The sequence below is a fragment of the Leptolyngbya sp. CCY15150 genome, from assembly GCF_016888135.1.
Classification (GTDB): Bacteria; Cyanobacteriota; Cyanobacteriia; order RECH01; family RECH01; genus RECH01.
Map to the genome: position 1 here is coordinate 1 of NZ_JACSWB010000218.1, position 57,671 is coordinate 57,671.

Below are 57,671 nucleotides of genomic sequence, written 5' to 3' on the forward strand. Positions count from 1 at the left end.
AATACGGCCTCTGTCAATGCGATGTTGAGTTTGCGTTGTGCCTACCTCAATGGGCAGCTTGCCTGTTGACTATTTTGTCGAAAGTGGGATGCTCCCGAGGCGATCGAACCTGGCTGGGCCAATCAGACTCGTCAGCCCAGCCAAAATAACGTGTTCATCAACAGCAAGGGCAGCTCTATCTGTTGTCGATCAGCCCCATCCAGATAGAGCCTAGAATAATCACCCCAAACCCTAGGCGATACCACACAAAGACCCAAGTGCTGTGCGTCTTTAGAAAGTTTAGGAGCCAGGCAATTGCCAGGTATGAGGAGATCGTTGCCGTGATAAATCCAGCGATCAGGGCTGCAATACTGGTTCCCTCGAAGCCGACGTCAACCAAATCCTTCAAACCCACCACACCCGCTAGGGTAATGGCTGGAATACCCAGCAAGAATGAGAAACGGGCCGCCGCTGGGCGATGCATCCCCATCAATAATCCTGCCGTGAGCGTGGAACCAGAGCGGGAAACACCAGGCATGAGGGCAAGAGTTTGGGCTAGTCCCATCAACATGCCATCCCGGGTACCTAAGTCTTCATAGGTACGTTTGCGTTTGCCCTGATATTCGGCCCAAGCCAAAAGCAGAGACATGACAATTGAGGCAAAGGCGATCGCTGCCATGCTGCGCAAGGGAGACTCGTCAAAATTGGGCACAAGCACCTTGAGAACCAATCCGCCTATCACAATCGGAACGGTTCCGACAAGGATGCCCAAGCCAATACGAAAATCCGTGGAGTCATAGTTAGAGGTTTTGATGGCGCGAAGGGTACCCATGACAACTTGGCTCAAATCGCCCCAGAAATACCAAAGAATCGATAAGATGCTGCCCAACTGAATAAAGGCAGTGAAGGCAACCCCCGGATCGCCCCATCCCAAGGCAACCGGAACGACTTTAATGTGGGCGGTGCTGCTGATGGGCAGAAATTCTGTCAAGCCTTGAACAATACCAAGCACCATGGATTGAATAATGCTTAGGTTGGCGATCGCTGACGTTGACTCAGCCACTGGTTCTGTTGCTAGGGTCTGAACTGCGCTCCCACTACACAGTGTCCAAATTGATAAATGCATCATGGTTAGGTCAATGCCTGTTGCTTGTATAGTTTGATGTTCTACGCCTAGGTGCATCTGATCAGCGAACTCCATGGGTTTTAGCCAGTCCCTATGCTGGCAGTAGTTTGGGCAAGGGCGCAACATTCCTCGCGACACTTTGTGCAAATTTCATAGATTGACCAACCGATGACCAATCGGTTTTTCTTCGTACCGACTCTCGCTACTAGAGTGCCCATGGATCGGAGTGACGTACCTCTAGGCAGAGACCACGATGGTACTCTTTTTCTCCATGGACAGGTACGTATGGTCACGAGACAGGTACGTATAGTCACGTACCGCCTGGGCGATCGCTAGAATGATGTCCTGGTTTTTGTGCGGGAGTTCTGGCACCCTACGATCCGGTTCTCAGCTAGCTCGGACAAAATGTTCAACCTGAGAATTGCTGCTAGGGATTGCGATCGCTAGACGAGAATCCAAAATGATGCACTCAGTCCCAACCTGGCTCAATGGAGATAGCCCATGAGCCAAGGGCAACTCAAGAACTTTTGGAACTTGTCGTTAAGATGCCCCCCCAGAGGATATAGATGTGATACGTTAAAAAAGATGAACTGACTGCTTAATAAAACTTTGTTTCCTACAGAGCCTTACACCCATGTCATTGAAGCCGTAGTGCCTACCGACTCGGCATTGCCACGTGTTGATGCGAGTCCTAATGCAAGCTGGCATCTATCATCGCCCTGGCCCGTGTTTCTCGGGGCAGTTTTTTTAGTATCCGTGCCGGTTTTGTTTCAAGCTTCCTTGGTGCGCTGGCAGCCTGAGCTGAGCCTCTCGCTAACAGCGGCATGGCTAGGTTTAGCCCTATGGCTCTGTCAACGAGAGCGTACCCGCCTGTGGGGAGACCTGCTGGTGGGCTTTACGTGGACGTGGTTTGCTGGTTCCATCTATTGGGGATGGATGCGCTGGGAGCCTCTTTGGCATCTCCCGGTTGAAGCGATCGCCCTTCCCCTAGCTGTGATCTGCTTAATGCGCCGTCAGGCAATAGTCGGCAGTTGGTTCTATCTTGGCTCTCTCTTTGGTACGGTCGTTACAGACCTATACTTTTATCTATGCGACGTCGTTCCGGCTTGGCGACAGGTGATGCGCGCTAACCCCGACGAGCTCCATTCCATCTTTCAGGGTGCTTTGGCTCGCATTACGACTCCATGGGGGCTAGCCTTAGGTCTGACCCTCGTGGGAATTTTGATTTTTGTCGGCTATATGCCTCTACATCTCCAACGTCACTACACGTGGGCGTTTGGGGGGGCTGTGCTTAGTACATTGTTAGTAGACGGACTCTTTTTGATCGCTGCGATCGCCGCCTGAGTGAAGATATGATTGAAGTACTCTGAGACAGTTTAGTCTGGGAGTCAGCCCCATACCAAGCAGATGCCCCAACTCAGTTCGTACAATCTTCCGGATCAGAACTATAATTTCGGTCGGTACGGCTTGGACGTCTGACCTTCATGGTCTGACCTTAATGGAATGTCACGCTGACCACAGACGGGTGCCTTAGGATACATCATAGGGATAGCTCAGTGGTTTTATAGTTGTCTGTAGTGGATTCACAACTTGTTCCCCATCTCATCCTACGGACAGAGTCCGGCAACCGTTATCTCTCTTTGACTGGCACAAGCTGCTGGACTGTAGGTCGAGGAGACGATAACAACTTTGTGTTGCCGGATCGCTGGATTTCTCGGAATCATGCCATGCTCCAGCAAATGGAGACAGGCGACTTCTACCTGATTGATCTCGGTAGTCGTAATGGGTCGTTTGTCAACGGCCGGCGCGTTACCGTGCCCGTCACCTTACGCAACGGCGACGGCCTCACCTTTGGGCAAACCGAGCTTGAGTTTTACTGTCCATCCAGCGATCCCCTCCCTGAGGCCAAGGCAGGTGAAAGTTCTCAAGACTTTACCGCAACGGCCACCCTCCATGTCCGCCGGCTGATCTCGGTTTTGGTGGTCGATATCCGAGACTATACGGTGATGACCCGTCAGCTCGATGAGAAAATTCTGTCGGAGGTGATTGGCACCTGGTTTCGCCGCGCCGGAGATATCATTCGGGAATACGGCAGTTGGGTTGACAAATATATTGGCGATGCCATCATGGCGGTCTGGATTCACGGATCCCAGGAAGTTGACCATAGTGAAATGATTCGGATTGCCCAAGCCCTCAGCGCTCTCCATGAAATGACCAGCCAGCTCCACGAGCGCTATCCCTTGCCCTTTCCGGTACGAGTGGGCGCTGGGGTGAACACAGGCTATGCCATGGTGGGTAATACCGGTACCGGCGATCGCCCCGACTATACCGCCCTGGGGGATACGGTGAATGCCGCGTTCCGTCTCGAATCGGCAACCAAAGAAATTGGCATGGATGTCGCCCTCGGTGAAGTCACCTACAAATATCTAGCTGAGTCGATGCAGCATACGGAGCTCTTTCAGCAACGCAAGGTGGAGCTGAAAGGATATGACGTGCCAACCATTACCTATGCCAGCTTTTTTGCCGATTTAGACAAGTTTCTGCGCATCAACGGCTACCGCTAGAAGCTGAGGTTGTATCTCAGCCGCGTACCGATTCCTCTACCCATGCGCTTCCCATAAGTCCTTCAGGAATCCTTAAAAATTGGGGGATCGAAAGTGGTAGTCTCTAATTAAGTGCGATCGCACCCCAATTCGGTGTAAACCCTATTCATTAGGTGTAAACCCCATTGGTTCGTGCCGGCGTTGCTGCCAGTAGAGAGGCGACGCTGTAAGCGATCACACTGAATTGATATATTGCCGATAAATTCATACTGGGAGGGATCTAACCCATGAAACGACTGGTTGGCGCGTTGATGATAGTAGGATTGTTGCTAAGTTGCCTGAGTTGGCTAGGGGTGCCTCAGCCGGCGTTTGCCGCCAACCTGGCATCTGTATCCTGGACGTCATCACCGGTTTTAGCAGCCGAGTTAAGAAACTCCGTTGATGATAAGCTCGCCACCGAGTTTGGTAAAAAGATCGACCTTAACAACACCAACGTTCGCGCATTTACCCAATACCCAGGTCTATACCCCACCATTGCTAGCAAGATTCTCCGAAATGCACCGTTTGAGACGGTTGAGGATGTGCTGAAAATGCCAGGGCTCAGCGAGCGTCAACTTGAAATTTTGAAGGCTAATCTGGATAATTTCACCGTGTCAGATCCAGATGCTGCCTTGGTAGAAGGAGGCGATCGCTTCAACAATGGAGTGTATGGCGGGTAGTCTAGTTTAGGCTGACCTGTTGACTGATGTAGGTTGATTGGGGGTAGAGGTTGGCCAGGTTAACGCCATGTCTGCCCCCATCACGATTCTATGTCCCTCGGCTCATGAAGCTAGCAAGGCGACGTCATCGCCTGCTCTTGTGGTCAGTAGCCAGGTTCTTATAAGCATCATCAATGCTCATGTCGTATCGGCATGGGCATTTGATTATATCCAGCGTCCATCCGATGACGTCCCATAGCCATAGTTTTATGGGTTAGACCATCAAAAAACTGGAGAGGTTCCAACATTTGGACGTTCTAGACCATGGCTCCATCAAGCTGGCTCCATCCCTAGGCTTCAAGCTGGATACATTATCGTTAACATATCTTTAAGATTTAATTGAACAAGGATGACCCTCGTGCCCCAACAAGTGCAGCCCCAGCGTTTCGATGTCTTGGTGATTGGTGGGGGGGCAGCCGGACTCTATTCCGCACTGTGTTTACCCCGGCATTACCGGGTGGGGTTGATTACCAAAGAAACGCTAGCACAGTCGGCGAGTGACTGGGCCCAGGGGGGTATTGCCGCCGCGATCGCCAGTGATGACTCTGTGCAACTGCACTTAGAAGACACGCTCAGTGCTGGGGCCGGGCTCTGCGATTTGGATGCGGTGCGCTATTTGGTGAACCAAGCGCCAGACTGCATTGAATCGTTGCTGGAGTTGGGGGTCGCCTTTGATCAATCCGGCGATCGCCCGGCGCTGACCCTGGAGGCCGCCCATCGCCGGCCGCGGGTGCTCCATGCCGCAGATGCCACGGGGCGGGCGGTGGTGGTGACGCTAACGCGCCATGTCTATCAGCGTCCCAATATAGACGTCCTCTCCGGCACCTTCGTCTTTGACCTGTGGCTCAATCCGGAGACCGGCGAGTGCCAGGGAGCGATCGCCCTCCATAATGGCGTCATTCAAGCGATTGAAGCAGCGGTGGTGGTGCTGGCCACCGGGGGCGGCGGGCAGGTTTTTTCCCAAACGACGAATCCTCCAGCCAGCACCGGCGATGGCGTGGCCATGGCCTGGCGGGCAGGGGCGACGCTGCGAGATCTGGAATTTATGCAGTTCCATCCCACAGCCTTGATGAAACCGGGCGCGCCCCATTTCTTGATCAGCGAAGCCGTGCGAGGCGAAGGAGCCCATCTGCTCGATCAGCACGGCCATCGGTTTATGTTTGACTATCATCCGGCCGGGGAATTGGCCTCCCGAGACATTGTCAGCCGGTCGATTTATCAACATCTGCAGCAGCAAACCATCCAGGCAAGTCAAAACGGCGATCGCTCCATTCCCCACGTATGGCTCGATCTACGCCCGATTGCACCGGAGGTGATTCAGCGACGATTTCCCACCATTATCCAGCGCTGCCAGAGCTATGGCATTGATGTGTTCACCCAGCCGATCCCGGTGGCACCTGCCGCCCACTACTGGATGGGCGGGGTGTTGACGGATCTAGAGAGCGCCACGTCAATTTCTAGACTCTATGCCGTAGGGGAAACCGCCAGCACCGGCGTGCATGGTGCCAATCGCCTGGCCAGCAACTCCCTGCTAGAATGCGTCGTGTTTGGCCACAACATGGCCCATCTGCCCTTGCCGCCCCCTTGGCGCGATCGCCCTGGTGATGTGCCCACCCGGTCAGCACCAGCGGGGATCGATGCAGGGCTGTCGGACTTCCATGAGTGGCGATCGCACCTACAGCAATGGGTTTGGAGTCATGCGGGCATTTGTCGTGAGCAGGCAAGTCTCGATCAGGCGATCGCCCAAGTCGCGGCTCTGCGCCAGCAGTTTAATCACCATGGGTTCAGTCAGTGGTTGCTCAACACCGCTCTGCCCCAAATGTCCCATAGCTCCATGGCTGTCGATGCTTCTCAGATTGCCACGCTGCAAACCTGGGGTGAATTGCGCAATCTGTTAGACATCGCCAGCCTCATCCTCAAAAGCGCCGCCTTTCGCACCGAAAGCCGAGGCGGCCACTATCGGCGAGACTACCCGGACGCGATCGCTCCATGGCAGGTGCATACCCTGGTGCAGGACGACCGTTTGTATACCTCCACGCCCGCAAGTCCACAGGTGGTTGAATTGCCCTAGGGTAGCCAGCGAGGACGTAGCCCCGGCAACAGGAGCGGTTCTGGCTCTAAGGGCACCGGCACACCATCGTCAGTTTGGGACAAGGGCAACAGCCAGAGTTGACTATCGACGATCGCCCGCCCATCTTGCCCACGCAGAACGTTGGGATCTGCAGCATCCTCGGCAGATGGCGTCACCTGATCAAACAAAATGCTGAGGTTGTCGGGCGACAGACTCATCTGCACATCCTGCTGGATGGGAAGTTCTAGCAAATCTGTGCGATCGCCCGAGTCGAGGGAAAGAACAACCAGGTAGGGCTTTTCGACATAAATTTCACCGGGAACAATGGCCGCCTCATTGGCATTGGGATCCGATAGGCGAAAGGCTCGGGTAATTAAGGCGTAGAGGAGGGTTTTCTGAGCGTTAAACTGCGCCATCCGCACCTTGCCACCATCGTTCGTGGTCAGCAGCTCCGTTTGGTCGCCTTGGTTGGTGACGATAAACAACGACTCGGTAAAGTTGGGATTAAACTGCACCATGGCAGCCGTCGATCCATCCGCAGAAAAGCTGAGCACGCGGCCAAATTGGGGCAGAAAATCTAAGGGTTCTGGAGCCGACTCCGCGCTAGACGCAGAATCCTCAGGGCTAGGCTCCTCCTCAATCGGGCGAATGGCTGTCCCTTCTCCTTGCAGAACAGCGATCGCTTCACTGTCAGGCGTGATCAAAAAATCGCCTCCCGGTTCCCCTGGTAGGGGTTCGGCCTCTTCACCCTCGCGAATCACCCACAGGCCATAATCGGCTAGATCGGTACGGCTAATCCGCTGCACCACAATGGTTTGACCATCAGCCGATAGATCAAACTTGAGGTTTTGGTAATTGTCATTGCCCAGCACCTCGCGGATGACGCCCGCTGATTCCTGAGGTTGTGGACGTTGGGTATCGTTGTCAAAAAACTGCTCCGGGACATCATAGGCAATGCCCGTGGTTACGGTGTAGATCGTCGGGCCAGCAACATTGGACGTATCGGATCGCTCAACGGCGGAAAACAGGATGCGATCGCTGTTGGGATAGGGGCGAAAATCGAGCACCGTCAGATGATCGGGCGTGAGAATGGTTCGGCTACGGTGGGTGAGATTTTGCATCACCAAGCGCCCGCGCTCTTCCCCTTCTATACCTAAATACACAAAGACGCGATCGCGACTCTGAAACTGCCCCACAAAAGGACTTAGCTGAGTGCGACGATCATCGGGATCGCTGAATAGATCGTATGCCCCTTGCAAACTCACCTCAAAGCTAGTGCCGTAGGGAAGAGGATTGTTGAGGGTGTAGGCCATGCGCCGTCCCGCCCAGCTCACCCGTCCTGAGAGTGGCGGCTCAATGCGCAGATTATTTTCCACACTGCGGTGGTTCATGGGGCGGCTGAAGGTCAGCGTAAAGGCAATGTCGCCGGCACCGACGGAGTGGTCTTGCCAGCTAAAGTCGCGCACCCGTGGAGCAGCGCGATCGCCCTTGAGCAGGATGAGGGCAATCAAGACCATCAGCACCAGCATCAGAGCGATCGCAGCCCGGTCGAGGGGTTGCCAAAATGAACGAGACGGAGAAGGTTTTACCGAAGCCATCAGCCAAACGTGATTGTACTATCATTCAAGTGAGCCTACCCCTGCAGGCGGCAGGTTGTCCTGGTTGCCTGACCAATCTGTTTGCATAGACTGGGCAGAGCAACGGGCAACTCAGCACCAGCTCAGATTTTTCTGGGTTATGCTGACGCTAACCCAGCCTACGAGAGTATCAGAATGGCAGGAGTTTTGTCAGTCCAGGAGCAGATGATCACTCCCTACAGGCAGACTGGAGATGGGTCAGCATGAGGACGATCATCCGATGCTTCTCTCCAAGGCAACCTTTCTAGGGGTAATCTATTCTATCGTTGTTCGGTTTTCAGCCATTCTTCTCCTATGGGGCATGGAAAGACTTCCTCTACAATGAAGTTAACCACACCCCCAGATTGCGCTTAGTTCATCGATGGTGCCTTTCTCCATGTAGACGGCGTCATGCTTGAGTTAGGCGGTTGGCCGTGCATGGGTGAGTAGAAAACGAGTGGCAAACCATGGGATTTTTTGACTCCGACATTGTTCAACAAGAGGCAAAGCAGCTCTTCGAGGATTATCAGTCGCTAGTGAATTTAGGTAGCGACTACGGTAAGTTTGACCGAGAGGGCAAGAAGCTCTACATCGAGCAGATGGAAGCGGTGATGGATCGCTATCGCATCTTTATGAAGCGTTTTGAGCTATCCGAAGACTTTATGGCCCAGATGACGGTTGAACAAATGAAGACCCAGCTAGGGCAGTTTGGCATCACGCCGCAGCAAATGTTTGACCAAATGAATCTAACCTTAGAGCGCATGAAGGCTGAGCTAGAACGGAATCCATAGCGCTGAAGGAATGGGTTGGTGCGGAGATGTAGGGGCGATCGCTCCCAGGTAAACCCGTGCCAATCGGCCTGCAAGCCTCACACCCGTCCAGCCCGTGGATGAGGTTGACTCGAACATCGAAAAAGCGGCGCAGAGATCACTCTCTGTGCCGCTTTTGAGCATCATCGGCTGAGACGTATGGGTGCATCCTACGTTGGTTGCCCTCAAAATCTCTTTCCCAAGTCGGGCGAGGGACGTTGAATCCGGCTCCCCTTCGCCCTTTTTGGGGAGAAGGGGTTGGGGGATGAGGGCCAGCGTAACTGGGATGCTCCCACTCACGTAAGTCTGATGACCACTACTCAGTAACCGCCCGTTGTTCACCGGGAGCAAAGGCCACCTCTGCGTTAGAGGCAGCAAAAGCTGGAGCATGGGGGCTTTTCATAGTCGTGGTATCTGCCGCCTGACAGGCCACCATGGTTTTCACATGTTCAGCTTCATCATCTCGAATGTTGACGAAGACATCGTATAAATTGTCTACGGCAGGACGGCGAGACTCGGCTACAACGGCGGTTTGAAATTCATCAAACATGTAGAGATCGCCATCGCGGTAGTAGTTGATCGCAACCTGGGGAGCTGGCTGGGCCTTGAGGTCAGCTTCGTTTTCAGTCAGAAACTTGTCGTAAGTGTCGTAGGCATGGCCTTCCACGAGTTCCATGAAGTGATAGGCCGACTTAGGCGTCACTAGATAGAGACCTACAACAATCCAGTAGTACAACAGGGCCGCATGTTGAGCCAAGAAGCGATCGATCCAGCGATCGTTCCCACCCAGGTCTTCCATAATCAACAAGTGGTGTAGCTCATTCCACGATTCTGCAAAGTGAACCTTGAGCCAATCCGCCTTGCGCCACAGCCCAACGGTTTCATACAAATGTAGAACCGAGAGATAGGCAAAGTAGGGAACACGAGCAACGGTTTCTAATACATAAAAACGTGGATAGGGGCGATCGCGATAGAGCACGTTGATGACAAAAACCAAGATTCCAACGAGAAGTCGAATCATACATAACTCCTGGCAATGATTGTAATGATTGGGTAGACCTTATATCCACATCAAGACATCGCAACCTAGCCATCGATCATGAAACTATGATCTACGAATAGATCTATCTCATGAAAATGTCCTGATGAAACTACCTATCCTTCTATGGATGATAAGAACTCAGAATCGTTCTTGTCGTTGACATCAACCCGTTAGAAATGAGGTGTTTAGAGCAAGTCAGAAGGAACTATCAGGAGGCTTTCAGGTTGCCTAGGCTGCGATTGGTGAATGACGGTGAATCTCGATTCAGCCGTTCATGGTGATAGGGTGTCTACTCAATAGGAATAGGATGGTCGGCTATTGCTTGCATGGTTTGATCCTACCGATTTCTATCAGATTTGTGTGGTCTATCCATCGTTATATTCTTCTAACAATTCCTGAAAGATGTTGATCAGACTAGCTTTTTCACCATTGTTAAATGACTCTAAAAAAATAATTTTCGGGACTAAGATTTTCAGATGTTTCTATTTGTTTCAGTGCGTGATGTAAACACAACAAATAGTTATGAACTCTCATCTGGTGAAATGCTAACCGTTAGGCACCATGGGCGATCGCTCCCTGCCGCAACCCCTGTGGGATAAACCCGATCGCGCCGTTAACTGTCGTTCTATCCCTGCTGATCAGCAACGACCTTCATGGGAAAAATGACACATTTCGCATCATGGCCTAGAAACCCCTGATTTAGTACCGGGAAGCTCTTGATCTAACGGTGGCAGAGAAGGGATGAGCCCCTGCTGCACCGCCTGTTCTTGCAGCGATCGCGGCAGCAGGTGCGCATCAACGGCTAGACCCTTCACCGATACCATCCAGTTCACGGCAGGGGGTGGGGTGGGAATCTGCCACTGGGCATCATCGGCTAGATGGAGGCGATCGCAAATTTGCTTGGAGCGTCGATGGGTGGCGCTGGCGCTAGCACCGCAGGCGGCATAGAGCGCAGACGGGCTCAGGTGTCTGGGATGATCGGGCTCTAGCCAGCCATTGACCTTGGCGATCGCGTGGAGGATGCCGCAGGCCCAGACGTTCGTTTGTCCACGGATGATCAGATCATCCGCTTGGCGACAGAGGGCTGCAGCGATCGCCTTCCCCCAGTCTGCTAGGTCAGGATCAAAATGATCACGGCAGATCATCTCTAGTAGTTGAGCGATCGCTTGGTAGGTATCTTGAACATGATGGGGGATCTGTCCCAAAACTGGGGGAGTGGCAGAAGGGTGGGGATCGAGCATGGAACCTAGGTGACCTAGTACCGCAAGATAGAAGAACGAAGATAGAAGAACGAAGATAGAAGAACGAAAAGGACTTCCAGGAAAAACAAGGTTTCCCGCCTTAGTCAATAGGCGGGTGACGTCTGCCTCAGAGTACTAGTCGGTTAATGGGGATGCAGGTAGGGCTGGCGCATAAACTGACTCTACACCCTGCGGCCAAACTGGGGTTGTAGACCGCCGCGTCATCAATGTCCAGCCGTCCACCTGTCCTAACACTTGAGCATCGGTTGTATCCAGGCGCTGTAGCGCATTTGCATCCAGTAAGAAATAGGTGCCGGGCGATCGCTGCCATTGGCGTTCAAGCCGAGGCTGGGCGGCAGGAATCACTCGGCGATCGCTGTAGAAGTTGAGGGACGGTCGCCCATGATGGGAGGTAAAAATTTCGGCATCAGCAGGGAGCTGGCGAACCAGAGCTGCCACCGGCTGCACGGGGTAGTCTTCGGATAATTCCCAGATCCAATGGGGGGTAGACATGAACAGCAGCAGCGACACATAGGTACCCCAAACCAAAATGCTAATAAACTGGCGATCGCCTCGGTGGCATAGAAGCGCGCACAGGGTGGCGGTAAAGCCAAAGGAAAAGAGGGTGAGTTGTAAACCAGAATCTTCAAGGGCCGTCCACGATCCAAAATAGATCCCCCCGCCCCAGCCAGCGATCGCCATCAGACCAAAGCTGCCTACCCACCAATGGGGAGGGCGCAGCGGCCGCTCTCCATCTGAAAGCAGGGAGGTTTGCTGCCAGACTTGGCTCAGCGGCACAGCAATAGCCAGGGCGATCGCTGGGTAGATAGGCAACACATACCAAGGCAGCTTGGTGCTCATCACCGAAATCACCAGTAAATAGCCGCCACCCCACACCAACACCAGCTTGGCCCAGCTCATCGCCCGACTGCGCCATGCTGTTTGCAAGGCGATCGGGACGAACATCAGCCAGGGCCAGCAGTATTTCACTACTTCCAGCAGGTAATACCAGGGCGGCCCCTGATGGTTTTCCACCGGCTCCCACACTCGGCTGAAGGACTGACCTAGCATATGGGTTTCTAGAAAATCAGCGCCGTAGTAGATTCCCTGGGCTGCGTACCAGGCCATCACTGGAGTTGCCCCAAGGCCAATGCCGCCCCAAAGGTATAACGACGTCAGCAGCCGTGGCGAATCCCAGAATAGGAAACCTAGGGCGATCGCCCCCAAGAGCAGCGCCAGAATGCCCTTGGTGAGACCAATGAGACCAAAAGCAAGACCAATTCCTAAGGCCCAGCGTGGATTCCGACGCGATCGCAGGACGCACCACACCAGCAGCAAGAAAAAGCACAGCACTGTCCCATCTAGCATCGCTAGCCGTCCATGGCGGGCGATCGGCAGCATCGTCAAATACACCAGCGCCCCCAACACTGCCGCCGATCGCCCCACAAAGATCTCTCGCCCCACAGCATAGAGCATTGGTACGGATGCCGCCGTTAGCAAGGCGCAGGGCAGCCGGCTTGTCCACTCATTCACGCCACCTATGTGGTAGGCCAAGGCGATTAAGTTATGGATCAACGGCGGCTTGTTGAAGTAGGGCTCTCCCCAAAGGGTGGGGTATAGCCATCGCAAGTCGGATGGATCGGCTCGCCAGATTTCTCGTGCCACTTGGGCGATCGTGCCTTCATCCCAGTCGCGCAGGGGCAGCGTCCCTCCATTCCAAGTCAATAGCAGAAGTGCTGCTAGCAGCAGCCCAGCAATGAGCAGTTGCTCAGACCAGCGTTCCAGACGCTGCATCCAAACATATCGATCATGAAGCACCTGCGGCATAGGAATGGATGCAATAACGGTTTAGCAGTCTCTACTACATATAGCAGCAGACCTGCGATGTTTGTGGGTTTTTCCCGTGAGTCTCCAACGGAGGGGGTGCGGTAGGGCGCAAAGAAACAGGGATATTGCTTAGGCGTTTGACGGCGATCAGAGGCCGCGTCGTTCACCCTGAGTTGGTCGAAGCAGACTTGCCTGGGCGGGATAATCTCCATCGCACTCGGTTTCTCTTCGCATTCTATCGAGATGTTGCTAAGACCTCCTGAAGGGTTTCCTGAGGAGCTACCTAAGATTTGTGTGGAAGTGTGGCGGATTGTATGGACTTCTATGGTTGTGGCCATGACCAGGGAAATGGTCAGGATTTGGGTGTTGAGTAGAAGTAGACCTCTACAGATTCCGTTGGCGCTAGGGCAATGCCCTTGACCAATATCTCTAAATCGTCCTATGCATGTAACCTCTTCCAAGCCATCTGGGCACCACCTTCGTCTTGATCCGCTGCGCCCCCTGCGTCAGTGGCTCAATCAATTGACCGTCCAGCGTCCCTGGCTGGCCCGCCTAATTTTGCGACTGATTCCTGCCCAATGCCCCTTTGAGCGTGATATTCGCATCCTCGGTCGGGTTGTGGGTCACATCCCGCCGTTATGTAAGCTCAACCCCATCTACGACGAGTTGGTCTATCTACGCTTTCGCGCCTTGTGTTACTTGGTGGATGACTGTGGGGAAGACCCAACCCGCTACGCCCGATAGTCTAGGGCAGGGCAGTTGAGCAGTTGATGGGCAATGGTTAACAAATCGCTGTGAATATGAGTGGGCTCAAACTGCTCTAGGTAGCTACGGCTGCGAATGCCACAGGTGACCGCAAAGGTGCTAATGCCATGGGTTTGCCCGGCAATGATGTCGGCTTCTGTGTCGCCAATCATGTAGGCTCGGTTTGCCGAGTAGCCACCCTGAAGGCTATGGGCGATCGCCTGCCGAAGCAGGTCAGCTTTGTGCTGGGCATGGTTGTTGTACGCCGCATCGCGATCGCCGGCTCCCCATACGGCTGCAAACAGGTGATTCAGGTGGTGCTGGTTGAGAATCTGCTTCACCTGATCTCGCTGACGCAGGGTCACAAGCACCAGCCGCGCTCCGTGGGAATGGAGCAGATGCAGGGCCCAAATGACCCCAGCCTGGAGTCGGTCTTGAGCTAGAAGTGTATCTTGATTCACAATTTGCTTCACGCGCTTGAGGAACCAAGACACTTGCGACGGCTCCAGCCCAGACCGCATGGCAATTTCAGTATCCGGCGTGCGATCTTGCTTCATGCGCCAGAATTGCTCTTGGCTGAGAGGCGCAAGCTGTAACGGTTGCCCCAGGGACTGGTAGTGATGCTGGGTATCTGCGAGCCCCGAGCAGTAGGTGTGATAGTACCGTTCCGACACGTCCATGATCGGGCCATCGAAGTCGCAAAACAATGTAACGCCAGATAAAGCATCTGAATGCCGACCCCAAGGGTGAAACTCAGATCGACTGACTAGTTCAGCGTTTGTCATTCAGAAACCTGCCTGCTAAGCATTGACATTCCAGAACGGAAATTTAACGTAACTTTTATTAACACTAGCAACGATTTTCATAAGTGGTCAACCTGTAGTCCACTGATTTGGTTTAAAAAAACTTATAGCTAGATTATCCCATAGACCCTGATACCGAGGGGATCGCTTATCCCTGAAGGATTGAACAGGGGCCAGGAGCGATCGCCTGTGGTCAAAATGAAGAGGGTGATTCATAATGTCCTACATTCCTGTACATGTCTAAGATGATGACTCTCGCATCCGAGTCTTGCATGTTAGTCGAGGCACTTGTGGGATGAGAGTGCCGTCATGGGCCAGAGCCAGTCTTGCGCCTGCTTGAGATGCCCGGATTGTTCTAGTCCCAACGATCGCCCTCTTGTGAGCGAGTTGAAATCTACCGTGGTTTGCGTTTATGGTTTGCTGCACCCGAGGACGTTTCATGAGTCAGCTTGTATCGGTTAGTTCTCCACATCTGACGTTATCTACTCCGAAGCGTACGGTGGGATGGTTATACGTTTCTGTATCAACTTGTATCGTTTGCTGGGTTGGGCTATCGGCAAAGCCCAGCGTGGCCCAGTCGCCGCCTAACCCGGTGCTCGACATTGGCATTGTGCAGCGCTTTGGGACAGAAGAAGACCATGAACTTGTTTTAGAACCCCTCACGGGCGATCGCCTCACGGTGCAGTTCAAAACGGGGGATCAGGAGCAAACGTTGACCACCACGCGCCTGAAGGTTGATGTGGTGATGCAGCCCTTGGATGAACCGGTGATCGATGAGCGGGTTGTCCTCAGCACCCACCGCAGTTTTGAAAGTGCTGAAGATAGTGCTAATCAGTGGCGATCGCGGGGCATTGAGGTGGAAATTGCTCAGCCGCGCCAGTGGCAGGTGTGGGCCAAGCGAGATGTGTACCACAGTCCTTTACTACGGCGACTGCTGTTCCAAAATCTGCAGGCAAACGGTGCCACGGTGGCCTTTTTAGACTCCCAGGTGAAAACCCAGGTGCCGATGGCGGCGTTCACCGCCGATGGTTTCCGCTATCACCGAGATGAGTTTGAGATCCTGTCGGCCAACAGCCGCATTCGTGTTGACTCCAACCTCGACAACACCAACCGGCTCTATGGCGGCGACATGCGCCTCCAGCCCAATGCCTACGGTACCTATACCCTCGTTAACGAAGTTCCCCTGGAAACCTACCTGCGCGGCGTCGTGCCCCATGAAATTGGGCTCGCAGCTCCGCCCACCACCATCGAAGCTCAGGCGATTTTGGCCCGCACCTACGTGCTGCGCAACCTACGCCGCTTTGACATCGACGACTATCAGCTCTGTGCCGATACCCAATGTCAGGTTTATTGGGGACTATCCGGGGCTGATCCCATTTCCGATCGCGCCATCACGGCCACTCAAGGGCTGGTGTTAACCTACCAAAATGAATTGGTCGATGCCCTCTATTCCTCGACCACCGGGGGGATTACCGCGCCCTTTGGCGATGTGTGGAATGGCAGCGATCGCCCCTATCTGCAAGCCGTGATTGACTCTGTACAAGGGAGCTGGGATCTGCCCAATAACCGGTTAGACAACGAAGCCAATTTCCGCCGATTTATTAGCCTAGAGCGGGGCTTCAACGAAGAAACGTGGGAGCTGTTCCGCTGGCGGGAAGAGCAGTCGCTAGCCCAGATTAGCAACGACATGCGGGAGTATCTGCGCAGCAAGCAGAATCCCCTGGCTAGCTTCACCCAAATCAAGAACCTGCAAGTGACAGAGCGATCGCCCGCAGGGCGGGTTCAGCGTCTTTTGGTAGACACCGATCTGGGTTCCATTGAGCTAGAAAAAGATGAAATTTTGCGGGCGCTGTGGGGGCCCAACAGCACCCTGTTCTACCTCGATCCCATGTATGAACCGGCTGCCGCCAATACCCCCCCTGAGGATCGTCAGCTACGGGGCTATGCCTTTGTGGGCGGTGGCTTTGGCCATGGCGTGGGCATGAGCCAAACCGGGGCCTACAACCTCGGGCGGTTGGGCTGGAGTAGCGATCGCATCCTAGGCTTCTACTATCTCAACACCACGGTGCAGCCCTTGAGCGATCGCCTGGTATTTTGGCGCGATCCGGCCGAATCTGCCGTCAGCCAGCAGCCTACTGAAGCGATCGTTAGCGAATAATCGTTAGCAAGTCATCGTTAGCAACGATTGGGTCGGGATCGATGGCAACCACCTCGATCCCGATACCTTATAAATATGGGTCAGTTCACCTAAGGATGGGGATGCGCTTTGATCTGACCATCTTCTAGGTAGGCAACCTGGTCGGCAACGTCAACAATGCGAGGATCATGGGTGACCATCAACACCGTTGCCTGTTCTTCCTTGGCCAGTTTGCGCAAGACATCAATCACCGCGTGACCGCTTTGGGAATCTAGGGCAGCTGTGGGTTCATCGGCCATGATGATGCAGGGATTGCCCACTAAGGCCCGAGCGATCGCCACCCGCTGCTTTTGTCCACCCGATAGATCCCGTGGTAGATTATTGGCCTTGTCGCCTAGACCCACCCGATCGAGCAGTTCCCGAGCCGCCACCAGCGATAGATGTTCGCTAGTGCCGCGCACTTTCAGGACAAGGGCCACATTTTCGGCCGCGGTCAGAGCTGGGAATAAATTAAAACTCTGGAAAATAAACCCGATATGCTTCAGGCGAAACTGCGCAAGCTGCGATCGCGCCATGCGAGTAATGTCTTGCCCCAACAGCGTCACCGTGCCCGAGGTGGGTGTGAGAATGCCACCCAAAATCGACAGCAGCGTGGTCTTGCCGGATCCGGATGGCCCCATGAGCAGTTGAATCGCACCTTTGCGCACCTCTAAATCAACATCTTTCAGGGCCTGAAATCGCTGGGTGCCATTTTGAAACACCATACTCACCTGCTTAGCGGCAATAGCAATAGACGTATCTGCGTCAGAAGCGATCGCTTCACAGAGAGAACGGGTGTAATGAGATGGTTGGATGATCGGCTGGTTGGAAAAGGTGGTCATGATCGAAGATTACACGGAAGCCGTGCCCTGTATCCGCCAGTTTGCCGTGAGGAGGGGGCACTTCTATGCTAATCAACTCTGGCCCTGCTTGATCAACATCAGGGTCACCTTCAGGAGTGGCACAGGCAATCTACAATCCGTCAACGCCCTGATCATTCAGGCTTTGAAGACGATGGCCGGATCCACGCGGGTGACCTTTTGAATGGCGAATAGGGCTGAGCCGACACACATAGCAACGGTGAGCCCAAAAATACCAACACCCATGATGGGCGTGATTAAGATAATGATGCCTTGGGTGGCAAATGTCCAAGCACCGAGCCCCAAACAGAGTGCCATGCTAGGAATATAGCCTAGCACAGCCATCCACATGGCCTGCTCCATAATGATGCTATAAATCACCCAGTCGGATGCACCCATGGCCTTGAGGGTGCCAAATTCACGCAGGTGATCGGAAACTGACGAGTAGAGAATTTGCCCCACCACCACAATTCCCACCACCACACCCACCGTTGCCCCCAGTCCTAGGATGAAGCCAACGCCGGTGCTATTTTGCCAGTGGTTGCGCGTCAGGGTAGACAGTTCCTCCCGCGTGTGGGCTCGGATATCAGGCATCTCCGCCTCTAGGCGCTGCTGCAACTCGGCAATATCTTGCCCCGGTTCTGCCTGGATCAGCACATAGGAAATGGGATCGGTGATATTGAGGGGTTCGAGCTCGATCTCAGGGGTGATCGTCTCGTCCTCGCCGCCAAGATTATCTTGGACGCGCTCAAACACCGTGGTGCAGGATACGCTACCTGTCTCGTCGGGGGTACAGCGCACCGTAGAGGTCAGGCCACCGGCGGCATAGGCCTTGGCATTTTCTAAGGAGGTAAATAGAAACAGGCTAGAGACAATGGATTGGGTACCTCGGGTGATGCCCGATAGGCGCACCGCAATCGAGTTAATACTGGCTTCTTCACCCAGGGCTTCCATTTCCAGGGTAGCTAGATTAGATTCATCGACCGCTACGGATTGGGGTTGCTTGAGATCCAGTTGATCGCCCTCCAGCATGTCCCAAAGGCGAAAGAGCTGGCCTTCAGGGTTATAGCCAATGATCCGCGAAGGGGCAATTTTTCCCGAGGGGCTACGCCAGCGGCCGCTATAGAGGGCGATCGCTTCTGCCCTGGCTACACCCTCCATCTCCTGTGCTTGGGCTAGTCGCTCGGCCGGAATGGGCTGGGTGAGTTCGAAGTGCAAAATTTCTTCAGAACTGATCCAAATATCAGCGGTGGATTGATCGATCAGCAGCGACGTCGAGCGCGTAAAGCCGCGCAAAATTCCAAGCTGAATGGTGACCAAGCTCACGGCAAAAATGATGCCGGCCTGGGCCACCAAAAAACGAGGAATGTCTTCTAGCAAATTTTTACGCGCAATGGAAGCCATAGGCAGGTAGCAGCAACTCTGGGCATTATCTTTTCACTTTAGCGGTTGATGGGAGAGCTCGTGGTATTCTTCAGCAGAAAAGCAGGGGCGCTCTCTTGTCCAGAACTTCCTAGCCCCCAGAAACCTCTAGGTGTAAGCATCCTGACGTGATGGATGGTCAAGGAGTGCCCAAACAGCTTTGTAGTATGCTGGCTCTACGTCCCCGCCCACGGTCTGATTGAGACACATAAGCCGAATGTCTAAGTCATCTACTGCTTCTCGCCGCCCTAAAGCTGTCCATTCTTCCTTTCTGCGATCGCTCTGGCGATTTTCCAGACCTCACACCATTTTGGGAACCACTCTAAGCCTGTGGGGGATGGGGTTAATCACGGGGGCGATCGCTTTCCCTGTGCCCCTAGGATGGTTGTTCCTATCGCTCGTGGTTGCTTGGGTGACGTGCCTCTGCGGTAATGTCTACATCGTGGGACTCAACCAGCTAGAAGACATTCCCATCGATCGCATCAATAAACCCCAGCTACCGTTGCCCTCCGGCGCATTTTCACGCCGACAGGGGCAGTGGATTGTGTCGATCAGTGGTCTACTAGCCATCGCCCTAGCTGCTCTCCAAGGCCCTTTTTTACTGGCTATGGTGGGTCTCAGTTTGCTCATTGGCACAGCTTATTCCCTGCCGCCTTTTCGCCTAAAGCGCTCTCCATTCTGGGCCTCGCTCTGTATTTTGGGTGTGCGCGGGGTGATTGTGAATCTAGGTTTATTCCTGCATAGCCAAGCTGTGCTGACGCAGCAATCGCTCTGGCTTTGGTCAACACCTGGATCCATCGAGCCAATTCCCGGCATTGTATGGGCGCTCACTGGATTTATCTTAGTTTTTACCTTCGCGATCGCCATTTTCAAAGATATTCCAGACGTAGCAGGCGATCGCCAGTACAATATTTGGACGTTTACCGCACGACTCGGTAGCCGCGCGGTGTTTAATCTATCCCGTTGGGTGATAACGGCCAGCTATGGCGGCATGATCCTGGTGAGCTGGGGGCTAGACCATGTTCATCGCCCTTGGTTGATCGGTTCCCACCTGATGGCGATCGCCCTCTTTTGGATCCTCAGCCGACGGGTGAATCTGCACCAGCCGGCTGACATTGTGAGGTTTTACCAAACAATCTGGAAATTCTTCTTGGTTGAATACCTAATCGTTCCGATCGCCTGCTGGTTAGCCTTGCTTTAAAGCGCGGTCAACCTGGGCCTGCAGATCCTCCAAGCTCGATGTATTCTCTAACACCACATGGGCTTGATCCACCTTACGTTCCACGGCAAGCTGGCTGCTAATGCGCGCCTGAATCTGTTCTAGGTCAACGCGATCGCCCTCCGACACCCGAGACAACTCCCGTTGAATTAACCGATCCATTTGCTGTTGGGGCGGGCAGCGCACCACCCAGATTTCATTCACCAGATCGGTCATCCGCGCCTCAAACAGCAGCGGCACGACGACCACCACCACCGGATATCGATCCGGCGGCAGGTCGCGCAAATCCTGCTGAATGCGCTGGCGCACAAAGGGATGGATTTGTCGCTCAATCCAGGTGCGTTCCGCCACACTGCCAAACACAATATCTCCCAAGCGCCGCCGATCTAGATGACCGCTGGGAAATAAAATACAGGTTCCGTAGCGATCGGCAATATCGGCTAGCAGAGGAGAGCCCACGTCAACGGCTTCGCGGGCATAGATATCGGCATCTAGAATTGGCAGATGGTGGCGATCGCGTAGGTAGTCAGACACGGTGGTTTTGCCCATGCCAATACCGCCGGTGAGTCCAATAATGCGCTGATGACCGGATGATTTACGAGGCAAGATGGTAGACATAGATGTTGTTCACAATCCAAAGCAGTCACGAAGCAGCATAAAACAAGGTGGAGATAAAGGGGAGATTGTCTTGAGGCGTAGACGATAGAAAAACTGTAGACAGAAACAGCATCAGAGATAGGAGAACGCTAAAGTTGCTTTCCCAGTTTTTAGGCTTGAAGAGCTGTCTTGTCCCGCACGAGTCCCGTTCAGCGTTTGCTCAAGGAGAAACTCTATCCAACCTGAAAAAACCATAGATGGAGCGCGATCGCCTACCGCTCTGACCTGCGATTCCCTAATCCTCTGAATCCAAATCTCCTAACCTCCATGCCCCAACGACGATCTACTCCACTCCACAATCACCTGGGTTAATCCATCTAAGGTGTAGTCCTGAGCTTCAAGATCCACACGTCCTAGATAATCCTGACAAGCGGTAGATGTTTGCGGGCCAATAGACGCGATACATACGTTGGCCCAGCGATCGCTCCCCAGATCTTGAGTGAGCTGGGCAAAGCATTTCACGGTTTTGGAACTGGCAAAGGTCAGGACATCCACGCGGCCATCGAGAAGGGCAGCGCGAATCTCAGGCGCGATCGCTGGGGCACAGCCCGATTCATAGGCCGCCACCTCGGTGACCTGGGCACCTTGGTCGGTAAATGCCCGCACCAGCACATCTCGCCCGCCGCTTTCCACCCGAGGGAAGAGAATCTTCAACTGGGCGCGCTCCTCTGGGAAATGGTCGATGAGCGAGTCGGCGACGTAGTTGGGCGGAATAAAATCCGGCTGAATGCCGTGCTGCTGCAAACATTGGGCCGTTTTTTGTCCAACCACCGCTAGTTTGAGCGTCGTGGGCAGGCGATCGCGCCCATGATGGGCCAGACGATCGAACATGCCATTCACGCCATTCACCGAGGTCAAGATCAGCCAGTTGAACTGATCCAGGAGAGCGATCGCCTCATCCAACGGCTGCCAGCTAGAGGGCGGACGAATTTCTAGGGTCGGCATTTCCAGCACCGTAGCTCCATGGCGCTGCAGATGCTGGGTAAAGACGCTAGACTGTCCCGCTGCCCGCGTCACCAGAACGGTTTTACCGGATAGGGCTAGGGAGGACGACGTAGGCAGAAAACTTGACTCCGAACTGTTCACCGTTCACCAACTCACGACAGACTACTCTCACAAATACACCCTTGAGGGATTGGAAACAACGGTTGATCTCCCCTCTTAAGCTCCTGAATCCTGCCCGATATCACGCTGCAAAAAGGGGCGCAACCCCACCACTGCTCCGATGACAACCACCGCCGGGGATAGAGCTTGGCGACTGGTTTGCTGCAGGATGGTTTGTAGGGTACCTGTCCAAACCTGCTGCTGGGGTTGTCCTGCCCAGCGGATAATGGCGATCGGGGTCTGGGGCGATCGCCCTTGGTGCTGCAAGCGGTTGATAATCTCGGCTAAGTTGCGCGTGGCCATGAGGAGCACTAGGGTTTCCATCTGCGCCAAGGCAGACCAGTTGAGGGCATCGATATCATGGGCCGTGGCCACGGCAAAGCTCCGGCTCAACACCGGATCGGTGAGGGGAATGCCCGCCAGCAAGGGAGCTGTCAGGGCGGTGGACAAGCCTGGAACCACTTCAAACTCACAGCCCGCCGCCTGTAGCGCTTGAATTTCTGCCATACAGCGCCCAAAGATAAACGGGTCACCACTCTTGAGCCGCACCACCCGCTGATGCTGGCCATGCTGCACTAGAAGCTGATTGATCTCCGCCTGGGGCGTACTGGGCTGGCCGCCGCGCTTACCCACGGCAATGTGCTGGCAGTCAGCAGGCACGAGATCCAGCAGCCGCTCGTCCACCAACGCGTCATAGACTAGCACTTGAGCGATCGCCAAGATCTCCCGTGCCTGCATCGTGAGGTAGGACACATCCCCCGGCCCCGCGCCCACGAGATACACCGTGCCTGGCTGTTGTTCCATGTCCGTTATCTCTGATGTCTCCTGATGGTCTGAGCGCACATCCATAACCTGTGATGACGTGACGTAGGGAGCCGTTAGGCGAAGCCGTAACGCACCGCCTGGTGTAAAAGCTCTGGTGTAGAGCGCCAGGCACAGCCATACCGTAAACCGTGGTGCAAAAACCGTGGCTTAGGGGGATGAGGACTAGCCGTAACCCATGTCTTGTCAAGCTTTGACGCGTTACGGCTTCGCCTAACGCATCCTACCCATCACGAGAAAATTCCACGTACCCGGCCTGCGAACCCGTTAGAATTCAAACAGCCTCAACATGTGTCAACGCCAACCATGACTTTTCGTGACGAATTTGAACTGCTCCTGCGGGCCCGCTATCCCCTAATCTACATCCCAACGGTGGAGGAAGAACGGGTTGAGCAAGCGATCGCTGACTGTGCTAAGCAGCAGGGCAATCGCAGCATCTACACCTGGGATTTTGTCGATGGCTACCAGGGCAATCCCAATGATACGGGCTTTGGGCGGCGCAATCCCCTACAGGCGCTAGAGCTGATTGAAAAGCTACCGGCCTCGGCTCCAGCTATTTTTATTCTGCGGGACTTCCATCGCTTTTTGGATGATGTGTCTATTTCCCGCAAATTGCGGAATCTGATGCGGTTGCTCAAGTCTCAGCCCAAGAATCTGGTGATCGTCGCGCCTCAGATTACCATCCCCGATGACCTGCGTGATGCGTTTACGGTGCTGGAATTTTCGTTACCCAATGCCGAGGAAATTTCGGAGGAAATCCAGCGGCTGATGGTGGGTCTGGGGCAACGGCTCAGCGATACGGTGCTCGATGACCTAGTGCGGGCCAGTCAGGGGCTGTCCCTCGAACGCATTCGTCGGGTCTTGGCTAGGGCGATCGCGTCCCATGGGCAACTGCTGCTCGAGGATGTGGACTTGGTGCTGGAGGAAAAGCGTCAGACCATTCGCCAAACCCAAATTCTCGACTTTTACCCCGCCCAGGAAGAGATGTCCGACATTGGCGGACTGGATAACCTCAAAGACTGGCTGCTGCGGCGCGGCAATGCTTTTTCAGACAAGGCTCGTCAGTATGGCCTGCCCTATCCTCGCGGGTTGCTGCTGGTGGGCATTCAGGGTACCGGGAAATCCCTCACGGCTAAAGCGATCGCCCACCACTGGCACCTGCCCTTGCTGCGGTTGGACGTGGGGCGGCTGTTTGCAGGCTTGGTGGGAGAATCGGAGTCTCGCACCCGGCAAATGGTGCAGCTAGCCGAAGCCCTGGCCCCCTGCATCCTGTGGATTGATGAAATTGACAAGGCCTTTACGGGACTAGACGGCCGTAGCGATGGCGGTACCACCAGCCGCGTCTTTGGCACATTTATCACCTGGATGGCCGAGAAGCGATCGCCCGTCTTCGTCGTCGCCACGGCCAATAATATCCAGGCCCTGCCGCCAGAACTACTGCGCCGGGGGCGCTTCGATGAAATCTTCTTTGTGGGGCTGCCCACCCAGGAGGAGCGTAACGCGATCTTTACGGTTCACCTGTCTCGCTTGCGATCGCATACCCTTAAAACCTACGATCTCGATCGCCTCGCCTATGAAACCCCCGACTTTTCCGGTGCAGAAATCGAGCAGATCCTGATCGAAGCGATGCACATTGGCTTCAGCCAAAACCGCGACTTCACCACCGATGACATTCTCGAAGCCGCTAGCCAAATCGTGCCCCTAGCCCGCACCGCCCAAGAGCAAATTCAGGCTCTACAAGACTGGGCCGCTGCTGGCAAAGCTCGCCTAGCCTCCCGAGGTGGACTGGGCCCTCGCATCTCACCCTAGTTGTTTTTCTGCGGACTGACGCTATGCGCCTGCTTGGACTGATTAAATTTTTACTGGGCTTTTTCTTGGCGATCGCTCTCCTCTTCGTAGCTGGAGTTGGAGCGACCCGATATCTGATTACCAAACTAACGGCCGTGCCGGAGCGTCCTGTGTTTGCCAACGATGGCGAAGCAAGCGACCCAGCCCCCGAAGCTGAAGCGCCTCCGGAGGTCTTTGCGGATGTGCCGGAGGAGCCCGATCCGTCCGCTGTTGAGGAGGACGAGCCTGACGAATTGGATGAAGAGGGCTACACAGCGATCGTCACCCAGCCCATTGGCCTAATCCTGCGCGAAGACCCTGACCAAGAATCTCGCCGCATCACCGGCCTTGCCTACAACACCGAAGTGGAAATTTTGGGCGAAAGCGATACCCAAGAATGGCTGCGAGTGCGGCTACCGGGTAGTGGCATTGAAGGTTGGGTGCGCGCTGGTAACACCACACCGGCCAACTAAACGCTCTGATCTGGCAATCTTGGGTCATGCTTGCCCTAAGGTTCTTGCTGAACCATCGTGGGTCGTTATTGGTGTTCTACACTGCAATTCTTCGTCCATTTTCCTCTGCTTACTAAAGCTTTCCTTACAGGTCGTCAGTGCGATGAAAAAGGATCGCTACTATGCCTATGGGACTCCCTGTTAGGAGCAGACTATTATGACGACGCTTAGGCCACTGACGCCCACAACTGACCCCGCCTACGATATCCTCCGTGCCGATCGCCAACCGCTCAACGCCATCTTCAACCCCCAAACGGTGGCGGTGATTGGCGCAACCGATCGCGAAGGTAGTGTAGGCCGCACGATTCTTTGGAACTTAATTCGCACGCCCTTTGGAGGAACGGTTCTTCCCGTCAATCCCAAACGCAGTAATGTGCTGGGCATCAAGGCCTACCCAGATATTGCCTCCATCCCGGATGCCGTTGATCTAGCCATTATTGTCACCCCTGCGCCCACCGTACCTGGATTGATTCGAGACTGTGCCCAGGCAGGTGTTAAAGGCGTGATTGTCATTTCGGCAGGCTTCAAGGAAGCTGGCGCGCCTGGTCTGGTTTTAGAGGAAGAGATTCGCCAGCAACTGAAGACGAGCCAGATGCGGTTGATTGGGCCAAACTGCCTGGGGATTATGAACCCACGCACAGGTCTGAATGCCACCTTTGCCAACGCCATGGCTCGCCCTGGTAATGTGGGCTTTATTAGCCAAAGTGGTGCTCTCTGCACCGCCGTGCTGGACTGGAGCTTTCCCGAAAATGTGGGCTTCAGTGCGTTTATCTCCGTTGGCTCCATGCTGGATGTGGATTGGGGCGACCTGATCTACTACCTCGGTGATGATCCCCACACCCACAGCATCGTCATTTACATGGAATCGATCGGCAATGCCAGCTCCTTCCTGTCCGCTGCGCGGGAAGTGGCGTTGACGAAACCGATTATTGTCATCAAAACCGGGCGCACGGAAGCCGCTGCCAAAGCTGCTGCCTCCCATACGGGATCTCTCGCTGGGAGTGATGACGTCCTCGATGCTGCCTTCCGCCGCTGTGGCGTTTTGCGGATTGAGCGCATTTCCGAAATGTTTGACCTAGCCGAGGTGCTGTCGAAGCAAGATCGACGACCTAAAGGGCCAAAACTGGCGATCATTACCAATGCGGGCGGCCCCGGCGTCCTAGCAACAGACGCCCTGATTCGCACCGGCGGACAGCTTGCAACCCTGTCGGATCAAACCATTGCGGCGCTTAATGAGATCCTGCCGCCCCACTGGAGCCACGGCAATCCCATCGACATCCTCGGGGATGCTGAACCGGAACGCTATGCCAAGGCCCTAGAGGTAGCTGTGAATGATCCCAACAGCGATGGTCTCTTGGTGATCCTCACGCCCCAGGCCATGACCGATCCTAGCCGCACGGCTGAATGCCTAAAGCCCTACGCCCAGACGGCCAGTAAACCAATTATGGCCAGTTGGATGGGGGGAGATGAGGTCACCGCTGGGGAGCTGATGCTGAACCAGTCCAGCATTCCCACCTATCGTTTCCCGGATGCGGCCGCGCGGTTGTTCAACCTGATGTGGTGCTATAGCTATAACCTCAAGGGCATCTACGAAACGCCGGTCTTGCCGGAAGATTCAGATGCAGAGGCTCCCGATCGCGCCCTCGTGAACCAAATTCTCACGGCGGCCCGCCAGGCCAACCGCACCTTGCTGACCGAATCGGAATCCAAGCAAATCCTGGCGGCCTACCACATCCCCATTGTGCAAACGGGGACGGCTACCCACGCAGAGGATGCCGTTCAATGGGCTGAGCAACTGGGCTATCCCGTTGTTCTCAAGCTGTTGTCCAATACCATTACCCACAAAACCGACGTGGGCGGCGTGCAGCTCAACTTAACCGATGCCGATGCCGTGCGTTGGGCCTACCAAACCATTGAACGGAATGTCCAGGAAAAGGTGGGCGAAGGGCATTTCCATGGGGTGACGGTTCAGCCCATGATTACCCTAGAAGGTGGCTATGAGCTGATCATCGGCAGCAGCATTGATCCCCAATTTGGCCCCGTCTTGGTCTTTGGTACCGGCGGGCAGTTGGTGGAGGTCTTCCGCGATCGCGCCATTGCCCTACCGCCCCTGAATACCACCTTGGCTCGCCGCATGATCGAGCAAACTCAGATCTACAAAGCCCTACAAGGGGTACGGGGTCGTCTGCCGGTGGATCTCGATGCCCTAGAGAAACTGCTGGTGCGCTTCAGTTATCTAGTGGTCGAGCAGCCCTGGATTCAGGAAATCGACATTAATCCGCTGTTCGCTCGCCCCATGCCCGCCGATAGTGTATCTGGATCCTCGTTGATTGCCCTGGATGCACGGGTGGTGCTGCATCCTGCTGATGTGCCCACGGACGAACTGCCCAAGCCAGCCATTCGTCCGTACCCGACGCAGTATACGAGTCCTTGGACGATGCGGGATGATACGCCGGTGATCATTCGCCCCATTCGTCCTGAAGATGAGCCGTTGATTGTGCAGTTCCACACCACGCTTTCCGAGGAAAGTGTCTACCTGCGCTATTTCAACATCATGAAGCTGAGTCGGCGCATTGCCCATGAACGCCTGACCCGCATTTGCTTCATCGACTACGATCGCGAAATGGCTTTGGTGGCGGACTACAAGGATCCAGAAACAGGACACCACACCATTTTGGGCGTAGCGCGGCTGAGTAAACAGCATGGCGTGAATGAGGCAGAGTTTGCCATGTTGGTGAATGATGCATCCCAGCGCCAGGGCTTGGGCACCGAGCTGCTCAGTCGCCTAATCCAAATTGCTCGGAATGAAAAAGTTGGGCGGGTGACGGCCCAAATTCTCAACGAAAACCAGCCCATGCAGCGGGTTTGCGAGAAGGTGGGATTCAGTCTAGAGCGATCGCCCGATTTGGTGAAAGCCTATATTGATCTGTGACCTGCCAGATCTGGGACTGAAACCATGAGCCTGGGGGTGAGCGATCGCCCCCCAGCAGGGCCATTCAACAAAAACAACGGCAACGGCCCGGATCCCCAGTCGTTGTCGTTGTCGAGTACCATAGATGACTGGGCCAACCGGGTATTGATGAGTTTTAAGGATTTCAACGGATGACGGATGAGTTGCTGCGATCGCTCGTTTGGACAGATTATCGCTTGGCGGTCTTATTTGCCGTCCTAGTCCCACTCATCCTCTTGGTGTGGGCAGCGGTCAAAAAAGCCGAAGCCATCCAGCGGCTCCTGGTGATCTATTGGCGCGTATCCAGTCTGCTGGCGATCACCGTCTATCTCATGATTGGTGGATTGCCCCTCAGCTTTATCTCCGCCCTCGCTGCCCGCATTTTGATCCCGGTGGGGCTATGGTTCTGGGCCGACCTCAACGAAGAAATTGATGACCAGCGCCGCACCCCCATCAAACTAACCTTCACGGCTTGGCGCTGGGCCATGACCGTCTATATGGGTCTGGGAGCGATCGCCCAACTCCTGACCCTGCCCTGTGCCGTATCCCAAACCGCCTTTGCCGGCACCGCCTGTCAAGTGTGGCTTGAGGCTCCGCTGATCTTCCGAGACTTTTTCCACGGTGGCTCCAGTCGCGGATTTCTCGGCTTTTGGGGGATTGTCGGCCTGGTGATCTACGTGATTTACCTTGGCTACTTTGTCTTTGTTCGGCTGAATCGTCAGGGGCGATCGGCGGTGCAAGACTAGTACCGCAAGACAGAAGAACGAAGACAGAAAAACGAAAAGGAATGCCAGGACCCACAAGGTTTTTCGCTTCAGCAACTAGGTGAGTTACTTACGACTCAGAGCACTAGCTCAACACCGGCAACTCGATGTCGCGCTTGTACAGGTTTATAACGTCCAGTGAGTTGCCATGGTTTAACCACTTGGCGTTCTTTATATCAACCATGATGGAAGGGGGCTCTCTGCTATGGCAGCCACATCCCTAGGGGTTCGCCTAGAGAACTATACGTTGAAATGTCCGCAGGAAGTGCTGATGGTGCATGCCCAGCTTGGGGACGACATGGATCAAATTGTTATCTTCCGAGGCTTTTCCAGTTCCCTCATGCATCCCACCGCCTACGATCCCGACGTGCCAGTTTTGTCAGCCCAAGCTGACATTACCGCCATCGATCGCTTGGAGGGCCCCTACGATCCCAGCCAGCCTCGCTACCTGCAGCGGGGATTAACCCTAGGTGATATGGAGCAGTTGATGCAGGCTGCTGGCGTCTAATGGATCACCCAGCTCTATCCGGCGATAGTTGGTACTGGATCCTTAGTCTTGGTAGACTGGAGTATCTCATCCCTAGTGATGATACGCATCCAACGTAGAGCAACGAGTTTTGCAGATTGCGCCGTGGCTTCATGGCATGATCGATAGCAGATTACCTTTCCAAATCCAGAGACGTTGAGTGTCTATCCCAACAAATGCCTCTCTCACGGTTGCAGAGATGGTTGTCTCCGTCCATGATCGGGTTGGCAAAGGCGATCGCCTAAGTCTAGGTGAGACCTTGATTGAACAGAATGCGTGTGTAACAACGGGACTTCATGCAATTGAGCGAGCAATGCGTATGGTAGGTATAGCACTGGAACATCCCGACCTTGATCTAGATACTGTTAATCAGAGCTTGACGGGGTTGAGTGCAACGCGAATGGTTGAATGGGCCGCTGAAACGTTTCAAGATGGCTTGGTGATGAGCACCAGCTTTGGCATTCAGTCGGCGGTGATGTTACATCTCGTTACGTCGGTGGTGCCCACGATTCCGGTGATCTGGGTTGACACCGGTTATTTGCCAGCTAAGACCTATCGGTTTGCCGAACAGTTGAGCGATCGCCTCCAGCTCAACCTGAAGGTCTATCAATCGCCGATCAGTCCTGCCCGCATGGAAGCGCTCCATGGGCAGCTTTGGTCAAAAGATGATGTGGAATCTCTCAACGTCTACGATCAAATGCGTAAGGTTGAACCGATGCAGCGGGCCCTGCGAGAGCTAGGGGCAACGGCCTGGCTGGCTGGGCTGCGCAGCGACCAAACCGATCACCGCAGCACCCTGCGCTGGGTGAATCGCCAGCGGGGTCTTTACAAGATTTTGCCCATCCTCGATTGGCACGCCAAGACGGTGTATGAGTACTTGCAAGCCCATGATCTGCCCTACCATCCTATGTTTGATGAGGGCTATATGACTGTGGGCGACTGGCATTCGAGCCGGCCGATTACCGCCATGGATGACCATGAACGGGACACCCGCTTCCATGGTCTGAAGCAAGAATGTGGCCTGCATTTACCCCAAACGCCGGGGGAAGAAGAAAGCCTGAATTCTAGCTCCCTCTAGCCGCTAACGAATTTGGGCTGTTTGAGCGATCGCCACCAAGGGTAAGCGATCGGGGTAGGCTTGGTCTGCCTTAATCTGCTGGACAATCTCTTCGTTGATGGGTTGTTTGAGCCCCTTAGACAGTGCCCGCACAATATCGCCGCGATCGAGTAAACCTGCGATCGCTCCGGTTGGCGATCGCACGAGAAGCCATGGGTAGGGCTGCTGCTCTAGCCGATCAATAGCATCGGCTAGACATAGGTTCTCATCCACAATAGGTAAAGTCTCTAGGGGCTGAGTTATGGCACTCACGGGGGATCTGGCCCAGTCAGCAGAGGGGATCTGGTGCAGGTCGTCTAGCCGCAGCACGCCCTGATAGACACCCTCAGCCACCACAAAGCAGCAGTTGGGCGGCGGTTGTCCCATGAGGTAGCGATCGCCAAAGTCTTGTAGGGTCTGCGTTGCTTCAATGCTGATAAAATCTCGGGTCATCGCTTGGGAAACCGTTAGCCGCAGCAGCAAACTTTGCAGGGTGGCAAACTGCTGATGGGCATTGGCATGGCGCAGACCAAACCAGCCCAGCAAGGCAATCCACAGAACGCTCACCATGGCATAGCGGACGAGTAAGACCAGACTGAGGGCGATCGCCAATCCACCCAGTAGCCAGCCAGCTCGGGCCGCCCAGCGTACGCCTTGGATGCGGCTTCCCGTGAGTTTCCAGATGGCCGACTTGAGCACCTGACCGCCATCGAGGGGTAAGCCCGGCAGCATATTGAACAAGGCCAGCATTAAATTGATCCCCGCCAAGTTGGCCACCACCATTCTGCCCGGTGACCCGTTGGGCAGCAGGCCTTCCAGCAAAGCCAGCACCATGTATAGCCCAAAACTCATCGATGGGCCAGCGATCGCCACCTGAAAAGCCTGCCCCGGCGTTTTAGATTCTTGGCTGATCGTGGCCATGCCGCCAAATAGGAAAAGGGTAATCGACTGCACTGGAATGGCGTGGGAGCGGGCTACTAAACTATGCCCCAGCTCATGCAAAACCACCGATAAAAATAGCGCCAATGCCATGGTTAATGCAGCGATCCAGACCATCGTGGGTTGCCAATCCATCATCTGCCACGTTGTGCCATAGGCGTAGGTTACCACCGCCAGAATGATGAACCAAGAGGGGGCAATGAGAATGGGAATGCCCAGGATGGAACCAATGCGCCAGCCAGTGTTCATCGCTAGTATCTGCCTGCGATCGCCTCCCCCATTATGGGCGATCGCCTCGACGTTGTTGCTACCCATCTACTTCGTTGGCGCATTCTCCAACTTAAAACCTCAAGTATCCCCAGCAATTTTTTGAATTTCGCGATCCAGGCTTGTCTTGTGGGTACATTGAGGTCAAGATGGACTCACTTCAGTCTTTCTCTGCCTCTACCTTCAAACGCTAAGCATTATGGGTGTTTTGTTAAAGTGTGCTACCTGCGGTGGCAAAGTTTCATCCGCTGCCAAAGCCTGTCCTCACTGTGGAGAACCCGATTTTCATGGAGATGGCATTGCCGATTGCAGGGTAGACGACAAGACGCTTGAGAATGGCCTAGCGACGGTCTCATCGTCTCTCATGCCAGAAGCTGCTGAGGTCGCCGAGACACTGGCTAATGGCAGCACCTACCCCGAACCAGAGACCACCCTGCAGGTTGTGGAGACAGAGACGGTGGACGCTGAACCTGCGCCCGCGCCTACCCGATCGATTCCTCTGATCGTCCATTGGGCATCCCTCGGCTGTTTGTCCGAGATTCAGCAAAGTATCGCCGAGTTTCCCGACGTCAATGTGACCGGTGATGATGGCTACACCGCCCTCCATGCTGCCGCGCAGCAAGGACATGCGGAGGTGGTGCAGTTTTTGCTCACCCATGGCGCAAACTGCGGCGTGCGCTTCAAGCCCGATCGCCCCTCTCCCTACGCTGGGTTCACGCCTTTGATGCTGGCGGAAAAAACGGGAAATCACGATGTGGCTGAACTCATTCGCACCAAGATGGAAGCCGATCAGGCCCAGCGCATAGCCGCATCCCCACGCCCCCGCAGTCAGCATTCGCCCATCGCCAAGCAAGCGATCGCGGATGTGGCCGCCTCAGCGCGCCAGTCGCAGCCCCGTGTCGTTAACCACAACCATACCTTGGGCGACAAGCACCTAGACGTGGTCTATGTTTTTTCTAACCGCAGCGATCTGCAAACGGCTCGGCGCAATGGCAAATGCGAATGGCTGCAGTTTGAAACCCGAGCTGCCCTCCGCAAGCGTGGCTTTCCGCTGCAGATCTATCCAACCATCAATATTTGGTTTAAAGATAAGACAGAATTTTATGGCAACGAGGGACGATAGACGGTGACTCAGGACGACTTCATCATTCGTCAGATGACGCCAGCGGATCTAGAGCTAGCGTTAGATTGGGCGGCGGCAGAGGGCTGGAATCCAGGGCTAACCGATGCGATCGCTTTCCATCAAACTGACGCTAAGGGGTTTTTGATGGGGCATATCGGGGATCAGCCCGCGGGCTCCATCGCGGCGGTGCGCTATGGCGATCGCTATGGCTTCCTTGGCCTCTACATTGTGCAACCGCAGTGGCGCGGGCGCGGCTATGGGATGCAGCTCTGGCAGGCAGGGCTACAGATCCTCGGCGATCGCACCTTGGCCCTAGACGGCGTTCTGGCCCAGGTGGACAACTACCAAACCTTTGGCTTCAAAACTGCCCATCACCATATTCGCTACGAAGGGTTGGGAGAAGCCTATGCCAAACAGGCCGGCGTTGTGCCCCTGCGAGATATTCCCTTCACCACCCTGCTGGACTATGACACCCAGCATTTCCTCGACCGCCGTCCCACCTTTCTACAGGCCTGGGTGGGTCTCAATGAAGGGTATGCCTTTCTAGAACATGGGCAACTTCTCGGCTACGGCGTCATTCGGGCCACCCGCCGAGGTTTCAAACTTGGCCCCTTGTTTGCCGACCGGCCAGCGATCGCCCAGGCCCTCTTCCAGGCATTGCTCACCCATGCCATCGGTCAACCGGTATTTCTCGACTGCCCCGATGCCAATCCGGAGGCGATCGCCCTGGCCGAAACCCACGATATGAAACCCGTGTTCACCTGCGCCCGCATGTATACCCAAGCGCCACCGCCCCTGCCCCTGGCTAAAATTTTCGGCGTCACCACCCTAGAGCTAGGCTAGTAAGGGCTGCTGTTTGGGAATGCCCACGGCACGGGGATAGGCTGCGGGCGTAGCCGCCACTTTGGTGAGGTAGATACTATGGCGCACGCCTTGGGTAATGGGGGTCTCAAAAGCATCCACCTGAGCGATCGCCCCGCCCAACTGCCGAGCCACCGCCTGCAACTGCTGCTCCTCCTCCACTGTCCACTGCCCGCGATAGAGCACCACCTGCCCCCCCAGCTTCACCAAGGGCAGGGCATATTCAGCGCAGGTGGCCACCGATGCCACTGCCCGCACCAGTACCCAGTCGTACTGTTCCCGGTGGGTCGGCAAATGACCTAGGGTTTCCACCCGACCCACCATGGGTATGACGTTGGTCAACTCCAACAGCGGCAGTGCTGCCTGCACCACGTCAATCTTTTTGCGGGTCGAGTCGAGCAGGGTCAAGTCCCAATCTGGACGAGCGATCGCCAAGGGCAACCCCGGAAAGCCGGCCCCTGTGCCCACATCCATCACCCGCGCTGGCGCTGCATTGGCCAACCCCATCCCCACCCCCCGCAAAGAATCCCACAGATGCTTTTCCCAAAAGTCGAGGGGCTCGGTAATCCGCGTGAGGTTGACGTGCTGGTTGGCATCGAGGATATAGGCATAGAGGGTCTGAAACTGATCCTGCTGGGCAGGGGTAGGTTGCCAGGCAAGAGTCTCTTGCCAGATATCGAGCTGGCTGGGCAAGGAAGCGGTAGAAGGCAAATCGGACGTCATAGCTAATAACAAGAGGTGGTTTATGAGGGGCGATCGCCCACTGGATCGTGAATAGAGAATGTCTTTAAGCCATCGATGAATCGAGACTGGGCGCTAGGGTGGCGGGATCGGCGACCTGTAATTCTCCATGCTGCATTGTCCAACACCGGTCAGCGATCGCCAGCAAGTCTCCCGGTTCATGGGTGACAATCAACAGCGTCCAGTCTGCCTTGAGCACCGATAGTAAACTCACCAACTGTTGACGCATTGACCAATCTAGCCCCGCCGTCGGTTCATCCAGCAGTAAAAGATAGGGTTGGCGAATCAGTTGCACAGCCAACGCCAGGCGACGCTGTTGCCCACCGCTGAGAGCATGAGGATTGGCCGACAGCGGTAGATGGGCCAAGCCAACCTTTGCTAGGGTTTGCTCCATCGTTTCCCGATTCAGCTCCGGATGCCCAAGGCGCAGCTCACTCAGCAGCGTGTTGCCACAAAAATGCCGTTCTGGAAACTGAAAGACGAGCCCTCCTAGATCCTGGAGCTGATCGGGGGAGAGCACTTGGCTGCGCCAGCGAATCCGTCCCGATGTTTTGGAGGCTAGGCCTGCCAAAATTTCTAGCAGCGTACTTTTGCCAGAGCCACTGGGGCCAATCACTAACCCCAGTTGTTGGGGCGCTAGCTCCAAGCCAATGGACTTAAGGATCGGCTCAGCAGTAGCCGCTGGATGGTAAGACAGGTTCTCAATGTACAGCATTCAGATGTCCAGAATTTCAGGTCGTTCACGCAGTTTTCGGAGGGGCGATCGCCTTTTAGTCTGCCAAGATGCTTCTTGCTGCCAAGATTTGGGTCGGCTTAGGTCTGCATCATGGAGAGCGATCGCCAGCTTTTCTATTCTAGGGCGACGATCTGGCACATTCCCTACCCCCGATTTCCCACAGGCAAGCTAAAGTAAGGCCAAGCCTCCTCCGCTCCATGGCCAGATCCCAGTGTAGACTCCAGCCAAGGGTTCGCATCCCCATCGATGACCTGATCGATTCCATGATGCCCAACGCCCTATGCCATGGGAATGATGCGCAGGAGCGCCATTGCATGAATCCTAGTATGGAAACCGCACGATAGCATTACCAAGGAGCAATTCTATGACCTCTGATTTCAACACTCCCCAAACCCCTGTGGTGCTAGATGACGATTCGTCAGCGACTCCGGCTGAGCTAGCAGAGGTGAAAAATGAAACCCAGGCGCTGATTGAAGCCATTCGCGCCAAGGCTCAGGTGGAAGCACAACAGGCCGGTGAGTTCACGCGGGAAGCCTATTTGAGTGCCGTGCGCCGCACTCGCGAAACCGTGGAACAAACCAAGCTGTTTGATCCCGACAAAATTGAAGAGTCTATCAACACCATCCACAAAGAAGCTGAGAAAAACTGGCAGACTATTGCCCAAGAAGTGCAAGATTTTGGCGATCGCCTAACCGAAGCCGCCAAAACTGCCTGGGATATTCTCATGGGCCATGACAAAGATACGACGCCCAAAAACTAGACTAGGGCGTGCATCGGTTGACCATAAAGCAACCTGGGGCATGGCTAAGCTGTGCCCCATTTTTTATGAGTTGCGATCGCTCACCGATCTGAGCCGGACACAATGCAGGATAATAGGAAGGTTTGATTATCATGGGGACACTGGCCGTGCCTTTCCCTAGAACAACAGCCGATCCAATCTGGAGGGTTAACCGTTTCTAGGATTGCAGCACCCTGGATAGTGACGATCTCAGGTCAGCGCACCAGGTCTTCCTCCGTCTCCGTTCGTTTCACTTTGGCAACCGTTTCAACTCTAGCTATGCGAAGTCATTACTGCGGTCAACTCCGTCCTGAACATATCGGCGAAACAGTTACGCTCTACGGCTGGGTCGATCGCCGTCGAGATCATGGCGGGGTGATTTTTGTCGATTTGCGCGATCGCTCTGGCATCGCCCAAATTGTCAGCGACCCAGAACGGACACCCGCCTCCTATCCTGTGGCTGAACAGGTGCGCAATGAATATGTGGTGAAGGTGACTGGACGTGTCACCCAGCGGCCAGCCGAGTCCCTCAATCCCAAGCTCCCCAGCGGAGGCGTGGAAATTTATGCGGACGAGATCGAGGTGCTCAATGACGTCCGCAAGCCTCTACCGTTTCAAGTATCGGTGGCGGAGCAAGACTCGGTGCGGGAAGAACTGCGGCTGAAATATCGCTATCTTGATCTCCGCCGCGATCGCATGGCCCGCAATCTCCGCCTGCGCCATGAGGTGATCAAGGCCATGCGCCGCTTTTTGGAAGATCAAGAAGCTTTTATTGAAGTCGAAACGCCTATCCTCACCCGCTCCACCCCTGAAGGTGCAAGGGACTATCTAGTGCCCAGTCGGGTGAATCCGGGGGAATGGTTTGCCCTGCCCCAGTCGCCCCAGCTCTTCAAGCAAATCTTGATGGTGTCCGGGTTCGATCGCTACTACCAAATTGCTCGCTGCTTCCGCGATGAAGACCTCCGGGCCGATCGCCAACCGGAATTCACCCAGCTCGATATGGAAATGAGCTTCATGACCCAGGATGAAATTCTGGAGCTGAATGAGGCCATGGTCTGCCATATTTTCAAAGCAGTGAAGGGCATCGACCTACCCCGCCCCTTCCCCCGGCTCACCTATGCTGAGGCCATGGATCGCTATGGCTCCGACAAGCCCGATACCCGCTACGGTCTGGAGCTAGTAGACGTATCCGACTTGGTGAAAGACTCTGGCTTTAAGGTGTTTTCAGGGGCGATCGCTGCTGGCGGCATGGTGAAAGTGTTGCCGATTCCCGGCGGCAATGACGCCATTTCCAACGTCCGCATCAAGCCCGGTGGCGATCTGTTTAAGGAAGCCAACGAGGCGGGGGCTAAGGGGCTGGCCTACATCCGCGTGCGGGACGGCGGCGAGATTGACACCATCGGTGCCATCAAAGACAACCTCAGCGATGAGCAAAAGCAAGAGCTTCTGGCTAGAACCGGAGCCCAGCCGGGACATCTGCTGCTCTTTGGGGCAGGGGATGCCGCGACGGTCAACAAAACCCTCGATCGCCTGCGCCAGGTGATTGCGCGGCAGATGAACCTCATTGATCCTGAGAAGCTCAACCTTCTGTGGGTGACGGACTTCCCCATGTTTGAGTGGAATGCTGATGAGAAGCGCCTAGAAGCCCTGCACCATCCCTTCACTGCGCCCTTCCCCGAGGATGCCCACGACCTGAAAACGGCCCGAGCCCAAGCCTATGACATTGTGTTCAACGGCTTTGAAATTGGTGGCGGCAGTTTGCGGATCTATCACCCCGATCTACAGGCTAAGGTGTTTGAAACGATTGGTCTATCCGACGAGGAAGCCCGAGGTAAATTCGGATTCTTGCTGGAAGCCTTCGAGTATGGCACCCCGCCCCATGGCGGCATTGCCTATGGTCTCGATCGCTTAGTGATGCTCTTGGCGGGCGAAGAGTCGATTCGAGATGCGATCGCCTTCCCCAAAACCCAGCAGGCCCGCTGCTTACTCACCGAAGCTCCGTCTGGCGTAGACCTGAAGCAACTCAAAGAACTGCATGTGGCGTCTACCCATAAGCCCAAGCCCACGGCTGCAGGTTAATTATCCATCCTATAGCTATTAAAAATGCGATCGCTCTGTACTATCAGGCGATCGCATTCTTTTTATACAGCTTAAACAGGAGATGAATGCTGGTTTTTACCAGGGATATGAATGCTTTAGGGAGACGATGGGCAATGTTAAGTCAGGTTTACTGACTGCCCAGTTAACGTGCCTAACAGACCCTTTAGCCGTTGGGAATCTGTTGGCACTATAGGTGAGGAGTAGACCGTGGTCTAAACTATCGCTTAGATGACCATCGATCCGTGACGATCATTACTGAGCAGGAGCTGCTTCCTCAGCACCTTCCTCAGCACCTTCTTCCATCTCTTCGTCCATGGCTTCTTCCTCAGCTTCAGGAGCAGCTTCTTCGGTGGTTTCAGGAGCAGGAGTGGTCTCTTCACCGGCTGCACAAGCGCCAACGGTAGTCGCTAGGGTTGCAATCAAGGCCAGAGACATCATTTTGAATTTCATGCGAGTGTCCTCCCGATGTGTAATCGGCTAGTTAAGGTCTGGTTAAATCGTATTAAACAATACAACAAATTATGTCAAATGACTATCTATCCAAAGATAGGTATTTCAAATAGGTCTAGGGGATGATACATAGATTTTCCTGAGCTTGACAAGTCCGAATGGTGTCCACAAGCAATCCCCATAGACGCATCCCCATAGACAAATGACGAGGTGTTGCTTAGGCAAGGCGGTGTTGTATTGACCCAACCTAAGTAGGTGATACTACCAAGCTGCTCAGTCTATGCCTGAGCTTAACGTGTAGGCTAGGGGAAGTCCTGAGTAGGATAACAAGCTAGGAATAGACTTACAGGACGCAGCGGGTGATACCAGGTGAGACACCTGTACTAGCCAGATTAGATCATGGAGATATGCTTTAAACCAAGTATAGCTACAAGTATAGCTATGATGCGAGTAGATAGACAAGCTATCCTCGTCAAAGATAAGTACAGTGTTTCTATTGATACCGACTGAGTACTTGCTGGATGCCGCCAGTCTGCCATCTCCATAGGGCTGGAGACAAGGGTTAGTCGAGGTAAGATGAAAGCTATGCCCTAGGCAATACCATCTAGAAAAGTCAGTCCATGGACATCCTGATGGATATGACTAGAGATAAGTTATCAAGCTATCCTGTATCATTTCGTCGCAAGTACTTAGATCCTGCGCTACACTGGACGCCACGATACATGTCAAGCTACAAGCGATCGCCCATGACCCCACTCACTCCATGGATCTACTTTGCCGGCCCCCTGTTCACCGCCGCCGAGATCGACTTCAACGCAGCGATCGCCACGGGGTTGCGGGCAGCGGGCTACTCTGTCTATCTGCCTCAGGAGGAATGTGCGGGCACCACCGATCCCCACGAACTCTTCCAGATCTGCGTTCGGGGCATTGATGGAGCAGCGCTGATGGTGGTGATGTTAGATGGTACGGATGCTGATTCAGGCAGTTGCTTTGAGCTGGGCTATGCCTACGCTAAGGGAATGCCGGTGGTTGGTGTACGCACTGACTTTCGCGGTAGCGGTGAACATCTGGGGCTCAATCTCATGCTCACCCACAGTTGCGATCGCCTGCTGTTGACTAGTCTGCATCCCCAGCCCGCCAATCCTCGCATCCGCTATCGTGGACCCAATGACCCCATTCTGCCACTCCTGCTCGACTTGCTCAGGGGCTATTCTGAGCTAACTTGAGTGCAAGTGATGAGCGAGATGGTGCGTTACGGCTTCGCCTAACAGCACGCTACGTGAGCAGAGAATTCTATGGATAGGTGGTCATGAATGCGTTACGAGACGGTGCGTTACGGCTTCGCCTAACAGCACGCTACAGCTGATCTAGGTTTTTAGGATCGCCCATCCCCAGATCACCCAACCCCCATGTCATCCGCAATTGAACGGTTTTCTAGCGTCCCACAACAAGCTAGATTCGGTAGGATGCTGGGGAAGACCGAGGTTCGTGATGACTAATCCTGTCTGTATGCCGATGGCGATTGCCGCCTTGCCAACCGTTGCCGAAACCGTTGCTCAGTATGGCGCAGCCTCCCGCTGGATTGAAGTCCTTGTGGACTGTCCGGGCGCACCGGGGCTCTATACCTACGCTGTGCCTACGGAGCTATGCATCAAACCCGGAGATATCCTCAGCGTGCCTTTTGGAGCGCAGCAAATGGGGGCGATCGCCCTGCGCTGGGTGGAACAGTTGCCGGAGGGTTTGGATCTGAAATCGGTGCGGTCGGTCGATGACGTGATCAGCGCGGCTTTCTTCCCGCCGGGCTACTGGATTTTGCTGCAGCAGGTGGCAGATTATTACCAAACGCCCTTGATGCAAGCGGTGCGCGTGGCCTTGCCGCCAGGTATTTTGGGGCGATCGCAGCGACGCATTCGCCTTAAACCCGACGCTATTCCACCGGGCGCTACGGAATTTCTCTCGCCGCCTGCCCAGCAGGTGCTGCAGGTGCTGCAAAAAACCGGCGACTATACCTGGACGTACCTCCAGCGCCAGGGACGTGGGGCGCGGCGCGGCATTCAAGAGCTGCTGAGACGCGGCTGGGCTGAAAGTTATCTAGAGGCTCCGGCTCCAGTTCGCCCCAAGCGCCAGCAGGCGGTGGTGTTGGTCAACGATATGGGGGATGCCAATCTCAGCGATCGCCAGCGGGAAATCATTGAGATTCTCAAACGGCGGGGCGGCGACCTGTGGCTGCAAGAACTTCTGCAAATCTGCCATGTGAGTTCTTCAGTGGTGAAAACCCTAGAGCGCAAGGGCCATGTGGTCATCCAGTCGCGGGAGGTATTGCGCACCGTATCGGGCCAGGCCCAGCCCGACCAACCCAAACAGCTTACGGCAGCGCAACAGGCAGCCCTGAGGGCGATCGCCCAAGGCCAAGGCAGTCAACAGTGGCTGCTGCACGGCGTCACTGGATCGGGCAAAACGGAGGTGTACCTCCAAGCGATCGCTCCGGTGTTGGCTAGGGGACAGTCGGCCCTAGTTTTAGTGCCAGAAATTGGCCTGACCCCCCAGCTCACCGATCGCTTTCAGGCGCGGTTTGGCGAAAAAGTGCGGGTCTACCACAGTGCCCTATCCGATGGCGAGCGCTACGACACCTGGCGGCAGATGCTGCGCGGCGATGCCCAGGTGATTGTCGGGACGCGATCGGCGGTCTTTGCTCCCCTGCCCAACCTGGGCTTAATTGTCCTGGATGAAGAGCATGACGGTAGCTTCAAGCAAGACCAACCTGCGCCCTGCTACCATGCCCGCACCGTTGCCCAATGGCGATCGCACTTGGTGAACTGTCCCCTCGTGTTAGGTTCTGCCACTCCCGCCCTCGATAGTTGGGTGGCGGCTCAGCCTAGCTTATCGGATGCCCTGCCCTCACCCATGCAGTATTTATCCTTACCCGATCGCATTCAGTCGCGCCCCATGCCGCCCATCCAGGTGGTAGACATGCGCCAAGAATTTAGCACTGGCAATCGCTCGATTTTTAGCCGCCCTCTACAGCTAGCCCTCGAAGAATTACAGAGCACCCAGCAGCAGGGACTCTTATTTATCCATCGCCGTGGCCACAGCACCTTCGTTTCCTGTCGCGCCTGCGGCTACGTGATGGAATGCCCCCATTGTGATGTATCCCTGGCCTACCACCACACCCACGCTGATGCCCAAGCTACTCTACGCTGCCACTACTGCGGCTATGGGCGATCGCTGCCGGAGGTCTGTCCATCCTGCACATCGCCCTACTTCAAACAGTTTGGTAGCGGCACCCAGCGGGTCATGCAAGAGCTACACCATCGCTTTCCCAATCTGCGCAGCCTTCGGTTTGACAGCGACACCACCCGCGCTAAAGATGCCCATCGTACCTTATTGACTCAATTTGCCCAAGGTGAAGCAGATGTGTTAGTGGGTACCCAGATGCTCACCAAGGGCATTGATCTACCCCAAGTTACCCTGGTGGGCATCGTGGCAGCCGATGGGGTGCTCAACCTCGCCGACTACCGCGCTAGTGAACGGGCGTTTCAGACCCTCACCCAAGTCGCTGGGCGAGCCGGGCGGGGCGATCAACCTGGTCGGGTCATTCTACAAACCTATAGCCCAGAGCATCCTGTCATCCAAGCCGTCCAGCAACAGCAGTATGCTTCCTTTATCCAAGAAGAACTCGACCAGCGCGCTGCGTTGAACTATCCACCCGTGGGACGGCTGATCTTACTGCGCCTCAGTAGCTTAGATGCTGTCGCCGTGCAGCAAGCCTCCATGGATCTGGCCCAGATCATCCAAGCCCAAACCACCGAGGATTGGCATCTGCTGGGGCCAGCTCCCGCCTCGGTTACCCGAGTGGCCCAGCGCTATCGTTGGCAGATCTTACTCAAAGGATCCAGTCATGCGATCGCCCCTGATTTGCAAGGATTGCGATCGCACCTCTCCCCCGTCGTCAGCCTCACCATTGACGTAGACCCATTGACTATCCTGTAGGTTTCCTGGTTAGTATTCTATCTTTATTGTTAACTCAGGGCTTTATCTGAGCGATCGCTCTCCACCAAAACATCCTGTAACAGAGGCGATAGCTTTTCATTCAGCCGTCCCGAGCGAATTAAGTCAGCATAGGTGTCGGCCTCAATAGCCAATAAATCTTCCCGCAGTTCCTCCAGGGCCAGTTCCTTAAACTCCGGATGTTTGGTTTGTAGGGCTTGAATGTTTTCCTTGAGGGTCGATAATTCTCCTTCCACTAGCGCTGCCTGGTATTGGCAAAACTCTGGATCCAGCTCTTGGCGATCGCCCAACTTAGATAGATAGGTTAACACCCGCGTTAGGGCCATGCGGCGAGCGATCGCTTCCCGATAGGTTTTCCGAAAAGCCTGATCATCCAGCATATTCAAGCCCTTGAGCAACGGTTGGGTCGTCAAGCCCTGTACCAATAGGGTAAATAACATCACGCCGAAGACAGTCGCAATCACCACTTCTCGTTCCGGCAAACTTTCGGGAATACTCAACGCTAGGGCAATGGATACCGATCCCCGCAAACCACCCCACCATAGCACCGTTTGGTCGCGCCAAGATATATTAGACTTAGCTAAGGTGTTGCTCACCAAGCCTAATCCATAGATGCCCACAGCACGGGTGAGCAACAGGGCAGCGATCGCCACCGCAATGGGCAGCCAATTTTCGCCCAGACTGGAAAAACGAACTTGGTCGCCAATCAGCAGGAATATGATTGAGTTGACAAAGAAGGCGATAAAATCCCAGAATTCCGACACAATCAAACGCGTGCGGGGATTCATGCCAATGCGCGATCCAAAATTCCCCAGCACCAGCCCTACGGTGACCACAGAAATGACGCCGGAACCACCTAGGGCTTCGGCGATGGAATAGGTGCCGTAGGCGGCCACTAGCGTCAGCGATTGTTCTACCAAAGGCAGATCAAAACGCTGGGTTAGGTAAGAAATTCCGAAGCCAATCAGGCTGCCGACGCCCACACCCACGCCAAGGAAGGTAAAAAACTGAGCGATCGCCACTGGTATAACAAACTCATCCTGGGTACCGAGGGCCAGTCCTGACAAAAGGGCGAAGGCAACCACCGCTACCCCGTCGTTGAATAAACTTTCCCCTTCCATCAGCACCGTGAGACGTTTACCGACCCCCAACTCTCGAAATAGGGCAACCACCGACACCGGATCGGTTGCCGATAGACTAGCGCCAATTAAAAGAGCGATCGCTAGGGGAATACCGGCAAATTGCGCCAGCCCCAGCCCAATGCCAACGACAGAGATCATCACTCCTACGACAGCATAGAGACAGATCGGCACCAGATCCTTGCGCAGGTACGACCAATTCAAATTCCAGCCAGCTTCAAACAGCAGCGGCGGCAAGAAAATCAGCAGAATGAGTTCCGGCGAAAGGTTGACCAACCGCACATCTACCACTGCTAGCCCTAACCCTACAATCACCAGCAGCAGCGTATAGGGAGTTTGGCGAAACCAGGGCAGCACCCGAGACAGCGTTGCAACACTGAGGGATACGGACAGCACCAGCAAAAACTGTTCGAGGCTTTGGCCAATGGAATCTTCTTCAAGGAGGTTGGCAAGGAGTGGGACTACATCCATGGCGTTTCAGTCTAAAAAAATATGCGTCAGGTAGGCACATCCTACCCTTGCGATCGCCCCATGCGCATCTATCTAAGGGCGATCGCCTTCCCCGCCTTCCCTAATGGGATGGCAAGATGGCCCAAAGGAGAGCGATTGACACCGTCATGGGCAACAAGACTGCCTGGCTCAAGACTCATTCCATAGACGCTGAAGTTGAGCCCGCCAAGCATCCATCACCTGCTGCCGCTGGCTAGCATCTTGGGACAAATCTCCCATCACGCCTTCTTCATAAAAGCGATCGAGGGCTTGGAGGGTGTCCTCTAAGGTCTGCCCCTGCTGCTTTGCTGCCCAGATAATCTGCCGAATTTGGGCATCGGCCCGCTGGCGGAAGCTGCGATCGAGACCCGTTTGCTGAAGCGATACTAAACGAGCGATCGCTGCCTCAAAATCCTCCCGCGTCAAACTTGCCAGGGCATGGTGAAAAACGCCCCACAGCGCGCCTTCGTAGATGGCATAGCGGGCCTCTTGGGTGTCATCAAAGTTGAATTCTAGCAATTGCTCTAGGTAGGGGGCTGCTTCCTGGGCTGGGGCGATGGACACCAAGGCTCGTAGCCAGGTGTGATCCTCTGAAAGCAGCACCAGCAGCCGAGATGCAGGAGCTTCTATCTGCCAAGCTTCGCCATCAATGATCTGCAGGGCTGGGCCAAACTGTTGGGTGAGACTGGTGGTGATGTCGGCGGGTGTCATAGGCATGGAGGTCAAAGAACGTTACATGGCGCTGCTGGTTGGACAGGGTTGGGTGCGGACAATCAGCGATCGCCCCCCTGAAGGCATCAAACCTTGGATGTTGTGATCTTCAGCAACGCCACTTATATTCAGTCTAATCATTAGATGAGGCATAGCTGACCATGGGCTGGCTGATCGTTAAAGCAGAATCTTGGTGTTGTTGAATCGATATATGATTTGCGCTCAGAAAACGTCGTGAGATGCTCACATGATCTTGATGGTGAATGAGTTGTGCGATTTTATAGCTTTATTCAGCAACACCCTTTTATTCATGCGGATGCTCTAGACTGGCGATCCCTCTCTCTCAACGCTTTGCTGTATGGGTAAAATAGATAATATGCTGCGATCGCTACACTTAAGGATCGCGGCTGTAAACTTATTTATTCTCCTGGGGTACTGGAAAACTTGGTGTTATGCAGTCGGGCACCATAACATCAGATGCAATATGGGTAGCATACTTTTGTTGACATAACCTGGAGCGATCGCCCCTAGGTTGCACCGTTTTAACTTGATTTCTGCAGAGGTGATCTTGTTGGAAAGGATCAGGTTTCACTACAATGTCATAATCTTGATCCAACGCATCTCAGATCCAACCCATCTGATCCAGCGCATCCCACCATCCCTGGGCAATTGGCACAGCTTGAGCAAGGAAACACCATGGAACCGCGCCAGATTTCGATTCAACTGGGTAGCCTTGTTCTGCTGTCAGGGCCACCGGGCAGCGGCAAAACCACGGCCTGTCAGTCTCTGCCGCCTTCCTTCGTGGTATCTAGCGATCGCCTCCGAGAAACTTTTTTTGCTACGGCCCCAGCCATGATCGATGGGCAGGTTGGTCGCTGTCCGATGGCCGTTGATGATGCGATGATTTTTGCCGTGATGGAACAGGTGGTGCGATCGCGTCTGATGGCAGGATTAACCACCGTCGTGGATGCAACCCTATCCACTGACCAAGACCGCAAGCCATTTGCGACCATCGCCACCGCGCTCCATATTCCTGTGCAGGTGGTGGTGTTTGACCTGCCGGAGGCGCAGGTGCAGCAGCAAAATGCTCAACGTTCCTATGCTGTGCCCCACGATGTTGTATCGCTGTTTATCAAAAAACTAGATCGCCAGTCCCGTTGGCCGTTTACCCATGTCACCACTGGGTGTCAATTGGTGGTCGAAATTCCCACTATTCCCGAGGACGTAGACCTCGATGTCATCGGCGATGTCCATGGTTTGCTGCCCACGCTGGGCGAGATGCTGCATACCCTCGGCTATGACGCGGCTTTCCAGCATCCCCAAGGACGCAAACTATGTTTCCTGGGTGACCTTGTGGATCGCGGCCCCGATTCCCTGGCTGTCCTCGATCTGGTCATGGCAGCGATCGCCCAAGGCCATTACGCCATTCGCGGCAACCATGATATGAACCTGGCCAAGGGCATTCGTGACAGCTATGTGCGATCGCGTTCTACGCGGGAAACGCTGCACTATGTTCTGCAGCGGGATGCCGCCTACCAGCAGCAGATCCATGACGCCATCACCAGTTGGCCAACCTTCTATCGCTATCGAGACTATGTTTTATGCCACGGCGATATTGAATGGTTTGATCCGCTGCTCCAGCCCGGCCGTGAGCGCGTCTATGGCCGCCGTCGGATGCGGGAAGACCATGACACCGACGGTATTTTTCGGCAAACCACGCCAGATCTCACCCTGGTGCGTGGCCATATTCCCCTCACCTCCCAGGGCGATCGCGTCCATTCCCTAGAAGAGGGAGCTGGCTTTGGCGGGCCGCTGGTGGCCATGCGCCTTCCCGACCAAGACTATGTGCGTATTCCCTGCAGGTTTGACTACGAAAAGCGATCGCCCACCTTCGTCCACCGCATGGAGCATCTGGTCACCCAAAAATGGGTCAAACAGGTCACCCATGGGCAGCTTTCGCTCTACAAATACACCTCAAAAGCCTTTTTCACCCCCAGCGTCTGGAACGAACACCCAGACATTAGGCTGGCCAGGGGGACGGTGGTGGGGCTGCATGGCGAACCGGTGAACCAACCCTTTCCCCGCACCTTTAACTACCTAGAACAGGGCACGACTCTACCGCTGGAGACCAAGGTGGTCGCCGTGGAAAAACTCAATGGCTTCTTGGCGGTCATGGTGCTCCATCCCTACGACCCCCATCAAGTTCTAGTCACCTGTTCTGGCTCCTTTGAGGGTGACTATGTGGAACGGGCCAAGGCGTTGCTCTATCAAAACAACCTCTACGGCCGCGTCTTGGGCTATCTACGCGATCGCCCCCACCTCACCTTGCTCTGGGAAGCCATCCATCCCGAGGATCCCCACATCATTCCCTACAGCGAAGCCGACTACGGTTTGCACCTGATTGGCGTGGGAGAGTTGGGGCAAGGCTTTTGGGACGAAGCGGCCCTCGATGATCTGGCCCAGACCTTAGCGGTACCCCGCCCGCCCTGGTGTTACAGCACCTTCCACGATGTGCTGCAGCAGGTGCGATCGGTGAACCATGAAGGCTTTATGATTCGCCATATCGACGGCCGCTTTGCCCTCAAGCTCAAAAGTCCCTACTACCTGCGCACCAAATTTCTATCGCGCCTGACTGAACGCCGCGCCAAGTTTATGTTTTCCAATCCGATCGCCTTCAAGAAAGACCTCGATGAAGCGCTGTGGCCTCTCGTTGACGCGGTGATTAACGGTGTGGCGGTTGAAGACTGGCTGAGCTGGTCAGATATCCAGCGCCGCGACTACCTGCAAACTTGGATGGATGGATCCTATGGCTAGACGTGCGGCAACTACTTGTTAGCCGCAGTTCTCAGGTTAAACATCCTGTTTGAGCTTGCTGAGACCAGGATTGTAGGATGCCATCCTGTGTTGCTACCTGTCTTGGTTGCTTCTGTGACTCTTCTCCTGCGATAGGCCTTGTCGGTAATGAGTTGCCCAACATTTAGATAGAGGTAATAGCCATAAGATCGATCGGTTTCGGGCTAAGAATGAATTGCTATTCCTAATTCCGATTAAGTCTGATGGTTAACGTCTAGGCGTAGGAGCAACTCTGGAAGCATTCCCTCGCTTAGCCTAGGGACGATACAAGGCTTTACCGTTCGGGCTGAGCCTGTCGAAGCCCATTCCCGTTCAACTGGCGTTCTGTTAAGATTTTATGACTCGCGCCTTGACAGAAATCTGTATAACCGTAAAGATAGATACAGAAACCAAATCGTTCATCTCTCCTGTTCAGCTCATGTAAGTCACGATTTACATCAGCGGCTGGGAGACGGAAGTAAGGAGTCATCCTGAAGGAACGCGCCTCTTAACACTCTACAGACTATTCCTGGAGGCGAAACCATGCAACTCTCATATCGCGGCGTTACCTACGACTACACCCCCCCTCAAGTGAACTACAACAGCAAAGAGGCTGTTGGTAAGTATCGGGGACTTGACATTCGATTCCGGAAAGTATCACAGCCGGTTGTGCAACTTCCCACTCTTGATTTAATCTATCGGGGAGCCCATACGCTCCATCACGCCTAGTGCTGATGGGATAACCTGCTCCTAGTTGAGTGGGTTACATGTGGGTATTCTTGACAATTCGTAAAAGCATCCTTGCATCTCACTAGGATGCTTTTTATTGTGTAAGGAGCAGGGTAGCTTTAGGGCCCTAAGGTTCAAAAATTTGTGTGAGCGATCGCTCACATCTAGACCCTAAGGCTCTGGCTCCATGCCTTAGGGTCTAGCGCTATCCATGTAAACACAACACGTGCCCCCCACGTAGTTTCTGCGGAGATACCATTCCGTGCCCAAATGATTTAAGGTGACCTATGAAGTGGACGGTTGGACAACAAGTAACCTGCAACGGTGTTGATTGGGGGCTGTGCCAAGTTCGCATGAGCAATGAGAACATGGTGGTCATTTACTGCCCTCGCTATGAATTTGTCATGTCTGGCAGCCCGTTTAAGCTCGATCAAGCTGGTTGGCAGGTGGCAGAGGGCGTAGCAGCACCAGAACAGCCTCGCGAGCGGGAGGTATCCCCTCCTCAGCGCGGTGAGAAGGTGGTGAGTTTTGAGCAATGGCGTACTGGGACGCGATCGCCCCAGCCGGTGCCGGTTCCTTAATATGTAGACGCCGGTTTAAAACCAGAACGTGGGTCAGAGGACTAGTCCCCTGACCCACGTTTATGTCTTGCCAGACTCAGCAGTCGTGAAGTCTACCCCCAACAAACGCTCACCCTGGGCAAGTGCGGCCGTAGCTTTTTGATGAAGCAGATAGTTTTAAATCGAGTAGCCGTAACTTAGGGCATATTGGCTCAACAGGGTGGTGTGCAGCTCATGGATGGAATTGCGGAGCTCATCATGGGTCTTGAACTCATCTAGGCGGTAAATGACCTGACCATGGCGGAACACCATGATGGTGGGCAAGCTGGTCAGGCGGTAGGTATTGGCAAGACGTAAATTGTCATCGGCATTGATGCTAACCAGTTTAATGGCGTCTTCTGATTCGACATGGAGACGATTCAACATCGGGCTCACCAATCGACAAAGACCGCACCACGGGGCCCAAAAATTTACTAAGACAGGGGTTGAGGCATCCAGGACTTCCGGAACAAAAGTTTTCTCGTCAACAATTAACGCCATGATCCCTCTAAGTTTTTTATTTAAATTTGCTCTGGGATCATTCTATCGGTTGTTTGCCGCGAATAATACGCTATTCCGTCATGTTCTGATGAATCAATTTGGAAATCTTTCAGAAATTTAGTCCGGCGAAGGCAACGGTTCGGTGATGGATCGGGCGATCGCCACGCAGATTGCCAAGCTAGCATCGGTTTTAATCGCCTCTGCATGGATATGGGTGGCGGTGGCTCGGTAGCCCTGGGCCTGGAGCGCTTGAATGAGGTGCGATCGCTTAGGAATGTCCATCTGCCCTTGTTTGCCCATGTCGCCCAGGCGATAGAAATAGGGCGGCATCGTGGCTTCTGCCGCCATCAGCCGTAGTAAATGAGCGCGATCGCTCCATTGCCACTGGTCGGCAAGGGCGATCAAATCGGTCAAGGTGGCGGGATCATGCAGCGATCCTAGCCAGAGGGGGCCTGTGAGGGTGGGAGGGCGATCGCAGTCCTGGCAGGAAACTCGCCCCAACCGTCGCCAGGATACGGTTTGGTACTCGCCACAGCCATGGCAGTAGCCTAGGAATCCGTAATTCTGATCCGTGAGCATGGGCTTGGGCAACAGCCGCACCATGACTCGATAGGTTTCACCGGTAAACAGGGAAAAGAGGGGACGGATCCCTAAATGGCGAGCGGCGGCCTGCTGCTGGAGGCTGCCAAGTAACAGGCGTAGCCCTTGCTCATGGGCGGCGGGATGGCTGCGAGCGTAGGCGGCATAAAAGCGCAGGCTTTGGGTGGGGAGATGCCCGGTGGCGGTGCGGCCATCGGTGCTGGTGAGATAGATGAGACCGCCGATGGCTGTAGCCCAGAGGCAGGTGCTGAGATGGGGCGTAGCGGCTCCAAACCCGTCTACATCCACCAAGTCGTAGTAGTCCTTCTTGAGATGGCAGGTGAAAAAAACGCGGTTGGCTTCCTCCTGGGTCACCTGTCCCCGTCCGGCTTCGAGCAAGGACTGAAGATTGGCGTTGAGGGTGGGGTGGATATCGGGATTACCATCATTGACCCAGAGCCAGTCTGCGCCGCTCTCTTGCCAATAGCGCAGCGATCGCACCCCGCAGCCGGCCATGGCATCCAACACCCGCAGCCGCCCCGTTTGCTGGCGATGCAGGGCGGCCATGAGCACGCCTAGGTCGCGTACGACCCGAGTTTGGGGACGGAAGAAAGCGTTGCCCACCTGAAAGCAGGCGGCTCCTTCCTTGATGAAGCTAGGTTCTCCGGGGCGATCGCTAGAATTCACGGCGGGAAAAGACTACCGTGGCGATCGCCAGGGTGAGCACGATATACAACAGCCCATAACCAGCGTTGCTCAACAGTTCTAAGGGCTGGGGCAGGAGATCCATGCCGTAGACCGCCACATTTTTGAGATCGAGCCGGGATAGATCAGGCAAGACCAAATATATTGATTCCGTAATCCGCTGAATGTTGGGACTCTCTGACAATTCCGTGAGCAATACCAGATCCCGGCTCAGGTGTCCCATGAGGTAGACTGCCACGGTGAGAAAGACCGCCAGCAGCGAACTGGTGAACACGCCAAATAAAATGGCGATCGCGGTCACCAAACAGAGTTCCAGAAACAAAAACAGCACCGCCAACAGGATGCTGTCGAGGGGAAACGCGATTTGGTTCAGGGAAAGGGTAGCGATGTAGAGCGCTGTCATCACCGTCACCATGACGGCCAAGACGACGGATAAACCCACATGTTTGCCCACGATGAATTCGGCCGGCGTGAGCGGCTTGGCGGTGAGGACGTAGACGGTACGCTTTTCAATTTCCTTGTTGACCAAGCCAGTTCCCACAAACACGGCCACCACCAATCCCGTGACGCCGATCGCCCCTAGCCCTACGTCTAGCAGCATTTTGTCTTCCGTGCTAGCCGCCACTTCTGGCAGCAGTAGATTGGCTAGCAGCAGCAAGATGCCAAAAAATCCCAGCAAGTAGAGAATGCGATCGCGGATCACTTCTCGAAACACATTACTGGCAATCACCAATACCCGTCCAACGTTCACAGTCTTCCTCCTAAGAGAAGCGGTCTGGTTTTCAGTATTCCACCCATTGTTCTCGGAGCGATCGCTTCATCCGAGAAAATTGGGGCAAGATTAGGGACGTTAGGGAGCGTTCCTGTCTAGATAGTCTATGGAACCTATGGGCTCACAGCGAATGACGACCTCTGGGCGATTCTCTGGATCCTCGTCGAGTAAATTGGGCAGTTCTCGGAAAGGGCTGGTGCGATCAGGATCAAGCCGTGCTGCTTCCCCGCGTTCGATCACTTCACAGGTTTGGCTGAGGCGAAAACCGTCTGGGCTGGAACTTGGCCCATACCAGTAAGCATAGAAGGTGATCGCGTAGCCATCGGACGTCGAGGGCAACTGTCGAGGGCGGGTTGTCCCAAAGTCCCAAAGTGCTTCTTCTTTTGATCGGAGGAGAGCATCCTCAGCCGCGTTGGCTTGCCGCACCTGCTGCAAGACCCGATCCCGGAGTTGCTTAAACTCGTCATTGTTGTTCATCAACCAACGAACTGCGTCATTCCATGAACCCGACTCAATCTGCTGGCGCAGGTCATTTTCGGCGGCTTCCAAAAGGCGTACCCCGGTGACTGGACGGCGCGTATCGCCTACGACATCAAAAGACAGCTTGACAACAAAGGCACTGTTTTCAACTGAATCGGCCAAGGTGCTGGGGTAGAACTGCAGCCAGGTTTGCACGACCAAAAAAAAGCCAATCCAGCAGGATATGATGGCATGGGACAGCCCCACAATCACAATCGTCTGGCGATCGCCCACTTTGGGAACCCGTAGCTTGGGCCCTGGAGCTAGATAGAGAGGCACCGTGGCGATCGCTGCGGTGATCATGGGCCAAAGAACTAGGGTGATCTCTAGGCTGATCAGATCCCAGGCATAGATCAATCCCAACACCATGCCTGCTGTTAACCAAGGGCCGGGGTAGATCTTGAAGCCTAGAATCGAGAATTTGATATTGACGGTTGCCCAGCCGATGCCTAAAGAGAGAAATATCCAGCCGATGGTCGCCAAGCCATCTCGCACAATGGGTGTGCTAATGAGTAGGGAAATGAGCCATGAAAAGAGGCTCAGCAAAATTAACATTTGCCAAGAAAATGGATCCGGCGGGCGAACCTGTTTCCGAATCTGCTGAAATAAATCCTTGACCCACGAGAACACAGGCACAGACGTTAGGCGAGACGACTCGCAAACAGACGATGACCGTATGCTATGCGGAGACTTGCATCATCGGCAACGTTCCCAAAACCTGTCTAGAATGAAGAAACGTAACGTTTCGGTTGAGTGAGGTCTATGGACTGGCGAGAAGTATCGGGAAACTGGATAGTCATTCCCCCGCGACCGAAGGCGATCATCCATTTCTTGGGTGGGGCGTTTGTGGCGGCAGCTCCGCAGGTAACCTACCGAATGCTGCTGGAGTCGTTGGCAGAGGCGGGGTATGTGGTTGTGGCGACACCGTTTGTCAACACGTTTGATCATGCCGCGATCGCTCGTCAGGTCATTCTTGCCTTTGATCGCGCCCTTGAGTATCTGCAGGCGCGGGTGCTTCAGCAACGCTACATTCCGATTTATGGGCTGGGTCATAGTATGGGCTGTAAGCTGCACCTGCTGATCGGCAGTCTCTATGATGAGGAGCGGGCCGGTAATATTTTGATGGCCTACAACAACTATCCAGCTCGGCGATCGATTCCTCTTTTGGAACAATTTTCTCAGGTGACCCTCATGGATGTGGAGTTCACGCCATCACCGCAGGCAACGGAAGCTTTGGTGGCTGGAGACTACCACGTGAAGCGCAATCTGCTGGTGAAGTTTACCCAAGATACGATTGACCAAACGCGATCGCTGAGCCAAGTGATGCAGCAATGCTGTCCTGACTTCACCACGGTGCAGATTTTGCCTGGCAATCACCTCACGCCGCTGGGGCAAGATGTGCGCTGGCAGCCTAGCGCAGCGTTTTCACCCTTGGATGCCCTTGGGCAATTGGTGAAGCAAGAGGTCTACCGCGACTTTAATCAACTCAAGCGCAATTTGCTGCTCTGGCTCGATCCGGTCTCTGTGCCACGCGCCTAGGAGCAATCTTCCGGGACGATGCCATGATTGTAGGATGGGCTGGCGATCGCCTCATGCTTGCTTACCAGGAATTTGCAGCGCGTTACGCTTTGATAACGCGCTCTACATTTAGCTCTATATTTAATGGTGCTTCCCATGACGTTGGGGCGTTGCTGAATGAAGATACGACATTAATTTGACGCAACTCAAGGCTTTACCAACAGAGGCCAAGGTCACACTAGTATATCTAAAACTTGAGTGAGCTTTTAAGGCGAACTTATTTAAGACTAAGGCTAGCGATCGAGGGCGATCGCTCCTGCTGATGGCATAGGCCAATTAGGATCATCAATCATCCTCTAGAGGTTGGTCAAAAGGCGATCGCCTTTCGTAAGCTAGAGATACATGTCAATATTTTGGGAGACGCCCATGGATCCTACACAAACCCCCGGATACTACGATAGCGATAAACGCAAGGCCCTGTCGATTCTCAGCCACGGTGCCATTTTCCTCAGCTCCCTATTTTTGTCCGTTGGGTTGCCGATCGCCGTCTTGTTGATCTCCGATGACCCAGTTGTCAAAGACAACGCTAGGGAATCCATCAACTTCCACTTTAATGTGTGGCTATACGAAATCATTTTCGGGATTCTGACCATCGTTTTGATTGGCTATCCACTGCTCGCCATTTTGTTTGTTATTCACTGGGTTATGCCCATCATCGGGATTCTCAAGATCCTGAAGGACAGCGATCAACCCTATCGCTATCCCTTCATTTTCCGTCTATTGGGCTAGATGCTCCAGCCGGCGGCAGTCCCATCAACTGGTCGATGTAGAACTCTCGCTGGGTATCTAGGTCGGGCACTAGTTGATAGGTACCGTTGGCCTGTTCCACTAAAATTCCCGTTTCCACTAAGCGGCTCAGGGCCTGTTTCAATTGTCCATTGGTCAGGTTGAGCCGCTCGTCTTTTTTCGCTTGGCGTACATATTTGAAGATCACCAAAAAGCGTCCATAGGTGGGCCCGGGCTGACCATCTTGGAACGATTGGCATACCTGGTCGAGAATAATCCCCCAATGGTGGCGATCGAGGTCGCCGGGTAGGTCGCTGCTAAATTCTGACTCGGTTTCAGGATCTTCGTTAGGTAAAAACAGCTCCTTGAAGCCGCTCAGGGTATAGACTTTAACGACGCCCTCAGCTTCTGCCTTGGCAATGAAGGCGCTGAAGTTGGAAAAGGATTCTCCCTGATCGTGGCGAATGGATTGAAAGCCACTGTAGGAAAATCGGGAATTGGCCCGCATCAACAGATCGGTGGGGCCAAAGCGAGTGCTCTTGCCTTGGTCGCGAGCTTGGCTGATAGATTCGGTGAGGCAGGCGATCGCCTCTGCGTAGGAGATCAGGCTAGGCGGTTCGGGGGTTTCGGTCAGGGTTGGATAGGCACCATCGGCGGATAGTTTTTCTAAATCAATAAATTCGTTGGCGCTCAACAACAGTTGCTCGCTGGCGGTTTCGGTACGACCAATTAAGGTCACACGTTTTCGCAGGGTACGCAGGGCGGTGACGAGGGGCACGAAGTCGCGATCGGCGGTAACGATAATAAATTGCTGAATTTCCGGATAATGATGGGCGGTGTTGAGACAGTCCACCGTCAGCTTAATATCAACGCTGTTTTCCTTACCTGTGGAAACATGGATCGGCTCAAATCCCAAACTGTAGAGTGCCTGTACCAGAGGTTCCCGCTCCCGTCGCCAGTTGGCATACACCATCTTGAAGCGAGGGTGTCCCTTACTTTCCGAATAACTAATCAACGATTCAGCTAAGGGAGCCTTCACACCCTGGGCCGCCACTTTCACATTTTCGTAATCCCAAAATACGGCAACTTCATCGGAGGCCGGGGGGTGCGTCGGTGGATCGGCTGCTATGGGAGCGATCGCTCCGGATGGGCTCTCGCGATCGCCTTGGACGATCATGCCGCCAGCATAGGTGGAGGCTAGGGCCACGGTACCGGAGAGGAGCGATCGCCGGATATCGCGATCCATGCCCCAACTCACCCCTGCGACCAGGCCAAACACGACCACGCCAAACCCCAACAGTAATTTTTCTCGTGCCATAGTTGATGTATCTTCAAGCAATGGTTGACCAAGCCAACGGGATCCGCTGATTCCTAGAGTGGCACAATCCCCCAGGGGTCGGCTAGGTTATCAGCCCCCGAGTTTGAGCGAGGCGCTTCGATGATGCGGTTCGTGACCAGCCGGGGACAGGGAGCATTCCGAGATATTGCCGACCAAAACGTTTGTACTATTCAAGCAATGCCGCTAAGATAGACCGTTAGTGCCAAGAGTTTCCCATCGGCAGGTTGAGCCTGATCTACCATGAGGGGGGTCGCCCGTGGTAAGGTCAAATGCTGCTCTCTCATCCATTGGGATTTCTTGGGTAGAGACGATAAGATTGTTAAGAACTGTTGCCAGTTGGGCAGTCTGTTCCTCCTGTTGTGTCTGAATATCCCATGGCGAAGCGCTCCTCTAAATCCACCTCTGTGTCATCATCCCCTGACCAATCTACCGCCTCGGAGTCTGGTGCATCGGTGCAGGCCGTGGCAGCCCAGCTTGGCACCTCGGCTAGCGGATCGACAGATATCATTCGCATTCGCGGGGCTCGACAGCATAATCTCAAAAATATTGACCTAGAGCTGCCGCGCAATAAGCTGATTGTATTCACGGGCGTATCGGGATCGGGCAAGTCGTCCCTAGCGTTTGACACTATTTTTGCCGAGGGGCAGCGTCGCTACGTGGAATCCCTGAGTGCCTATGCGCGGCAGTTTTTAGGTCAGGTTGACAAGCCCGATGTGGATGCCATTGAGGGACTCAGTCCAGCGATTTCCATCGACCAAAAGTCTACGTCCCATAACCCTCGCTCCACGGTGGGTACGGTGACGGAGATCTACGATTATCTGCGGCTGCTGTTTGGGCGGGCAGGCGAACCCCACTGCCCCCACTGCGATCGCTCCATCGTGCCCCAAACGATTGACCAGATGTGCGATCGCGTCTTGGGTTTGCCCGATCGCACCCGCTTTCAGATCCTTGCGCCGGTGGTGCGGGGCAAAAAGGGCACCCACAAGAAGCTGCTATCCAGCCTAGCCTCGGAGGGGTTTGTGCGAGTGCGGGTGAATGGCGATGTGCGGGAGCTGTCGGACTCCATTGAGCTGAACAAGAACCACAGTCACGACATTGAAATTGTCGTGGATCGTTTGGTGAAAAAAGAGGGCATTCAGGAGCGCTTGGTGGATTCCCTGGCGACCTGCCTGAAGCGTTCTGAGGGCATTGCGGTGATTGATATTTTGGAGGGCGATCGCTCGGAGGACGCCCCCAATGTCATTGATATGGAAGCCCATCGCCATCCATCGGCGAAGGCCGCAGCGGCCACGGGGGCCTACCAGGTGGAGGATCGTTTGCCCAAGGAGCTGGTGTTTTCGGAAAACTTTGCCTGCCCGGAACATGGCGCGGTGATGGAGGAACTCTCGCCTCGTCTGTTTTCCTTCAACTCGCCCTACGGAGCCTGTCCCCATTGCCATGGCTTAGGGACGCTACGCACCTTCTCAGCGGAGTTGGTGGTGCCGGATCCTAGTCTGCCGGTTTATGCAGCGATCGCCCCTTGGTCGGAGCGGGATAATACCTACTACTTTTCTCTGCTCTATAGCGTGGGTCAGGCCTTTGGGTTTGAACTGCAAACGGCTTGGTGCAAGCTGACGCCGGAGCAGCAGCAGGTGATTCTCCATGGCTCGGAGGAAAAAATCTACATTGAGTCGGACTCGCGCTATCGAGAAGACAAGGGATACCATCGCCGCTATGAGGGCGTTTTACCCATGCTGGAGCGCCAGTATCGGGAAAGTACGTCGGAAACGTTTAAGCAAAAGCTAGAAAAATATCTGGTGGATCAAGCCTGCGAAGTCTGCGGGGGCGATCGCCTCAAGCCAGAGGCTCTGGCCGTGCGGGTGGGGCAATACAGCATCAAAGAGCTCACCCATGTCTCGATTCGCGATACGTTAGACTGCATCAATCGTATGCACCTGACGCCTCGCCAAGCCCAAA

General features: G+C 54.6%; 49 protein-coding genes, 1 pseudogene and 1 riboswitch (1 of these 51 running past the window's edge). Of the genes and pseudogenes, 27 read left to right on the forward strand and 23 right to left on the reverse strand.

Annotated elements, in window-relative coordinates:
* Positions 1-175 precede the first annotated feature (175 nt).
* A complete protein-coding gene (locus JUJ53_RS17295; protein ID WP_343327977.1) occupies positions 176-1,042 on the reverse strand; it encodes an undecaprenyl-diphosphate phosphatase in 867 nt (288 codons plus the stop codon).
* A 300-nt stretch (positions 1,043-1,342) separates the two neighbouring features.
* Positions 1,343-1,477 carry a hypothetical protein gene (locus JUJ53_RS25190; protein WP_275415791.1) on the reverse strand — a complete coding sequence of 45 codons (135 nt, stop codon included), beginning with the start codon at positions 1,475-1,477 and terminating at the stop codon, positions 1,343-1,345.
* Between the two features lie 237 nt (positions 1,478-1,714).
* Between JUJ53_RS25190 and JUJ53_RS17300 the strand changes: the two genes are divergently transcribed.
* The 4 genes from JUJ53_RS17300 to nadB all read left to right on the forward strand — a co-directional run bounded on the left by JUJ53_RS17300 (position 1,715) and on the right by nadB (position 6,477).
* Positions 1,715-2,449 carry a DUF3120 domain-containing protein gene (locus JUJ53_RS17300; protein WP_239125160.1) on the forward strand — a complete coding sequence of 245 codons (735 nt, stop codon included), beginning with the start codon at positions 1,715-1,717 and terminating at the stop codon, positions 2,447-2,449.
* A gap of 233 nt (positions 2,450-2,682) precedes the next feature.
* Positions 2,683-3,669 carry an adenylate/guanylate cyclase domain-containing protein gene (locus JUJ53_RS17305; protein WP_343327978.1) on the forward strand — a complete coding sequence of 329 codons (987 nt, stop codon included), beginning with the start codon at positions 2,683-2,685 and terminating at the stop codon, positions 3,667-3,669.
* A gap of 266 nt (positions 3,670-3,935) precedes the next feature.
* Positions 3,936-4,367 carry a photosystem II complex extrinsic protein PsbU gene (gene psbU, locus JUJ53_RS17310; protein ID WP_204153293.1) on the forward strand — a complete coding sequence of 144 codons (432 nt, stop codon included), beginning with the start codon at positions 3,936-3,938 and terminating at the stop codon, positions 4,365-4,367.
* A gap of 397 nt (positions 4,368-4,764) precedes the next feature.
* Positions 4,765-6,477: an L-aspartate oxidase gene (nadB, locus tag JUJ53_RS17315; protein ID WP_343327979.1), complete on the forward strand. Its 1,713-nt coding sequence runs from the start codon at positions 4,765-4,767 to the stop codon at positions 6,475-6,477.
* On the opposite strand, the gene JUJ53_RS17320 is transcribed toward nadB, so the two are convergent.
* Positions 6,474-8,075 (reverse strand): hypothetical protein, encoded by a 1,602-nt coding sequence (locus tag JUJ53_RS17320; RefSeq protein ID WP_204153294.1) that lies wholly within the window; start codon positions 8,073-8,075, stop codon positions 6,474-6,476. The genes nadB and JUJ53_RS17320 overlap by 4 nt on opposite strands.
* Positions 8,076-8,560: 485 nt before the next feature.
* Here JUJ53_RS17320 and JUJ53_RS17325 point away from each other — a divergent pair, with 485 nt between their 5' ends.
* The gene (locus JUJ53_RS17325; RefSeq protein ID WP_204153295.1) at positions 8,561-8,884 is read left to right on the forward strand and encodes a DUF1825 family protein; all 324 of its coding nucleotides are present in this window, start codon (positions 8,561-8,563) and stop codon (positions 8,882-8,884) included.
* Positions 8,885-9,218: 334 nt separating this feature from the next.
* Here the strand turns inward: JUJ53_RS17325 and JUJ53_RS17330 are convergent, their stop codons facing one another.
* From JUJ53_RS17330 to JUJ53_RS17340, 3 genes are all read right to left on the reverse strand, one after another.
* Positions 9,219-9,923 (reverse strand): alternative oxidase, encoded by a 705-nt coding sequence (locus JUJ53_RS17330; RefSeq protein WP_204153296.1) that lies wholly within the window; start codon positions 9,921-9,923, stop codon positions 9,219-9,221.
* Between the two features lie 698 nt (positions 9,924-10,621).
* Entirely contained in the window at positions 10,622-11,185 is a 564-nt protein-coding gene (locus JUJ53_RS17335; protein WP_204153297.1) for a DUF6398 domain-containing protein, read from the reverse strand.
* Positions 11,186-11,320: 135 nt separating this feature from the next.
* Entirely contained in the window at positions 11,321-12,979 is a 1,659-nt protein-coding gene (locus JUJ53_RS17340; protein WP_204153298.1) for a glycosyltransferase family 39 protein, read from the reverse strand.
* 474 nt (positions 12,980-13,453) lie between these two features.
* On the opposite strand from JUJ53_RS17340, the gene JUJ53_RS17345 reads away from it, so the two are divergent.
* A complete protein-coding gene (locus tag JUJ53_RS17345) occupies positions 13,454-13,756 on the forward strand; it encodes a Mo-dependent nitrogenase C-terminal domain-containing protein (RefSeq protein WP_204153299.1) in 303 nt (100 codons plus the stop codon).
* Here the strand turns inward: JUJ53_RS17345 and JUJ53_RS17350 are convergent.
* A complete protein-coding gene (locus JUJ53_RS17350) occupies positions 13,744-14,541 on the reverse strand; it encodes an HAD family hydrolase (protein WP_204153300.1) in 798 nt (265 codons plus the stop codon). The two genes, JUJ53_RS17345 and JUJ53_RS17350, sit on opposite strands and share 13 nt — an antisense overlap.
* Before the next feature lie 457 nt (positions 14,542-14,998).
* On the opposite strand from JUJ53_RS17350, the gene JUJ53_RS17355 reads away from it, so the two are divergent.
* Entirely contained in the window at positions 14,999-16,717 is a 1,719-nt protein-coding gene (locus tag JUJ53_RS17355) for a SpoIID/LytB domain-containing protein (RefSeq protein WP_204153301.1), read from the forward strand.
* Between the two features lie 89 nt (positions 16,718-16,806).
* On the opposite strand, the gene JUJ53_RS17360 is transcribed toward JUJ53_RS17355, so the two are convergent.
* Both JUJ53_RS17360 and JUJ53_RS17365 read right to left on the reverse strand, forming a co-directional pair.
* Positions 16,807-17,460 (reverse strand): ABC transporter ATP-binding protein, encoded by a 654-nt coding sequence (locus tag JUJ53_RS17360; RefSeq protein WP_204153391.1) that lies wholly within the window; start codon positions 17,458-17,460, stop codon positions 16,807-16,809.
* Between the two features lie 273 nt (positions 17,461-17,733).
* Entirely contained in the window at positions 17,734-18,999 is a 1,266-nt protein-coding gene (locus JUJ53_RS17365) for an FtsX-like permease family protein (RefSeq protein ID WP_204153302.1), read from the reverse strand.
* A gap of 235 nt (positions 19,000-19,234) precedes the next feature.
* On the opposite strand from JUJ53_RS17365, the gene JUJ53_RS17370 reads away from it, so the two are divergent.
* A complete protein-coding gene (locus JUJ53_RS17370) occupies positions 19,235-20,218 on the forward strand; it encodes a homogentisate phytyltransferase (RefSeq protein ID WP_204153303.1) in 984 nt (327 codons plus the stop codon).
* On the opposite strand, the gene coaE is transcribed toward JUJ53_RS17370, so the two are convergent.
* Together coaE and cobA are read right to left on the reverse strand one after the other, a co-directional pair.
* The gene (coaE, locus tag JUJ53_RS17375; protein WP_204153304.1) at positions 20,204-20,854 is read right to left on the reverse strand and encodes a dephospho-CoA kinase; all 651 of its coding nucleotides are present in this window, start codon (positions 20,852-20,854) and stop codon (positions 20,204-20,206) included. The two genes, JUJ53_RS17370 and coaE, sit on opposite strands and share 15 nt — an antisense overlap.
* Before the next feature lie 297 nt (positions 20,855-21,151).
* A pseudogene (gene cobA, locus JUJ53_RS25535) lies at positions 21,152-22,801 on the reverse strand (uroporphyrinogen-III C-methyltransferase).
* A 324-nt stretch (positions 22,802-23,125) separates the two neighbouring features.
* Here cobA and JUJ53_RS17390 point away from each other — a divergent pair.
* From JUJ53_RS17390 to cysH, 7 genes are all read left to right on the forward strand, one after another.
* Positions 23,126-24,628: an AAA family ATPase gene (locus JUJ53_RS17390; RefSeq protein WP_204153306.1), complete on the forward strand. Its 1,503-nt coding sequence runs from the start codon at positions 23,126-23,128 to the stop codon at positions 24,626-24,628.
* Between the two features lie 23 nt (positions 24,629-24,651).
* The gene (locus tag JUJ53_RS17395) at positions 24,652-25,119 is read left to right on the forward strand and encodes an SH3 domain-containing protein (RefSeq protein WP_204153307.1); all 468 of its coding nucleotides are present in this window, start codon (positions 24,652-24,654) and stop codon (positions 25,117-25,119) included.
* A gap of 196 nt (positions 25,120-25,315) precedes the next feature.
* The gene (locus JUJ53_RS17400) at positions 25,316-28,090 is read left to right on the forward strand and encodes a bifunctional acetate--CoA ligase family protein/GNAT family N-acetyltransferase (RefSeq protein ID WP_204153308.1); all 2,775 of its coding nucleotides are present in this window, start codon (positions 25,316-25,318) and stop codon (positions 28,088-28,090) included.
* A 24-nt stretch (positions 28,091-28,114) separates the two neighbouring features.
* Positions 28,115-28,264 carry a hypothetical protein gene (locus JUJ53_RS17405; protein ID WP_204153309.1) on the forward strand — a complete coding sequence of 50 codons (150 nt, stop codon included), beginning with the start codon at positions 28,115-28,117 and terminating at the stop codon, positions 28,262-28,264.
* Positions 28,261-28,854, forward strand: coding sequence for a DUF3177 family protein (locus JUJ53_RS17410; RefSeq protein WP_204153310.1), 594 nt, complete (start codon positions 28,261-28,263; stop codon positions 28,852-28,854). The genes JUJ53_RS17405 and JUJ53_RS17410 overlap by 4 nt, the downstream gene beginning before the upstream one ends.
* Positions 28,855-29,077: 223 nt before the next feature.
* Positions 29,078-29,380: a hypothetical protein gene (locus JUJ53_RS17415; RefSeq protein ID WP_204153311.1), complete on the forward strand. Its 303-nt coding sequence runs from the start codon at positions 29,078-29,080 to the stop codon at positions 29,378-29,380.
* 337 nt (positions 29,381-29,717) lie between these two features.
* Positions 29,718-30,476 (forward strand): phosphoadenosine phosphosulfate reductase, encoded by a 759-nt coding sequence (gene cysH / locus JUJ53_RS17420; protein ID WP_204153312.1) that lies wholly within the window; start codon positions 29,718-29,720, stop codon positions 30,474-30,476.
* 3 nt (positions 30,477-30,479) lie between these two features.
* Here the strand turns inward: cysH and JUJ53_RS17425 are convergent, their stop codons facing one another.
* Positions 30,480-31,748, reverse strand: a complete 1,269-nt coding sequence (locus tag JUJ53_RS17425) for a site-2 protease family protein (RefSeq protein ID WP_204153313.1) — start codon at positions 31,746-31,748, stop codon at positions 30,480-30,482.
* 151 nt (positions 31,749-31,899) lie between these two features.
* Between JUJ53_RS17425 and JUJ53_RS17430 the strand changes: the two genes are divergently transcribed.
* Both JUJ53_RS17430 and JUJ53_RS17435 read left to right on the forward strand, forming a co-directional pair.
* Entirely contained in the window at positions 31,900-32,823 is a 924-nt protein-coding gene (locus JUJ53_RS17430; RefSeq protein WP_204153314.1) for an ankyrin repeat domain-containing protein, read from the forward strand.
* A 3-nt stretch (positions 32,824-32,826) separates the two neighbouring features.
* A complete protein-coding gene (locus tag JUJ53_RS17435; RefSeq protein WP_204153315.1) occupies positions 32,827-33,666 on the forward strand; it encodes a GNAT family N-acetyltransferase in 840 nt (279 codons plus the stop codon).
* On the opposite strand, the gene rsmG is transcribed toward JUJ53_RS17435, so the two are convergent.
* The 3 genes from rsmG to JUJ53_RS17450 form a co-directional block, all read right to left on the reverse strand.
* A complete protein-coding gene (rsmG, locus tag JUJ53_RS17440; RefSeq protein WP_204153316.1) occupies positions 33,658-34,407 on the reverse strand; it encodes a 16S rRNA (guanine(527)-N(7))-methyltransferase RsmG in 750 nt (249 codons plus the stop codon). The genes JUJ53_RS17435 and rsmG overlap by 9 nt on opposite strands.
* A 64-nt stretch (positions 34,408-34,471) precedes the next feature.
* The gene (locus tag JUJ53_RS17445; RefSeq protein WP_204153317.1) at positions 34,472-35,140 is read right to left on the reverse strand and encodes an ABC transporter ATP-binding protein; all 669 of its coding nucleotides are present in this window, start codon (positions 35,138-35,140) and stop codon (positions 34,472-34,474) included.
* Complete coding sequence (locus tag JUJ53_RS17450; RefSeq protein WP_204153318.1) at positions 35,141-35,299, reverse strand: hypothetical protein; 159 nt, start codon at positions 35,297-35,299, stop codon at positions 35,141-35,143.
* Between the two features lie 226 nt (positions 35,300-35,525).
* Here JUJ53_RS17450 and JUJ53_RS17455 point away from each other — a divergent pair, with 226 nt between their 5' ends.
* Positions 35,526-35,921 carry a hypothetical protein gene (locus tag JUJ53_RS17455; protein ID WP_204153319.1) on the forward strand — a complete coding sequence of 132 codons (396 nt, stop codon included), beginning with the start codon at positions 35,526-35,528 and terminating at the stop codon, positions 35,919-35,921.
* Between the two features lie 297 nt (positions 35,922-36,218).
* Positions 36,219-38,018, forward strand: a complete 1,800-nt coding sequence (gene aspS, locus JUJ53_RS17460) for an aspartate--tRNA ligase (protein WP_204153320.1) — start codon at positions 36,219-36,221, stop codon at positions 38,016-38,018.
* A 273-nt stretch (positions 38,019-38,291) separates the two neighbouring features.
* On the opposite strand, the gene JUJ53_RS17465 is transcribed toward aspS, so the two are convergent.
* Positions 38,292-38,489: a hypothetical protein gene (locus JUJ53_RS17465; protein WP_204153321.1), complete on the reverse strand. Its 198-nt coding sequence runs from the start codon at positions 38,487-38,489 to the stop codon at positions 38,292-38,294.
* 746 nt (positions 38,490-39,235) lie between these two features.
* Here JUJ53_RS17465 and JUJ53_RS17470 point away from each other — a divergent pair.
* Complete coding sequence (locus JUJ53_RS17470) at positions 39,236-39,715, forward strand: nucleoside 2-deoxyribosyltransferase (protein WP_204153322.1); 480 nt, start codon at positions 39,236-39,238, stop codon at positions 39,713-39,715.
* 289 nt (positions 39,716-40,004) lie between these two features.
* On the forward strand, positions 40,005-42,479 hold the full coding sequence (gene priA / locus JUJ53_RS17475; RefSeq protein ID WP_204153393.1) for a primosomal protein N': 2,475 nt from the start codon (positions 40,005-40,007) through the stop codon (positions 42,477-42,479).
* A gap of 29 nt (positions 42,480-42,508) precedes the next feature.
* Here the strand turns inward: priA and JUJ53_RS17480 are convergent, their stop codons facing one another.
* Both JUJ53_RS17480 and JUJ53_RS17485 read right to left on the reverse strand, forming a co-directional pair.
* A complete protein-coding gene (locus tag JUJ53_RS17480; RefSeq protein ID WP_204153323.1) occupies positions 42,509-44,107 on the reverse strand; it encodes a sodium:proton antiporter in 1,599 nt (532 codons plus the stop codon).
* A gap of 168 nt (positions 44,108-44,275) precedes the next feature.
* Positions 44,276-44,842 carry a YbjN domain-containing protein gene (locus tag JUJ53_RS17485; RefSeq protein ID WP_239125165.1) on the reverse strand — a complete coding sequence of 189 codons (567 nt, stop codon included), beginning with the start codon at positions 44,840-44,842 and terminating at the stop codon, positions 44,276-44,278.
* A 690-nt stretch (positions 44,843-45,532) separates the two neighbouring features.
* On the opposite strand from JUJ53_RS17485, the gene JUJ53_RS17490 reads away from it, so the two are divergent.
* The 3 genes from JUJ53_RS17490 (at position 45,533) to JUJ53_RS17500 (ending at position 48,978) form a co-directional block, all read left to right on the forward strand.
* A complete protein-coding gene (locus JUJ53_RS17490) occupies positions 45,533-47,650 on the forward strand; it encodes an AAA family ATPase (RefSeq protein ID WP_204153324.1) in 2,118 nt (705 codons plus the stop codon).
* Positions 47,651-48,082: 432 nt separating this feature from the next.
* Positions 48,083-48,174, forward strand: a riboswitch (Glutamine riboswitch).
* 37 nt (positions 48,175-48,211) lie between these two features.
* Positions 48,212-48,397 carry a DUF4278 domain-containing protein gene (locus JUJ53_RS17495; RefSeq protein ID WP_204153325.1) on the forward strand — a complete coding sequence of 62 codons (186 nt, stop codon included), beginning with the start codon at positions 48,212-48,214 and terminating at the stop codon, positions 48,395-48,397.
* Between the two features lie 287 nt (positions 48,398-48,684).
* Complete coding sequence (locus JUJ53_RS17500; RefSeq protein WP_204153326.1) at positions 48,685-48,978, forward strand: hypothetical protein; 294 nt, start codon at positions 48,685-48,687, stop codon at positions 48,976-48,978.
* Between the two features lie 156 nt (positions 48,979-49,134).
* Here JUJ53_RS17500 and JUJ53_RS17505 read toward each other — a convergent pair whose 3' ends face one another.
* The 4 genes from JUJ53_RS17505 to JUJ53_RS17520 form a co-directional block, all read right to left on the reverse strand.
* Positions 49,135-49,497 (reverse strand): thioredoxin family protein, encoded by a 363-nt coding sequence (locus JUJ53_RS17505; RefSeq protein ID WP_204153327.1) that lies wholly within the window; start codon positions 49,495-49,497, stop codon positions 49,135-49,137.
* Positions 49,498-49,614: 117 nt separating this feature from the next.
* The gene (locus JUJ53_RS17510; protein ID WP_343327980.1) at positions 49,615-50,763 is read right to left on the reverse strand and encodes a tRNA (guanine-N1)-methyltransferase; all 1,149 of its coding nucleotides are present in this window, start codon (positions 50,761-50,763) and stop codon (positions 49,615-49,617) included.
* The gene (locus tag JUJ53_RS17515; RefSeq protein WP_204153328.1) at positions 50,753-51,532 is read right to left on the reverse strand and encodes an ABC transporter permease; all 780 of its coding nucleotides are present in this window, start codon (positions 51,530-51,532) and stop codon (positions 50,753-50,755) included. The genes JUJ53_RS17510 and JUJ53_RS17515 overlap by 11 nt, the downstream gene beginning before the upstream one ends.
* A gap of 99 nt (positions 51,533-51,631) precedes the next feature.
* Complete coding sequence (locus tag JUJ53_RS17520; RefSeq protein WP_204153329.1) at positions 51,632-52,708, reverse strand: DUF5357 family protein; 1,077 nt, start codon at positions 52,706-52,708, stop codon at positions 51,632-51,634.
* 126 nt (positions 52,709-52,834) lie between these two features.
* Here JUJ53_RS17520 and JUJ53_RS17525 point away from each other — a divergent pair, with 126 nt between their 5' ends.
* Both JUJ53_RS17525 and JUJ53_RS17530 read left to right on the forward strand, forming a co-directional pair.
* Entirely contained in the window at positions 52,835-53,611 is a 777-nt protein-coding gene (locus JUJ53_RS17525; protein ID WP_204153330.1) for a DUF1350 family protein, read from the forward strand.
* A 405-nt stretch (positions 53,612-54,016) separates the two neighbouring features.
* Positions 54,017-54,379, forward strand: coding sequence for a DUF4870 domain-containing protein (locus JUJ53_RS17530; protein ID WP_204153331.1), 363 nt, complete (start codon positions 54,017-54,019; stop codon positions 54,377-54,379).
* Here JUJ53_RS17530 and JUJ53_RS17535 read toward each other — a convergent pair.
* Positions 54,357-55,694, reverse strand: a complete 1,338-nt coding sequence (locus JUJ53_RS17535; protein ID WP_204153332.1) for an NYN domain-containing protein — start codon at positions 55,692-55,694, stop codon at positions 54,357-54,359. The two genes, JUJ53_RS17530 and JUJ53_RS17535, sit on opposite strands and share 23 nt — an antisense overlap.
* 395 nt (positions 55,695-56,089) lie before the next feature.
* Between JUJ53_RS17535 and uvrA the strand changes: the two genes are divergently transcribed.
* Positions 56,090-57,671 carry the 5' portion of an excinuclease ABC subunit UvrA gene (gene uvrA, locus JUJ53_RS17540; RefSeq protein ID WP_204153333.1) on the forward strand. 1,493 nt of this gene lie beyond the right edge of the window, so 1,582 of the gene's 3,075 nt are visible here — the first part of the coding sequence; it begins with the start codon at positions 56,090-56,092; its stop codon lies off the right edge, out of view.

Bases quoted from the DNA above. Each gene is read 5' to 3' on its own strand.
- JUJ53_RS17405 (WP_204153309.1), top strand. From the start codon at position 28,115: ATGAGCCTGGGGGTGAGCGATCGCCCCCCAGCAGGGCCATTCAACAAA.
- JUJ53_RS17465 (WP_204153321.1), bottom strand. From the start codon at position 38,489: ATGAAATTCAAAATGATGTCTCTGGCCTTGATTGCAACCCTAGCGACT.
- rsmG (WP_204153316.1), bottom strand. From the start codon at position 34,407: ATGACGTCCGATTTGCCTTCTACCGCTTCCTTGCCCAGCCAGCTCGAT.
- coaE (WP_204153304.1), bottom strand. From the start codon at position 20,854: ATGTCTACCATCTTGCCTCGTAAATCATCCGGTCATCAGCGCATTATT.
- JUJ53_RS17490 (WP_204153324.1), top strand. From the start codon at position 45,533: ATGGAACCGCGCCAGATTTCGATTCAACTGGGTAGCCTTGTTCTGCTG.
- JUJ53_RS17430 (WP_204153314.1), top strand. From the start codon at position 31,900: ATGGGTGTTTTGTTAAAGTGTGCTACCTGCGGTGGCAAAGTTTCATCC.
- JUJ53_RS17530 (WP_204153331.1), top strand. From the start codon at position 54,017: ATGGATCCTACACAAACCCCCGGATACTACGATAGCGATAAACGCAAG.
- JUJ53_RS17365 (WP_204153302.1), bottom strand. From the start codon at position 18,999: ATGGCTTCCATTGCGCGTAAAAATTTGCTAGAAGACATTCCTCGTTTT.
- JUJ53_RS17370 (WP_204153303.1), top strand. From the start codon at position 19,235: ATGTCTAAGTCATCTACTGCTTCTCGCCGCCCTAAAGCTGTCCATTCT.
- JUJ53_RS17335 (WP_204153297.1), bottom strand. From the start codon at position 11,185: ATGCTCGATCCCCACCCTTCTGCCACTCCCCCAGTTTTGGGACAGATC.
- JUJ53_RS17355 (WP_204153301.1), top strand. From the start codon at position 14,999: ATGAGTCAGCTTGTATCGGTTAGTTCTCCACATCTGACGTTATCTACT.
- JUJ53_RS17495 (WP_204153325.1), top strand. From the start codon at position 48,212: ATGCAACTCTCATATCGCGGCGTTACCTACGACTACACCCCCCCTCAA.
- JUJ53_RS17415 (WP_204153311.1), top strand. From the start codon at position 29,078: ATGGCAGCCACATCCCTAGGGGTTCGCCTAGAGAACTATACGTTGAAA.
- JUJ53_RS17345 (WP_204153299.1), top strand. From the start codon at position 13,454: ATGCATGTAACCTCTTCCAAGCCATCTGGGCACCACCTTCGTCTTGAT.
- psbU (WP_204153293.1), top strand. From the start codon at position 3,936: ATGAAACGACTGGTTGGCGCGTTGATGATAGTAGGATTGTTGCTAAGT.
- JUJ53_RS17455 (WP_204153319.1), top strand. From the start codon at position 35,526: ATGACCTCTGATTTCAACACTCCCCAAACCCCTGTGGTGCTAGATGAC.
- JUJ53_RS17330 (WP_204153296.1), bottom strand. From the start codon at position 9,923: ATGATTCGACTTCTCGTTGGAATCTTGGTTTTTGTCATCAACGTGCTC.
- JUJ53_RS17395 (WP_204153307.1), top strand. From the start codon at position 24,652: ATGCGCCTGCTTGGACTGATTAAATTTTTACTGGGCTTTTTCTTGGCG.
- JUJ53_RS17360 (WP_204153391.1), bottom strand. From the start codon at position 17,460: ATGGTGTTTCAAAATGGCACCCAGCGATTTCAGGCCCTGAAAGATGTT.
- JUJ53_RS17445 (WP_204153317.1), bottom strand. From the start codon at position 35,140: ATGCTGTACATTGAGAACCTGTCTTACCATCCAGCGGCTACTGCTGAG.
- JUJ53_RS17320 (WP_204153294.1), bottom strand. From the start codon at position 8,075: ATGGCTTCGGTAAAACCTTCTCCGTCTCGTTCATTTTGGCAACCCCTC.
- JUJ53_RS17485 (WP_239125165.1), bottom strand. From the start codon at position 44,842: ATGCCTATGACACCCGCCGACATCACCACCAGTCTCACCCAACAGTTT.
- JUJ53_RS17410 (WP_204153310.1), top strand. From the start codon at position 28,261: ATGACGGATGAGTTGCTGCGATCGCTCGTTTGGACAGATTATCGCTTG.
- JUJ53_RS17500 (WP_204153326.1), top strand. From the start codon at position 48,685: ATGAAGTGGACGGTTGGACAACAAGTAACCTGCAACGGTGTTGATTGG.
- JUJ53_RS17325 (WP_204153295.1), top strand. From the start codon at position 8,561: ATGGGATTTTTTGACTCCGACATTGTTCAACAAGAGGCAAAGCAGCTC.
- JUJ53_RS17480 (WP_204153323.1), bottom strand. From the start codon at position 44,107: ATGGATGTAGTCCCACTCCTTGCCAACCTCCTTGAAGAAGATTCCATT.
- JUJ53_RS17505 (WP_204153327.1), bottom strand. From the start codon at position 49,497: ATGGCGTTAATTGTTGACGAGAAAACTTTTGTTCCGGAAGTCCTGGAT.
- JUJ53_RS17470 (WP_204153322.1), top strand. From the start codon at position 39,236: ATGACCCCACTCACTCCATGGATCTACTTTGCCGGCCCCCTGTTCACC.
- JUJ53_RS17390 (WP_204153306.1), top strand. From the start codon at position 23,126: ATGACTTTTCGTGACGAATTTGAACTGCTCCTGCGGGCCCGCTATCCC.
- aspS (WP_204153320.1), top strand. From the start codon at position 36,219: ATGCGAAGTCATTACTGCGGTCAACTCCGTCCTGAACATATCGGCGAA.
- JUJ53_RS17425 (WP_204153313.1), bottom strand. From the start codon at position 31,748: ATGGGTAGCAACAACGTCGAGGCGATCGCCCATAATGGGGGAGGCGAT.
- JUJ53_RS17340 (WP_204153298.1), bottom strand. From the start codon at position 12,979: ATGCAGCGTCTGGAACGCTGGTCTGAGCAACTGCTCATTGCTGGGCTG.
- JUJ53_RS17535 (WP_204153332.1), bottom strand. From the start codon at position 55,694: ATGGCACGAGAAAAATTACTGTTGGGGTTTGGCGTGGTCGTGTTTGGC.
- JUJ53_RS17350 (WP_204153300.1), bottom strand. From the start codon at position 14,541: ATGACAAACGCTGAACTAGTCAGTCGATCTGAGTTTCACCCTTGGGGT.
- JUJ53_RS17525 (WP_204153330.1), top strand. From the start codon at position 52,835: ATGGACTGGCGAGAAGTATCGGGAAACTGGATAGTCATTCCCCCGCGA.
- cysH (WP_204153312.1), top strand. From the start codon at position 29,718: ATGGTAGGTATAGCACTGGAACATCCCGACCTTGATCTAGATACTGTT.
- priA (WP_204153393.1), top strand. From the start codon at position 40,005: ATGGCGATTGCCGCCTTGCCAACCGTTGCCGAAACCGTTGCTCAGTAT.
- JUJ53_RS17400 (WP_204153308.1), top strand. From the start codon at position 25,316: ATGACGACGCTTAGGCCACTGACGCCCACAACTGACCCCGCCTACGAT.